The sequence below is a fragment of the Desulfonatronovibrio hydrogenovorans DSM 9292 genome (assembly GCF_000686525.1).
Classification (GTDB): Bacteria; Desulfobacterota; Desulfovibrionia; order Desulfovibrionales; family Desulfonatronovibrionaceae; genus Desulfonatronovibrio; species Desulfonatronovibrio hydrogenovorans.
Genome location: NZ_JMKT01000015.1, coordinates 1 through 57671, shown reverse-complemented (window position 1 = coordinate 57671; position 57671 = coordinate 1). Strand labels below are relative to the sequence as shown.

56 protein-coding genes and 1 pseudogene (1 of these 57 running past the window's edge) are annotated in these 57671 nt (G+C 47.2%); 10 read left to right on the top strand and 47 right to left on the bottom strand.

The features are described 5' to 3' along the window. The 4 genes from P771_RS0112240 to P771_RS0112215 form a co-directional block, all read right to left on the bottom strand. Positions 1-1591: the 5' portion of a DUF1302 family protein gene (locus tag P771_RS0112240; protein ID WP_161635972.1), read on the bottom strand. Its footprint begins 65 nt before the window's first position; 1591 of the gene's 1656 nt are visible here — the first part of the coding sequence; its start codon is at positions 1589-1591; its stop codon lies off the left edge, out of view. Positions 1592-1844: 253 nt separating this feature from the next. Then, on the bottom strand, positions 1845-2759 hold the full coding sequence (locus P771_RS18405; protein ID WP_051617310.1) for an N-acyl amino acid synthase FeeM domain-containing protein: 915 nt from the start codon (positions 2757-2759) through the stop codon (positions 1845-1847). Between the two features lie 639 nt (positions 2760-3398). After that, positions 3399-3884 (bottom strand): prepilin-type N-terminal cleavage/methylation domain-containing protein, encoded by a 486-nt coding sequence (locus tag P771_RS19185; RefSeq protein ID WP_051617309.1) that lies wholly within the window; start codon positions 3882-3884, stop codon positions 3399-3401. A 515-nt stretch (positions 3885-4399) separates the two neighbouring features. After that, positions 4400-5767, bottom strand: coding sequence for a sigma-54-dependent transcriptional regulator (locus P771_RS0112215; RefSeq protein ID WP_028575367.1), 1368 nt, complete (start codon positions 5765-5767; stop codon positions 4400-4402). A gap of 108 nt (positions 5768-5875) precedes the next feature. On the opposite strand from P771_RS0112215, the gene P771_RS0112210 reads away from it, so the two are divergent. The 3 genes from P771_RS0112210 to mltG are packed head-to-tail and all read left to right on the top strand — an operon-like array spanning position 5876 to position 10842. Then, a complete protein-coding gene (locus P771_RS0112210) occupies positions 5876-9415 on the top strand; it encodes an FAD-binding and (Fe-S)-binding domain-containing protein (RefSeq protein ID WP_028575366.1) in 3540 nt (1179 codons plus the stop codon). Positions 9416-9431: 16 nt separating this feature from the next. Next, entirely contained in the window at positions 9432-9842 is a 411-nt protein-coding gene (gene ruvX / locus P771_RS0112205) for a Holliday junction resolvase RuvX (RefSeq protein ID WP_028575365.1), read from the top strand. A 1-nt stretch (position 9843) separates the two neighbouring features. Beyond that, a complete protein-coding gene (gene mltG / locus P771_RS17475) occupies positions 9844-10842 on the top strand; it encodes an endolytic transglycosylase MltG (RefSeq protein WP_051617308.1) in 999 nt (332 codons plus the stop codon). Positions 10843-10892: 50 nt separating this feature from the next. Here mltG and P771_RS0112195 read toward each other — a convergent pair whose 3' ends face one another. Then, the gene (locus P771_RS0112195; RefSeq protein ID WP_028575364.1) at positions 10893-11249 is read right to left on the bottom strand and encodes a response regulator; all 357 of its coding nucleotides are present in this window, start codon (positions 11247-11249) and stop codon (positions 10893-10895) included. A gap of 102 nt (positions 11250-11351) precedes the next feature. On the opposite strand from P771_RS0112195, the gene P771_RS0112190 reads away from it, so the two are divergent. Both P771_RS0112190 and P771_RS0112185 read left to right on the top strand, forming a co-directional pair. After that, complete coding sequence (locus P771_RS0112190; RefSeq protein WP_028575363.1) at positions 11352-11546, top strand: hypothetical protein; 195 nt, start codon at positions 11352-11354, stop codon at positions 11544-11546. 1 nt (position 11547) lies between these two features. Then, positions 11548-12450 carry a PP-loop family protein gene (locus P771_RS0112185; RefSeq protein ID WP_028575362.1) on the top strand — a complete coding sequence of 301 codons (903 nt, stop codon included), beginning with the start codon at positions 11548-11550 and terminating at the stop codon, positions 12448-12450. 80 nt (positions 12451-12530) lie between these two features. Here P771_RS0112185 and leuB read toward each other — a convergent pair whose 3' ends face one another. From leuB to P771_RS0112135, 10 genes are all read right to left on the bottom strand, one after another. Next, a complete protein-coding gene (gene leuB / locus P771_RS0112180; RefSeq protein ID WP_028575361.1) occupies positions 12531-13604 on the bottom strand; it encodes a 3-isopropylmalate dehydrogenase in 1074 nt (357 codons plus the stop codon). Positions 13605-13665: 61 nt separating this feature from the next. Continuing rightward, the gene (locus P771_RS0112175; protein WP_028575360.1) at positions 13666-14160 is read right to left on the bottom strand and encodes a 3-isopropylmalate dehydratase small subunit; all 495 of its coding nucleotides are present in this window, start codon (positions 14158-14160) and stop codon (positions 13666-13668) included. A 90-nt stretch (positions 14161-14250) separates the two neighbouring features. Beyond that, positions 14251-15510, bottom strand: a complete 1260-nt coding sequence (leuC, locus tag P771_RS0112170; RefSeq protein WP_028575359.1) for a 3-isopropylmalate dehydratase large subunit — start codon at positions 15508-15510, stop codon at positions 14251-14253. A gap of 102 nt (positions 15511-15612) precedes the next feature. Beyond that, positions 15613-17169 carry a 2-isopropylmalate synthase gene (locus P771_RS0112165; RefSeq protein ID WP_028575358.1) on the bottom strand — a complete coding sequence of 519 codons (1557 nt, stop codon included), beginning with the start codon at positions 17167-17169 and terminating at the stop codon, positions 15613-15615. Positions 17170-17381: 212 nt separating this feature from the next. Beyond that, the gene (gene pssA / locus P771_RS0112160) at positions 17382-18146 is read right to left on the bottom strand and encodes a CDP-diacylglycerol--serine O-phosphatidyltransferase (RefSeq protein ID WP_028575357.1); all 765 of its coding nucleotides are present in this window, start codon (positions 18144-18146) and stop codon (positions 17382-17384) included. A gap of 3 nt (positions 18147-18149) precedes the next feature. Beyond that, complete coding sequence (locus P771_RS0112155; RefSeq protein ID WP_028575356.1) at positions 18150-18794, bottom strand: phosphatidylserine decarboxylase family protein; 645 nt, start codon at positions 18792-18794, stop codon at positions 18150-18152. 227 nt (positions 18795-19021) lie between these two features. Next, complete coding sequence (locus P771_RS0112150) at positions 19022-20278, bottom strand: CgeB family protein (protein ID WP_035244499.1); 1257 nt, start codon at positions 20276-20278, stop codon at positions 19022-19024. Between the two features lie 29 nt (positions 20279-20307). Next, entirely contained in the window at positions 20308-22020 is a 1713-nt protein-coding gene (locus tag P771_RS0112145; RefSeq protein WP_028575354.1) for an L-lactate permease, read from the bottom strand. A 52-nt stretch (positions 22021-22072) separates the two neighbouring features. Continuing rightward, complete coding sequence (locus P771_RS0112140; protein WP_028575353.1) at positions 22073-22513, bottom strand: MOSC domain-containing protein; 441 nt, start codon at positions 22511-22513, stop codon at positions 22073-22075. Between the two features lie 64 nt (positions 22514-22577). Further along, a complete protein-coding gene (locus tag P771_RS0112135) occupies positions 22578-23975 on the bottom strand; it encodes a heterodisulfide reductase-related iron-sulfur binding cluster (RefSeq protein WP_028575352.1) in 1398 nt (465 codons plus the stop codon). 188 nt (positions 23976-24163) lie between these two features. Between P771_RS0112135 and P771_RS0112130 the strand changes: the two genes are divergently transcribed. Beyond that, entirely contained in the window at positions 24164-24997 is an 834-nt protein-coding gene (locus P771_RS0112130; protein WP_028575351.1) for a flagellin N-terminal helical domain-containing protein, read from the top strand. 225 nt (positions 24998-25222) lie between these two features. Here the strand turns inward: P771_RS0112130 and P771_RS18395 are convergent, their stop codons facing one another. The 10 genes and pseudogenes from P771_RS18395 to hcp all read right to left on the bottom strand — a co-directional run bounded on the left by P771_RS18395 (position 25223) and on the right by hcp (position 32808). After that, positions 25223-25852 (bottom strand): hypothetical protein, encoded by a 630-nt coding sequence (locus P771_RS18395; RefSeq protein ID WP_051617306.1) that lies wholly within the window; start codon positions 25850-25852, stop codon positions 25223-25225. A gap of 68 nt (positions 25853-25920) precedes the next feature. After that, positions 25921-26115 carry a ferredoxin gene (locus tag P771_RS0112120; RefSeq protein ID WP_028575350.1) on the bottom strand — a complete coding sequence of 65 codons (195 nt, stop codon included), beginning with the start codon at positions 26113-26115 and terminating at the stop codon, positions 25921-25923. Between the two features lie 129 nt (positions 26116-26244). Further along, positions 26245-26442 carry a hypothetical protein gene (locus P771_RS0112115; protein WP_028575349.1) on the bottom strand — a complete coding sequence of 66 codons (198 nt, stop codon included), beginning with the start codon at positions 26440-26442 and terminating at the stop codon, positions 26245-26247. 67 nt (positions 26443-26509) lie between these two features. Beyond that, complete coding sequence (locus P771_RS17465; protein WP_051617305.1) at positions 26510-27748, bottom strand: sensor histidine kinase; 1239 nt, start codon at positions 27746-27748, stop codon at positions 26510-26512. 21 nt (positions 27749-27769) lie between these two features. Beyond that, the gene (locus tag P771_RS0112105; RefSeq protein ID WP_150112191.1) at positions 27770-28024 is read right to left on the bottom strand and encodes a hypothetical protein; all 255 of its coding nucleotides are present in this window, start codon (positions 28022-28024) and stop codon (positions 27770-27772) included. Positions 28025-28180: 156 nt separating this feature from the next. Beyond that, positions 28181-29716, bottom strand: a complete 1536-nt coding sequence (locus tag P771_RS0112100; protein WP_028575347.1) for an ammonia-forming cytochrome c nitrite reductase subunit c552 — start codon at positions 29714-29716, stop codon at positions 28181-28183. Beyond that, on the bottom strand, positions 29709-30170 hold the full coding sequence (locus P771_RS0112095; protein WP_028575346.1) for a cytochrome c3 family protein: 462 nt from the start codon (positions 30168-30170) through the stop codon (positions 29709-29711). Before P771_RS0112095 ends, P771_RS0112100 begins: the two co-directional genes overlap by 8 nt. 108 nt (positions 30171-30278) lie before the next feature. After that, positions 30279-30866, bottom strand: coding sequence for a hypothetical protein (locus tag P771_RS0112090; RefSeq protein ID WP_244147327.1), 588 nt, complete (start codon positions 30864-30866; stop codon positions 30279-30281). 114 nt (positions 30867-30980) lie between these two features. Beyond that, positions 30981-31097: pseudogene (locus P771_RS19240) on the bottom strand (transposase); the annotation flags it as partial. A gap of 85 nt (positions 31098-31182) precedes the next feature. Continuing rightward, positions 31183-32808, bottom strand: coding sequence for a hydroxylamine reductase (gene hcp / locus P771_RS0112085; protein WP_028575344.1), 1626 nt, complete (start codon positions 32806-32808; stop codon positions 31183-31185). Between the two features lie 102 nt (positions 32809-32910). On the opposite strand from hcp, the gene P771_RS0112080 reads away from it, so the two are divergent. Then, complete coding sequence (locus P771_RS0112080) at positions 32911-33585, top strand: Crp/Fnr family transcriptional regulator (RefSeq protein ID WP_028575343.1); 675 nt, start codon at positions 32911-32913, stop codon at positions 33583-33585. A gap of 318 nt (positions 33586-33903) precedes the next feature. After that, positions 33904-34548 (top strand): pyrimidine 5'-nucleotidase, encoded by a 645-nt coding sequence (locus P771_RS0112070; RefSeq protein ID WP_035244497.1) that lies wholly within the window; start codon positions 33904-33906, stop codon positions 34546-34548. Positions 34549-34611: 63 nt separating this feature from the next. Here the strand turns inward: P771_RS0112070 and P771_RS0112065 are convergent, their stop codons facing one another. Continuing rightward, positions 34612-35088 (bottom strand): chemotaxis protein CheW, encoded by a 477-nt coding sequence (locus P771_RS0112065; protein WP_028575340.1) that lies wholly within the window; start codon positions 35086-35088, stop codon positions 34612-34614. Positions 35089-35376: 288 nt separating this feature from the next. On the opposite strand from P771_RS0112065, the gene P771_RS0112060 reads away from it, so the two are divergent. Then, complete coding sequence (locus tag P771_RS0112060; protein ID WP_028575339.1) at positions 35377-35610, top strand: hypothetical protein; 234 nt, start codon at positions 35377-35379, stop codon at positions 35608-35610. Between the two features lie 87 nt (positions 35611-35697). On the opposite strand, the gene rbp is transcribed toward P771_RS0112060, so the two are convergent. Together rbp and P771_RS17460 are read right to left on the bottom strand one after the other, a co-directional pair. Continuing rightward, positions 35698-35952, bottom strand: a complete 255-nt coding sequence (gene rbp / locus P771_RS0112055; protein ID WP_028575338.1) for an RNA-binding regulator — start codon at positions 35950-35952, stop codon at positions 35698-35700. 195 nt (positions 35953-36147) lie between these two features. Next, on the bottom strand, positions 36148-38643 hold the full coding sequence (locus P771_RS17460) for a heavy metal translocating P-type ATPase (RefSeq protein ID WP_051617304.1): 2496 nt from the start codon (positions 38641-38643) through the stop codon (positions 36148-36150). 118 nt (positions 38644-38761) lie between these two features. On the opposite strand from P771_RS17460, the gene pyrR reads away from it, so the two are divergent. After that, positions 38762-39304, top strand: coding sequence for a bifunctional pyr operon transcriptional regulator/uracil phosphoribosyltransferase PyrR (gene pyrR, locus P771_RS0112045; protein ID WP_028575337.1), 543 nt, complete (start codon positions 38762-38764; stop codon positions 39302-39304). An 11-nt stretch (positions 39305-39315) separates the two neighbouring features. Here pyrR and P771_RS0112040 read toward each other — a convergent pair whose 3' ends face one another. From P771_RS0112040 to P771_RS17445, 19 genes are all read right to left on the bottom strand, one after another. Beyond that, a complete protein-coding gene (locus tag P771_RS0112040; RefSeq protein ID WP_028575336.1) occupies positions 39316-40335 on the bottom strand; it encodes an alpha-hydroxy-acid oxidizing protein in 1020 nt (339 codons plus the stop codon). A 28-nt stretch (positions 40336-40363) separates the two neighbouring features. Continuing rightward, positions 40364-41242: a 4-hydroxy-tetrahydrodipicolinate synthase gene (dapA, locus tag P771_RS0112035; protein WP_028575335.1), complete on the bottom strand. Its 879-nt coding sequence runs from the start codon at positions 41240-41242 to the stop codon at positions 40364-40366. 71 nt (positions 41243-41313) lie between these two features. Continuing rightward, entirely contained in the window at positions 41314-42153 is an 840-nt protein-coding gene (gene dapF, locus P771_RS0112030) for a diaminopimelate epimerase (protein ID WP_028575334.1), read from the bottom strand. A 350-nt stretch (positions 42154-42503) separates the two neighbouring features. Next, positions 42504-42779 (bottom strand): HU family DNA-binding protein, encoded by a 276-nt coding sequence (locus tag P771_RS0112025; protein ID WP_028575333.1) that lies wholly within the window; start codon positions 42777-42779, stop codon positions 42504-42506. A 140-nt stretch (positions 42780-42919) separates the two neighbouring features. Then, positions 42920-43744 carry a MinD/ParA family protein gene (locus P771_RS0112020; RefSeq protein ID WP_028575332.1) on the bottom strand — a complete coding sequence of 275 codons (825 nt, stop codon included), beginning with the start codon at positions 43742-43744 and terminating at the stop codon, positions 42920-42922. A gap of 2 nt (positions 43745-43746) precedes the next feature. After that, positions 43747-44598 carry a GGDEF domain-containing protein gene (locus P771_RS17455; protein ID WP_051617303.1) on the bottom strand — a complete coding sequence of 284 codons (852 nt, stop codon included), beginning with the start codon at positions 44596-44598 and terminating at the stop codon, positions 43747-43749. Beyond that, a protein-coding gene (gene prfB, locus P771_RS0112010; protein ID WP_208595969.1) for a peptide chain release factor 2 occupies positions 44591-45695 on the bottom strand; the annotation gives its coding sequence in 2 pieces (ribosomal slippage) (positions 44591-45619 and positions 45621-45695; 1104 coding nt in all). The genes P771_RS17455 and prfB overlap by 8 nt, the downstream gene beginning before the upstream one ends. Beyond that, positions 45692-47164 (bottom strand): apolipoprotein N-acyltransferase, encoded by a 1473-nt coding sequence (gene lnt, locus P771_RS0112000; protein ID WP_161635971.1) that lies wholly within the window; start codon positions 47162-47164, stop codon positions 45692-45694. The genes prfB and lnt overlap by 4 nt, the downstream gene beginning before the upstream one ends. A 41-nt stretch (positions 47165-47205) precedes the next feature. Then, complete coding sequence (locus tag P771_RS0111995; protein ID WP_028575329.1) at positions 47206-48036, bottom strand: hemolysin family protein; 831 nt, start codon at positions 48034-48036, stop codon at positions 47206-47208. A 43-nt stretch (positions 48037-48079) separates the two neighbouring features. Continuing rightward, positions 48080-49102: a PilZ domain-containing protein gene (locus tag P771_RS0111990; RefSeq protein ID WP_161635970.1), complete on the bottom strand. Its 1023-nt coding sequence runs from the start codon at positions 49100-49102 to the stop codon at positions 48080-48082. Between the two features lie 21 nt (positions 49103-49123). Continuing rightward, positions 49124-49882: a hypothetical protein gene (locus tag P771_RS0111985; RefSeq protein ID WP_028575327.1), complete on the bottom strand. Its 759-nt coding sequence runs from the start codon at positions 49880-49882 to the stop codon at positions 49124-49126. A 78-nt stretch (positions 49883-49960) separates the two neighbouring features. Further along, entirely contained in the window at positions 49961-50941 is a 981-nt protein-coding gene (locus P771_RS0111980) for an MlaD family protein (RefSeq protein WP_028575326.1), read from the bottom strand. Between the two features lie 73 nt (positions 50942-51014). Continuing rightward, positions 51015-51554: a hypothetical protein gene (locus P771_RS0111975; protein WP_028575325.1), complete on the bottom strand. Its 540-nt coding sequence runs from the start codon at positions 51552-51554 to the stop codon at positions 51015-51017. 59 nt (positions 51555-51613) lie between these two features. Beyond that, positions 51614-52402 (bottom strand): ABC transporter permease, encoded by a 789-nt coding sequence (locus P771_RS0111970; protein ID WP_028575324.1) that lies wholly within the window; start codon positions 52400-52402, stop codon positions 51614-51616. Between the two features lie 86 nt (positions 52403-52488). Beyond that, complete coding sequence (gene mnmG / locus P771_RS0111965) at positions 52489-54375, bottom strand: tRNA uridine-5-carboxymethylaminomethyl(34) synthesis enzyme MnmG (protein ID WP_028575323.1); 1887 nt, start codon at positions 54373-54375, stop codon at positions 52489-52491. Positions 54376-54384: 9 nt separating this feature from the next. Further along, positions 54385-55608 (bottom strand): M20 family metallo-hydrolase, encoded by a 1224-nt coding sequence (locus tag P771_RS0111960; protein WP_028575322.1) that lies wholly within the window; start codon positions 55606-55608, stop codon positions 54385-54387. A gap of 86 nt (positions 55609-55694) precedes the next feature. Next, on the bottom strand, positions 55695-55982 hold the full coding sequence (locus tag P771_RS0111955; protein ID WP_028575321.1) for a PxxKW family cysteine-rich protein: 288 nt from the start codon (positions 55980-55982) through the stop codon (positions 55695-55697). Positions 55983-56169: 187 nt separating this feature from the next. Next, the gene (locus P771_RS19125) at positions 56170-56469 is read right to left on the bottom strand and encodes an IscA/HesB family protein (RefSeq protein ID WP_084301881.1); all 300 of its coding nucleotides are present in this window, start codon (positions 56467-56469) and stop codon (positions 56170-56172) included. Between the two features lie 127 nt (positions 56470-56596). Next, positions 56597-57671, bottom strand: a 1075-nt coding sequence (locus tag P771_RS17445; RefSeq protein ID WP_035244495.1) for an RNA-guided endonuclease InsQ/TnpB family protein, incomplete at its 5' end; no start/stop codon positions are given.

The window sequence follows — 57671 nt, the reverse complement described above, 5'->3', positions numbered from 1 at the left end:
CCCTGCTTCCTTGAAAAAAATGTAATCCGAAAGTCACATCCAGGTTGGTGACCGGAGTATAGGTTATATAGGGATGAATGTGAGATGAATCATCACTTAAAAAATATATTCCCCTGACCCCGGTTTCCCAGGTTCCTCTGGCCCAATCCTTACTCAACTCTCCAATAATAGAGTAATTATGTCTTTTAAAAAACAAAATTTCGTCCTGGTGATTGAAGACATACTGACTTGAGAGTTGAAGATTGGCGTACCATTCATTTTCCCCAATATAATCTATCCCTCCAACTCCATGGAATGCAGGTCGCTGCATGGAGGTCAGATCATCCCGGATAAAAGTCTGTTCATCAAAATATGCAGCCTCACCTCTTATTCCGAAATTGCCATGTACTGTTTCAAACTCCAGTCCATAAATTCTACTTCGGGCATACCTGACCTCAACTTTCTCATCCGTCAGATCGGCAGGGTCAGGAAAACTCTTTTTCAGATCATCAAGGGAAAATGCACCATCTACCTTCAGATTCTTAATGGGAAAACTTGAAACATAGGGCATGGCTTCTCTGGTGTATAAAAAGCTTGCCGCCCAATCCACTTCTCCCAAAGTTTTTCCAAGCCTGGCCCCAACGCTCGAATTTTTCAGGGTTCTTGGGGGATTACTTTCATTGACTCGGATCCCTTTACTGTATTCTTTAAAAAAATCAGGAAGATCACTGTCAATAATATCTTGCCTGGCATGCCGGAAAAAAGCCCAGTTGGTTCCAAAAAAATCCATTTCATGGGCCTGATGAAAGGGAATGAACACCCCCTCCAGATTCCAGTCATCCTGAAAATACCTGATCCTGGCCATCCAATTAGGAATCTTTCGGTCTTCCAGGTCCATGATCAGGAACTGGCGCATGTCCTGGGCATTAATATTATCCACAGGGCTCAGCTGATCGGTCTTTCCCCAGCGAACCGTCTGCCTGCCCAGCCGGAACTGCCATGGTCCCTGATCCCAGTTCAGGTAGGCCTCAAAAAGGTCAAGATCATGGTCGTTATAGGAATTTCTTTTTCCAAACCAGAGATAGTCCGACTGGGCCGATACAATTAGATACGGATCCGGGGACTGAAACAAAAGATGACCATTGGACTCCAGGCTTCTGAAGGTATACCTGGCCTCGGCCCTTATCTTTTGCCTGTAGCTTCTGGTCTGCTGATTTTTCCCATGTCTCTTGAGATCAGACCCGCCGTAAACATCAATAAATCCGCTGAACCGGAAATTATCTTTCCAGTTCCGGCCTTCAACGTTTGAGCCATCAGATGATGGCCCCAGCAAAGACATGATATTTCCAGCGGTTGACTGTTCATGATCGTTACTAGCTTTCAGAAGCGAACCATCATCACCAGAATGGTCTTCAGATGATCCCTCAGGCTCGTAAACAGAATCAGGTCTGTTTCTTACAACAGGAACCCGTCCATTGGCTGCCAGCTGGACCGGCTCCACCCTTACCGGGGGTCGATGGATTATGGGTTTTCTGATTATGGGACTTCCAGAAGAAGAGTGCAGTGCGGGATTGCCATTTAAAAAATGACCTTCAAAACCACCTGGGTCCATTATGGATCGGACAGGTTGAGCTTTTAAGTCTGTATGAAAGGGAAAAAAAATAACAACAATGAACATAAGGACGGCCCGAAGCGGAATCCGGCCCATCATCCAAGTAGATGGCGTTGTATTCAGATTCAGATACCTGATCATGCCCTGATGCGGATTAGAGTGGCAGCAAAAACATTTGATACAAAGGATTCACAATCATGTGAAAACTCCTTTAAAACTCAATATGACACCTTATGCTTTAAATACCACTAAATCAACACAGGGACAAGCCCGGGTAGGCGTTTTCAAGCATTTTTTTCTGCACTCTGTTCAACCCGCTCAGGATGGAGGGCTCAAGACTTAAAAAATGGTGAACAGACCCGGAGTCAAGTCTGACCGGCTGGAAAACAAGCTGATGATCCCTGGCAGGGGTTTTGCCTCTGAGGGACTTTTGCAAGCTCTGTTCAACCCGGTACAACCATTTGTAAAACGGGGCATCAGAGCAAATCAAATCAGAAATCTTCATCATATAGTCCAGGGCTTCATACACCCTGCCCCTTAGCCCGACCGCAGGAGCATTTACCCTTGGATAATGGCGGACCGGTCCCAGCTCTTCAAAGGGAAAAAGACTGGTATAGAATTTTTTGTGTCTGGGATTGACCACGATACAGATATCATCAATTCCCCGGTAAAGGGCATACCAGTATACAGCCTGGATCTGGTACAAAAATATGTTGCGCCAACGGAACCTGCACGGCGTGGCCAGGGCTGAAAGTTCGGCAATCTTTCTGCCCTTGCTCCTGATCAGGTCCAGCTCCCTTTTGTAAATAGAGTCCATGGGCAGGCCGAATTCTTTTGTATCAGGGACATGGGTCAGATTGGATATAGTGGCCAGGTTCCTGCGAACACTGATGTGGGTTGTTTCCGGCAGCAGCGAATAGATGGAAAAAAACATTTTATGAGGCCTGGGCCGGGAAATATACCCCTTTTCCCGGTATATCTCATAAACCAGAGAAAAATTCTGTTCCAGATCCCTTTTCTTTCTGGCAAGACTTACCACCGGCATTCCAAACTTCTGGCCCTTGTCCATCTTAAGACCTGAACGTTTTATCCTTGATTGGCAGGCCTTGGTCAGAGGTCTATATTCAAGATAAGATCCTTCAAGGGCCTGGGCGTTATTTAGCATCATTTGATCGTTTCACTTTGTAATCTCTGAACCTGTCATTAATAATTAACAAACGAGACTGAAAATACCACATTCCAGACCTCAGAAGGATAATGAGCAAAATGGATACCAGTAAAATTATTTTTTTATGGCCTGATTCAAGGAGAAAAGCAACTGCCGGCTAACAGCCCGAAACAACATGTTAATCAGGATGGATGATATAAAGGAAGGATTGCTTTGCCAGTAAGGAAGTTTTTTATTGAGAAGGACAAAGAACGATATTTTCCCATGGTGGGCAAAATTTTGCCCACCATGGGGTCAAGTGAGCAGAGCCAAGCTATAGAGTGAGAAGAAAAGAAGACAACAATTGTCGTGTCGGGCTCAGTCCCTTTTCACAATGGCTACCTGCCAAATGAATTTCATAATCCTAACCTGGAAGGATAATCTTTGGTGAAGCAATTTCCGTGGACCCAGCCAGTAAGTAGAGTTTATCTCTGAATAGATTGACAAATACTAAACCAATTAAAATCGATAACGACCATAAATGGCATATTATAACCGTCCAAATACCATGATGAATAAACATCAAAACATAGGGGGCTTAAGCCCCCTATACTTAAATATTAACATGCTGAATCGCTTACTATTCCAGTTCGAATAGATCTATTCACTACTCGGAGCTCCACCAGGACCAGGACACTTGTCGTCACCTTCTTCTAACGTACCTGCAGGACAACAATTAAAGGCACTAGTGGGATCCTCTAAGCTATTGCAGAATACTGATACGCCATTGATTTGTGTTCCTGTAAAGCCTGCAAACTGAATAGCGCCATCTCCATCTAGTTCAATTGGAACAAAATAATCTGCATCATTCACATCTTGCCCTACATAGCACATCCAGGTCCAAGTATCTGATTCATCTTCATATACCAACTGGTCTCCTTCTGGTGATAATTCACCAGCGGCATATCCAGCACCAAGCTGGTTCATACAAGTTCTTATGGATGCCTGCACCCCGGTTGCTGTGGAATTTGCCCTGTATTTACCATACTGAGGAATGGCTATGGCAGCCAGAATACCAATGATGGCCACAACAATCAGAAGTTCGATCAGAGTAAAACCTTTTTCACCTTTTTGGGGAAACTTCATAACAAACCCTCCATAAATTAAATAAAATTAAAATGTTCCTGTAAATATTCATCCGGTCCACGCCCTGATGCCATCCTTGAATTCGTTTCAGAGACGCATGATTAAGATATAGCGCAACTGAAAAAAAGTCATCCATTATTTAATTTTCTTGACACCTAACCAAGCTCAGCCCTGTTATCTATAATTAGCAAGATGCAAGCCGAAAATACCAAACCCTTGAACCTGCTCAAACCGGCTATCCTTTTTCTGACTCAACACTCAGTCATAATTGAATAATTTAACCAAGAATCATGGTTCCATGAAGAACTTATCCAGGGAAATTCCCATCAAGTTCAAAACTGACTTACCAAAATGTAATCATGATTACAATGAAGGCGATCTGAAAATGAATGAATGCCTGAAAATACAGGCCAGATAGTGAAAGGAAATAATAGCAGGACGAAAAGAACCAGTCTTGAAAAAATCAAAATATAAAAAAACCGGTTGGGTTGCTACAGACACTTGGCCAAAGTATCTCACCCTTTATTTTTTCGCCAGCTCCAATGGGTGATCCCAAGCTTTTTGATCTTGTAGTTCAGAGCCCTGGGGGAAATCCCAAGTTGATCAGCTGCTTTTTTCTGAATCCAGAGGTTAGTCTCCAGGGCATCCAGGATGATTTTGTACTCTGATTCATCCAGTTTCTGAGAAGCAGGAGGGGAGTCATTATTCATCTTAAATACATTGCCCGAGTCAAGATGAATATTCTTGCCACCGATGACCGGTCCGGTTTCAAGGAGTACGGCCCGCTCAATAACATTGGCCAGTTCCCGGATATTGCCGGGCCAGGAGTATTTCTGCATCATTTCCAGGGCCTGATCACTGAAGCCCTTGACCCTGCGCTTGGTCTCCCGGCAAATCTTCCCCAGAAGATACATGGCCAAAGGCTCTATGCACTCCCTGCGGTCTCTAAGACCTGGCAGGTGGATCACCAGAACGTTGAGCCTGAAATAAAGGTCCTGTCTGAATTGGCCTTTTCTGACCATGGAGGCCAGGTCCTGGTTGGTGGCTACAATAATCCTCACATCGCTGTGAATCGTCTTATTCCCGCCAAGCCTTTCAAAGGTCTTTTCCTCTACCACCTGCAGGAATTTGGACTGCAAAGAAGGACTCATCTCCCCTATTTCGTCCAGGAATACTGTCCCTCCTCTGGCCTGCTCAATTCTTCCCTTTCTGGTCTTGACCGCGTCAGTAAAAGCGCCCTTTTCATGGCCGAAAAGCTCGCTTTCCAAAAGGGTTTCCGGGATATTGGCGCAGTTAATCTTAACAAAAGGCTTTTTCTTTCTAAGGCTGTTGAAGTGGATGGCCCCGGCCAGAAAGCTTTTACCTGTTCCGGTTTCTCCAGTTACCAGCATATTGGAATCGGTTTCGCAATACTTTCGTACCAGATTCATCACGGATTTCATGGCCTGGCTCTCTGCCACAATCTTGCCCAGGTCATAAACAACATCCTGCTGCCGGCGAAGGTAATCAATCTCATTTTTCAGGCTGCTTTTTTCCAGGGCTCGGTTTACAGCAAGCTTGATTCTTTCACCGGAATAGGGTTTGGCAATGAAGTCAAAAGCTCCAGCCTTGACTGCATTGACAATCCAGTCGGAATCGTCGCGTTCACTGGTCACGATAATCGGTGTTGCCGGCAGGGAAGTGACGAGAGTTTTTAGAGTTTCCAGGTTGTCAGGGCTTCCACCTTCCAGATCAAAGATGCCGATATCAAAATATTTTCGGGCATAAGTCTTCCCGACTTCCTGCACATGCCTGCAGATGTTCACATCATAGCAAGGTGACAAAGAGTCCCTTAAAATGTCCTGGTAAGTCTGGTTCTTCTCCACACTCAGTATGCTGGGCATAACCACCTCTAGGCTGATTTGGCGTGCAAAACCTGAAAATTCATTACTTGCCTTTCAGGTTTCGAGTATTTATGGTTATAGATTCATTTTAAGTATAAGGAAGTATCAATGGCCGATAAAAAGCCGCATATATCCCTGCCAGCGGAAAAGCTTGTCAAAAGGGTTCTGGACATGAGTCCAGAAAGCTTTGATTCCTGGCCGGAGTCAGTCCGCAACCTTGCCCTTAGCCTGGCTGGCGAACTGTTTATAATCCGTTACAACCCCTTTATCAATCCCGACCTCGTCCAAAAAAGCGTCTGGTCCAGATTAAATACCGAGAGATCAGCCCTGTCACCTCAGTACTTTCAGGAGATATCCAGCCGTCTGGATGCATACTGGCAAACCTTTGAGGAAGACCGGGAGTTCAAGGGCCAGGTCATTAAGAACCTGTCCAGACGCATGCCTCCTGCCAATATTGTCACCACTCCCAACACCATAATTGAGTGTTCCACAGATGCCACTGATCTGCGCATGGAACTGCCCATGATGGTCCTTTTCCCAGAAAACACCTCTCAGATCAGGGCAATCGTTCAGCTGGCCAATGAAATGAACTTCACCATCGTCCCCAGGGGAGGAGGTTCAGGCCTGACCGGTGGAGCCATCCCGGCCATGCGACTTTGTGTGATCCTCAGTCTTAGCAGAATGAAGGAAATCCTTGAAATTGACAAGGAAAATCATGTGCTCTGTGCCCAGTCCGGAGTCATTACCCTGGATGCCATAAAAGCAGCTGCCAGGGAGAACCTTCTTTTCACTGTTGACCCTGCTTCCAAGGCTGCTTCATCCCTGGGCGGCAATGTCTCCGAAAACGCAGGTGGCCCCTTTGCCTTTGAATACGGAACAACAATTGACAACATTCTCAGCTACAAAATGGTCCTGGCCAATGGAGAACTCCTGGATATTAAACGGGCCAATCATCCCGGACACAAAATCCTTCTGGATGAAACAGCTGAGTTTCATATCTTTGATGAGCACGGCCGCTTAAAAGAAACCATTCGACTGTCCGGAGAAGACATCAGGAGCCCCGGACTTGGAAAAGACGTTACTAACAAGTTCCTGGGCGGTCTGCCAGGCATTCAGAAGGAAGGGGTGGACGGTGTGATCACCGAGGCCTGTTTCACCCTTCATCCGACCATGGCTCTGTCCAGGGTTCTCTGCTTGGAATTTTACGGCCATTCCATGCGTAATGCCATGCTGGTCATTAAAGACATAGTGGGGCTGCGTGACAAGATCAGGATCAACGGAGACTTAGTAAAAATATCCGCTCTGGAGGAATTTGGGACCAAATACGTCCAGGCCATTGAATACCGCAAAAAGTCAGCCCAGTATGAAGGCGAACCCATTTCAGTCTTGATTGTTCAGCTTGACTCCAATGATGCCCTGGCTCTGGACCAGGCTGTGGAGAGCATCGTTGACATCGTGTCCCCCTATGATCAGGTGGACGTGTTCGTGGCCCGGGATGCCAAAGAAGCAGAAATCTTCTGGGAAGACCGGCACAAGCTGTCAGCCATTACCAGGCGCACCAGCGGATTTAAGATCAACGAAGATATCGTCATTCCCCTTGATGTGATACCTGAATTCTCCGACTTCATTGAAAACCTGAATCTCTATTACCTTGCCCTGGCCTACCGCAAGGCCCTGAACACGGTTCTTGATCTGCAACAAGTGGACATGGATGACGAGTTCATCCATATGGAACTGGATATCGCCATGGGAGTCTTGAAGGGCAAGACAACCAAAGATGATCTGCCCGAGGAAATATTTCACCTGCAGATCGGGTTCTTTTTCCAGGATCTTAAGGGGAGATATCCTGAATTACGCCGGGATCTGGAATCCATTCTGGATGAACTGAACAAAACAAAAATTATTGTGGCCAACCACATGCATGCCGGTGACGGTAACTGTCACGTGAACATCCCGGTCAACTCCAATGACCCGGAAATGATGCACTTAGCAGAAGATGCAGCCCAGAAAGTATTTGCCAAGGTGCTTGAGCTGAAAGGACAGGTTTCTGGAGAGCACGGCATCGGCATCACCAAGATCGGATTTCTGTCCGATGACAAGATTGCCGCCCTGAAAGCTTACAAGAAAAAAATCGACCCCAGAAATGTCTTTAATCCGGGAAAGCTGATTCAAAAGGATCTGCCTGTTCATCCCTACACCTTTTCCTTCAATCAGCTGATTGAAGATCTCAATAAAACCGGCCTTGAAGAAAAAGACAGGCTCATCAACCTTCTAAGAAGCATTCAGTCCTGCTCCAGATGCGGCAAATGCAAGCAGACCTGCCCCATGTACCTTCCCCAGAAAGGTCTTTTGTTTCACCCCAGAAACAAAAACATAGCCATGGGAGCCCTCATTGAAGCCATATACTATACTCAGCTTCTCCATGGAGATCCTGATCAGGAGGTTGTTGGGCACTTAAGAAGGATCATGGAGCACTGCACAGCCTGCGGTAAATGCACCCAGGCCTGTCCGGTAAAGATTGAAAACGCCAGGGCTGCTCTGGAAATGCGTTCTTTTTTGGACATAAACAAAGCTTCAGGCCATCCGGTCAAAAACAGAATCCTTAAATACCTGAGCCAGGACCCCCAGAAAATGATCCCCAGGGCTGCCAAACTGGCTGGCATTGGTCAGAGAATCCAGAACACCGCTCTGGGAATTGTACCCTCATTCTGGAGAAAAAAACTGACCAGCCCCCTGTTCCGGGATAGATCTCCTGAAATCGGTTTTCGCAATCTTCCTGAGGCCCTGCGCCTTGGCAAACATCACATTTTCAGGCCAGAGAACAAGGCTACAGGCGAAGCTGTCTTTTATTTTCCTGGATGTGGCGGAGGCCTTTTTTATCGCGACATTGGCCTAGCCAGTCTGGTCCTGCTTTTGGAAGCAGGTCGAACCGTTATTTTGCCGGACAAACATCTTTGTTGCGGCTATCCGTTGCTGGCCGGAGGTTGCCTGGAAAGCTATGAAAAAATCAAAGCTGACAACCGCAGGATGCTCCAGCAGCTTATCAATTCTGCTAAGGATCAGGGGCTGACTTCCGGGCATATCCTGACTTCCTGCGGAACCTGCAGGGAAGGGATTCATGATTACCGCCTTAAGACAAATTCAAAAGATCTGGGGCATCTGGATATTGTTCAGTACCTGTTGCAGGAAACAGAACCGAAACCTCAGAATGGCCCGGAAAAAATCCTTTACCACCCTGCCTGTCATGCCGAATGGGTGGGGGTGAATCTGCTTAAGGCCGGAGAGGTATACGCTTCAAAACTAGGGGAATTCCTGGGATCAAAGATTGAACTGAGTCCTGGCTGCTGCGGTGAATCCGGTCTGGGAGCCATGACCTCTCCAGAAATCTACAATCTTATCAGGGCAAGAAAACAGGAAATCCTTGCAAAACAATTGCCCGAGTATAATGAAGATTTTCCCCTGCTGGTGGGATGCCCTTCCTGTAAGATCGGTATTTCAAGAAGCCTGATGGAACTAAAATCCAAAAGAAAAGTCTTACATACTGTGGAGTATCTGGCCCAGACCAGGCTGGGGAAAACCTGGAAAAACGATTTTTTAAAGAAGCTGTCCAAAAGCAGGATACAGGAACCTGTGCTGTACTATTCCTGAGCCAACATTAATCAAAATGCGCTATCTGGGAATTGACTTTGGACTGAAAAGAATCGGCCTGGCTGTGAGCAGCCCCTGCCAAAGCATGGTCTTCCCCTTGGCAACCATTGTCAGGACCACCCGGCAGGATACTTTTGACCAGCTCATGGACATAATTGAGAAACAGAACATCCAGGCCGTGGTCTTGGGGCTTCCCATCCAGGCCGACCAGGAACCAAGCCTTACATGCAGGCAGGCAATCAATTTTAAAGAGAGTCTCTGCCGCAGAACTGATCTGCCTGTTTACACCGTCAATGAGGCTTTTACCTCTGGAGAAGCAAAATCAATGCTCTTGGAGCGAAAGTTAAGCCAGACCAAAGTCAGAGAGAATCTTGACCAGATGGCAGCAGTTCTTATCCTTGAAACCTTTTTGAATCAGACATCGTGACATGAAAAAAGCAATCTTTTCTTTTCTGATTTTCTTTGCATTGCTGCTCATATCAGGGGCCGGTTATTTCTACCACTCCATAACCACCCCTGCCAGTGCCAAAAGCCTGGAAACCATTGTCCGCATCAACCATGGCCAGAGCTTTAAAAGCATTGCAACTCAGCTTCATTCAAAAGATCTCATAAGAAATGAAATGGTCTTTTATTTTCTGGGCAGGCTCACCGGCCAGGCCAGAGATGTCAAGGCCGGTCACTACCAGCTGGATCCCTCATGGTCCATGGTCAGGATACTTGACCATCTGACCATAGGCCGTGAAGCCTTGAACCGAATCCAGATCCCGGAAGGTCTGAGCTGGTGGCAGACCGGAAGACTGCTGGAGCATGAAGGGCTGGTTGATTTTGAAGAATTCAGCAGGCTGGTTAATGACCAGGACTTTCTGGAGGGACTTGGAGTACACGGAAAAAGCGCTGAAGGTTTTTTATTTCCAGAGACCTACTATCTCTCACCCACCAGGGACATTGGAGCCAGAAGGCTTATCAGTATCATGATCGGCCAGTTCTGGAAATCCACCGGACACTTGTGGGAGCAGATGGACTTCGATGAAGTCTATCAGACCATTAATCTGGCTTCACTTGTTGAAAAAGAAACCGGGATCAGTGCGGAACGAAGGATTGTTTCCGGGGTATTTCACAACCGGATCCAGAAAAACATGCTGTTGCAATGTGATCCCACGATAATATACGGCCTGGGAGAAGAATTTGAAGGCAGGCTGCGCAGATCTCATTTGGAAGACCGGGACAATCCCTACAACACTTACAGACATCGGGGCTTTCCTCCCACCCCCATCTGCTCACCGGGCCTGGCTTCCATTAAAGCAGCCCTGTTTCCAGAAGAACATAACTACCTGTATTTTGTATCCAGAAACGATGGTTCCCATCACTTCAGCAAAACCCTGCAGGAACACAACCGGGCTGTAAACAGGTATCAAAGAGGCAGGTAACCCCAAGCATAAACTTGGTGCATCTAGGAGGCAAAGTGTAACCAGCCTGATTAGCTTAGAATTTTCTTTACTTTTCCGACCAGCTCGGTCAGGTCCACAGACTTGACCACATAGTGGTCTGCGGCAATGGACTTTAGGTCGTGCTGAAAGCTGTCATAAGCTGTGCACAAAATTACTGGGATATCCTGGTCCTGGGAACGGATTTCCTGAAGTATATCCAGGCCTGACCGGTCATGACCCAGCTTGATGTCCAGCACAACCAGACCGGGCTTTTCTTTCTCAAGCAGGGCAAGGATGTCTTCGGAGCCATCTGATGTGACAACTTTATAACCAAGGCTTTCAAACTCTTCCTGGTAAAGCATCCTGATATGAAGCTCATCATCGACAACCAGAATCTTCTTACTCATAAAACCATCTCCTCGTGGAGTTAATGCCCGGTTAACAGGAATATTTGTCTTAATCCAACTTAATAACACCAGATAATCTAAACAGAATCAAAGAGCAAGCAGATGCAAGTCCTTCTTCAGCCGGAAAATAAAATTAAGGAAATCCCCAGGGTCGCAACTGTGCTGGGACTGCTTAACAAACTAGGCCTTAAGCCGACCCAGGCCCTGGTCATCAGGGAAGGCCGGCTTTTGACCCCGGATGTCCAGATATTTCCAGATGACCAGCTAAAAGTCAGGGTTGTGGCATCCAGAGGATAACATGAAATGTACCAGATGCAAAGATACGGCTGTAATTGCCCTTCCCAGCCATAACGCCGGATTCTGTCCTGAATGCTATCTGCTTTTCTTTGAAAGACAGGTTGAAAAAGCCATCAAGGACAAAAAGCTGTTCAGCCATGACGACAAAATCCTCATCGCCTTAAGCGGAGGAAAGGATTCTCTGGCCCTGGCCTGGCAGTTGAAAAAACTCGGCTACGACGTTTCCGGACTGCATATTGATCTGGCCATCCCAGGCTCATCAGCAGATGCCAGATCCCATGTGGAAAGATTTTGTTCAGAAAACAGACTTGAACTCTACATCCTGGAAATGGAAAAAATGGGACTGCCCATTCCAGAAGTGAAAAAGATAATCAAAAGGCCTGTCTGTTCGGTATGCGGCAAAATTAAAAGATATTATTTCAATAAATTTGCAATGGATAATGGCTTTAACGTTCTTGCCACCGGACACAACCTTGATGATGAAGTGGCCAGGCTTTTTTCCAATGTCTTCAGATGGGACGCTGCCTACCTGGGAGATCAAGGCCCTTTACTTCCTGCAGAAAATGGCTTTGTGCGCAAAGTTAAGCCCTTGTACCGGATGGGAGAGTTTGAGACAGCCAACCTCTCTTTTCTGGCTGGAATTGATTACGGATTTACTCCATGTCCCTACAGCAAAGGGGCAAGCTTCACATTTTACAAGACCCTGATGGATGAGCTTGAGCACAAGCAGCCAGGACGAAAGTTGAATTTTTATGAGGGATTTCTTAGCCGGGGACAAAAAGCTTTTGCCAAGATGGACCGGGAAGAGGGTCAAAAGCCCACGCCCTGTCTGAACTGTGGTTACCCCACATCCGAGGATATCTGTGGTGTGTGCCGAATCAGGCAAATTTTAGGGGACAGCTAAGACTGTCAGCATCAAACTGGAGGACAAGATTTTCTGATGAATCTTGTCCTCCGAAAAAAACTGATTAGAAAAAGATCCGGCTAAAGGGCCTGAACCACCAGATTCCCCATCTCATCACAACCAACCTGCTTCATACCCGAAGACATGATATCCCCGGTTCGGAAGCCTTTTTCCAGAACATCTTTAACTGCACCTTCAATAGCCATAGCCTCTTTGTCTAAGGCAAAGGAATGCTTGAACATCATGGCCACAGAGAGAATGGTTGCCAGTGGATTGGCCAGATCTTGTCCGGCAATATCCGGAGCAGAACCATGAATAGGCTCATACAGAGCTGGGTTCTTCAGACCCATGGATGCAGAGGGGAGCATGCCCAGAGATCCGGTAATTACCGCAGCCTCATCCGAAAGGATGTCTCCGAAAAGATTTGAGGTAAGAATAACGTCAAACTGGGACGGGTCCCGGACCAGCTGCATGGCTGCGTTGTCAACGTAGAGATGGCTGAGTTCCACATCAGGATACTCCCTGGCCGTCTCTATTACGATCTCCCTCCAGAGCTGAGATACATCCAGGACATTGGCCTTGTCCACCGAACAAACCTTTGAGCGCCTTTTCCTTGCAGCTTCAAAGGCAACCCTTGCCACTCTTTCTATCTCATCTTCGGAGTAGATCATGGTGTTAAAGGCAAATTTTCGACCGTTTCTTATTTCCTCCCCCCTTGGCTCTCCAAAATATATCCCGCTGGTCAACTCTCTGACCACCAGAAGATCAATGCCCTTGTCCACAATATCTGGCCGAAGCAGGGATGCGTCTTTAAGCTCAGGAAAGAGCAGCGCAGGCCTCAGATTGGCAAAAAGATCAAAAGCTTTGCGGATGCCCAAAAGTCCTTTTTCAGGACGAATTGCTTTATCCAGCTCATCCCATTTGGGTCCGCCCACTGCTCCGAGCAAGATAGCGTCTTTGCCCGAGCAGAGTTCAATGGTTTCATCAGGAAGGGGAACACCTTTTTCATCAATGGCAGCCCCACCGATCAGAGCATGGTCAATCTCCAGATCATGGCCAAAGAGATCAGCAATCCTGGCCATGACTTTTTCAGCCTGAATCATTATTTCCTTGCCGATTCCATCCCCGGGCAAAACGCATATCTTCATGTGCATAGAAATTCCTGTGTGTTTCAGATTTACAGAAAAAAATCAGGACTTAAACTACCCTTAAATTTTACTGAGCCACCTTTTCCCGAACATAGGGGATTAATCCCCCTTTGGCCAGGATTTCAGCCATGAACTCTGGAACCGGACGGCTCCTGATTTCTTTATTGGTGGTGAGATTTTTGATAATTCCGGTCTTTGCATCAATATCCAGCTCATCACCGTCATTTATCCCGGCTATGTCGTCGCCGATTTCCAAAAGGACCAGGCCCATGTTGAACCCGTTACGATAAAATATCCTGGCAAAACTATGAGCAACAACCACTGGCATGCCCGCCCCAAGGATAGCTATCGGGGCATGTTCCCTGGACGAACCACAGCCAAAGTTTTTCCCGCCCACCAGGATATCTCCTTTGTTCACTCTTTTTACCCAGCCTTCTTCCAGTCCTTCAAAACATTTGTTTCCCAGCTCTGTTGCATCTGTGGTCACCAGGAATCTGGCCGGTATGATGGCATCAGTATCTATGTGATCTCCGACCTTATGAGCTTGACCTTTATAATTCATCTGAATTCTCCACTATAGTTTATAAAACCAAAGGCTCTCCTGCACCTGAACTCTCATCCATCAAAAGCAAGATGGGCAATCTGCTGGCTATTACAGCTTTTCCGGATGAATAATTTCACCGGCTATGGCCGCAGCAGCCGCTACCACAGGAGATCCGAGGTAGACTTCACTTTCCAGGCTGCCCATCCGACCTTTGAAATTTCGATTGGTCGTGGCCAGGCATTTTTCCCCTGAAGCCAGAATCCCCATGTGTCCACCAAGGCATGGTCCACAAGTCGGAGGGCCGATAATTGCCCCGGCCTTGATGAAGATGCCAAGCAACCCTTCATCAAGAGCCTGCTCATAAATCTTTGGGGTTGCAGGCAGCACAATGAATCTGACCTTGGGGTTCACCTTCTGGCCTTCAATAATCCGGGCAGCCTGTCTCAGATCAGAAATGCGGCCATTGGTGCATGAACCAAGCACAACCTGGTCGACTTTGATTCCTCCAAGCTCATCAATGCCTTTGACATTGTCAGGAAGATGGGGACAGGCAACTTGAGGTCCCATACCGGTCATATTAATCTCTACTTTCCGGTAGTATGAAGCCCCGGCATCAGGGAATATCTCAATGGCATTTTCAAAACCTTTCTGGCTGCAATATTCAAGGGTTTTCTGATCTGATGGGAAAAGCCCGACTTTACCTCCAGCCTCAATAGCCATGTTGGCCATGGTCATCCTGCCTTCCATTTCCAACTGGTCAACAACCGGTCCGGCAAACTCAAGGGCCCTGTACAAGGCGCCGTCAACCCCGATCAGCCCGATCAGGTGCAGAATAATATCCTTGGCCGTGGTATATTTTTCAAGCTCTCCTGCGATGTTCACCCTGATGCTTTCCGGAACCTTGAACCAGGTTTCGCCCAAAGCCATGGCTCCAGCTATGTCAGTACTGCCCATACCGGTGGCAAACGCGCCCAGCCCTCCATAAGTACAGGTATGACTGTCTGCGCCTACCACTATGTCTCCTGGCCCGACCAGGCCCAACTCAGGCAAGAGAGCGTGTTCAACCCCTACGTTCCCACCTTCATAGTAATGGACCACGCCCATTTCCTTTGCAAACTCCCGGACCTTTTTGACCTGCTCGGCTGAATCAATGTCCTTATTGGGGGTGAAATGGTCGCAGACCAAAGCGACCTTTTCCCGGTCAAACACCCTTTTAGCCCCCATTTTCCGAAACGAATCAATGGCCAGGGGAGCAGTGATATCATTGGCCAGCACCATGCTGGTTTCACACTGAACAATCTGGCCGGCCTCCTTAACCTCTTCCCTGCAGTGCATTTGCAGAATTTTCTGAGCTAGTGTCTTTGCCACAATGGTTATCTCCTATTTGGTATAAGGCAGTCAGGACTCATAATTAACAATAAAAATCCAAACAAATCAGACAGGCTTCCTGATCTTCAGGTAGCTATTCAGCTAAGGTGCATGGTCACCAGATCCATCAGCCCTGCCTTCTTCAAGGTCACTTTCCTTTTTGGCCAGACGGTTCAAGGCATTTATATAGGCTTTGGCACTGGCCACAATGATATCCGGATCTGATGCCCGGCCCACTGAGGTCATGGAGTTTTCTTCAAGCTTGACTGTAACCTCTCCCTGGGCATCAGCCCCGCCAGTGATAGCATTGACCGAATAACGCATAAGCTTTGGACTTCTTTCAACTAAATGGTCAATGGTATTGAAAACCGCGTCAATGGGACCCACTCCGAAATCCGACAGCTGCTTTTCCTCACCCATGACTTCCATTTTAAGGGCAGCGGTTGGAATGGCCATGTTTCCGGACATGGAACTCAGGTAGATCAGTTTGAACTTATCAGGTATCCGGTAAACCTCTTCCAGGACTACAGCTTCCACATCTTCAATAAAAACCTGTTTCTTTTTATCAGCCAGGTTTTTTACTGCCTGAAAAACCTGGGAAAGCTGCTCCTCAGTCAGGCGGTAGCCAAGTTCGTCCAGCTTGCTCTTCAGGGCATGGCGGCCTGAATGCTTGCCAATAACGATGTCACTGGATGACTTGCCGATGCTGTCCGGGGTCATGATTTCGTAAGTCTGCCTGTTTTTGAGCATGCCGTCCTGGTGGATGCCGGATTCATGAGCAAAGGCATTGGCTCCAGTAATGGCCTTGTAAGGAGGAATGGGCTGCCCGATGATCATGGAGAGAAGCCGGCAGGACGGATAAATCTGGGCTGTATCAATTCCGGTTTCAAGGCCATAGTAGTCTGCCCGGACATTCAAAGCCATGACCACTTCTTCCAGGGCAGCGTTTCCAGCCCTTTCTCCAATTCCGCTCAGGGTCACCTCGGCCTGTCTGGCTCCAGCCTTGATCGCTGCAAGGGTGTTGGCAACGCCAAGGCCCAGGTCATTGTGACAATGCACACTGAAAATCGCCTTGTGACTGTTTTCCACGTTGTCCAAAAGAAACCTGATCAGCTCTCCATATTCATAAGGCTGGGCATAGCCCACTGTATCGGGAATATTTATAGTTTTTGCTCCGGCTGCTATGGCTGCCTCAACCACCTTAGCCAGGAATTGGGGCTCGGACCTGGAAGCATCTTCAGCTGAGAATTCCACATTGGGACAAAGGCCTGCTGCATAGGCCACAGCATCCCTGGTCATCTCCAGGACCTGGTCCCTGCTCTTACCCAGCTTGTATTTCATATGGATGTCAGAAGTTGCAATAAAGGTGTGAATCCTGGGTTTTGCAGCTTCCTTTATTGCCCCCCAGGCAGCATCAATGTCTTTTTTGACTGACCGGCAAAGTCCGGCCACCTCGGCATTTTTCACTGAAGCAGCTATCTCAGAGACTGAATCAAAATCTCCCTGGCTTGCAGCTGGAAACCCGGCCTCTATTATATCCACACCGAGCCTTTCCAATTGCCTGGCCAGCCGTACCTTTTCCCTGGTATTCATGGTCGCTCCAGGTGACTGCTCGCCATCACGAAGGGTGGTATCAAATATATATACTCTGTTGGACATGGTATTTCTCCCTGATTTATTTAAATAAAAAATATAATAAGTTACAAGTCTACTGAGTGAGGAGTCAACTTAGCCATCAGGAACAGGGTTATCTGAATCAGATCTGTTATGGTGTGTTATCCAGAAACCCCTAAAAAGGTTAGACTCATCACTCCAAAGACTCAAGTCCTGAAATAAGGCGACCAAAGCGGTCAATATGAAATATTAAATAATTATGAGAGCTCCTTTTTGGGCTCTCGTAGGTTTGCAGGCTTGCGTAGAGGAAGGTAAAGGTAGGTGTATATCAGACCTGAAAAGACATAGGCCATGAAAAACAGAAAGCCCAGAAATTTGGGTTCTGAAGCCACCAGAACAAAAATCATGATGGCCGTGACCGTTGAAGAAAATGGATGGAGCCTGACCATCTCAAGTTCTTTAAATGAAGCATATTTCACCTTGCTGATCATAAGCAGGCCAAGGGCAAAGGTCAGGGCCAGGGTTGCCTTGGGCAGGACAACCGTCAGCAGTGTTTCAGGCAGATAAGTAGTAAAAAGGACCAGAGTGGCCAAAGTACAGGCAGCCGCAGGGATGGGCAGCCCCAGGAAGAAACTCTTGGGCAGATTCTTGGTTTGGAGGTTGAACCTGGCCAGCCTGAGGGCTCCGCAGGCCATGAACAAGAATGCTACTGCCAGCCCGACCTGATCAAAGGCATGGGTCTGCCATAAATAAATCATAAGCGCCGGACACACTCCAAACGAAACCAGGTCGGACAAAGAATCAAACTGGATTCCAAAATCAGAGGTCGAATTAGTCAGTCTGGCAATCTTGCCATCAAGACCATCAAAAATACAGGCAGCCAGGATGGCCAGAGCGGTCAGTTCAAACCGGCCCTCAATGGCCCACAATATGCCCATAAAGCCGATAAACAGACTGGCTGTGGTCAGCAAGTTAGGCAGGATATAAAATCCCTTGTGTTTTGGGCCTGATTTATTGGTCATTAATCAACTTATTTTCTTGGCAATGATTGTTTGCCCGGCAATGGTCTTGTCACCGATATCTACTGCAATTTCATATTCACTTGGGAGGAAAAGGTCAACCCTGGAGCCGAACTTGATAAGCCCGTAACGCTCCCCACGGGCAAGCTGGTCACCTTTTTCAGCCAGACAGACAATCCTTCTGGCCACCAGCCCGGCTATCTGGACCATGGTCCATTTTCCTTTTTTTTCATCACTTAATAGCCAGGCGCATCTCTCATTGTCCCTGGACGCCTTGTCCAGAGAAGCATTAAAGAACTTGCCCGGAAAATACTTTATGGCTTCAATTTTTCCAGCCACTGGCATTCTGTTTACATGAACATTGAAAACATTCATGAAAATGCATATGGCCTGCCTTTCTTCTCCGGTTATGGGGTCAGTCATCAATCCGGCCTTGACCACTTTGCCATCGGCCGGTGCTACTGCAACATCGGGTTCATCCGGGACAACCCGTTCCGGATCCCTGAAAAAATTGAGAATAAACCCGACACTCACCAGACCGAGCAGAGCCAGGAATCCCCAGCCTAAAAGAGCAAATACCAGGGTGGCCAGAATAGCCAGGATAATGGCGTTCATTCCTTCTAAACGAATCTGGGTGCTGGGCTTTATCATAAACAATATCCTTATTTATTAGATAGTTAAACATAGAAAAGTCTGGAAGGGTCATTCAAAAAAATGAATCCTAGGCACTTGTCCTGGTCCAGTCAACAAGACCCGGGAGCCAGCTCTCATTAACAGTTCCCGGAAAGCACGGTAAAGGCCGGGAAAAATCTGAAGTCGTTCCACTAAAAACCAAATTGTCCCAGTTAACTGAGAACAGTTCCTTCAATATCTGGTTGTCAGCTTTTATACTGTTTCTGCCATTCGTCCAGAAAGAGTATTGATGTCTCCAGGGGGCTGAGCCTGCCTTTTTCCTGCCTGATATAGTGGACCACATCCTCGAACCGGGCATTGGGCGAAAGGCCCAGCCTGGCCAGCATGGATTCCAGGTCCTGTCTAAGCTCAGGCGAAAGCTCATCCAATACAGGATTTGCAGCAGACTCTTTTTTAAGACCAAGCTTTTCAACTGCATAATCAACCAGAGTTTTCATCCGATGCTCATAGGTGTGCTCACTTTGCACCCTTTTTCTGGCTTTTGCAGCCATCAACGCCCGGTCTTCAGGCCGGGCCAAATAATAATCAATCTTTTCTCTGAGGTCGGCCATGTCTGAGAAAAAGGCCAGTTCATCATCTCTGAAAAGCTCGTCCATTAGACCTCTTCTGTCTACCAGCTGAAATGCAGCACAAGATGCCAGCTCAAAGGTCCTGGGATTTACAAAGTCTCCCTGGCCGACCAGTTGATTCTGATCCATGGTTGAATGCAGGTTCAGGTTGATTTTGGATGCATTGAATATTTTTACGCATTCTTCAGAACTGATCCTTCTGCCACCCATCTGAACAAAAGGAGCCAGAATTGAATCCCCGTCCCATTCCGTACCCCAAATCTTAAAATCATAGCTGGTCAGTTCCTTGAACGCCTTGCGCCGGTTGGGGTATCCAGCTCCCATAAAGGAAAGATCGCTTCCCCACTTTTTTTGTTCAACCAGACCAAGCTCCAGAGGTTTATGATAAAGAGGATCTGCTGCCATGGGAAGGTAGAGATGGTTGTCAACACCAGCGGCTTTAAGCTCTGAAAAAAAAGGCTCCCTTTGAATGACTGCAAATACATCATAATAAGGGGCAAAGGCCCGCCAATATCCGAATATCCTGAAATCCTCCACAAACCACATGGCTGTCCTGACTTTGTCCGCTCTTAGTCTTTTCAAGGCCTGGCGGCTTAATGGAGCCTGGGCTAAAGCCAGCACCAGGTCAGGCTGAAAAAAGTCAACTTTAGCCAGGATGGCACTGGAAACCACCTGTAAAAAGCTGTTTTCAAGATATTCCAGACTGGAAGAGCTGACTCTTATGCCTTTTAGAGCAGTAAAAGCGCAATGGAAGTCAGGGGCTTCAAAGACCTCCACCAGATGACCCTGTCGTTTCAGGGCCTCGGCACAAAACCTGCCCACCGGAAGAGACCCCCCGTACATGGGTAAAACAACCAGTATTTTTAACTTCATGATAATAAGCCTTAATAGTTGACCGGATCCTAGAAAATGTCCGGCAAAAACACAAAACACATCAGCATAGCCACAAGACCCACTGACGCCCCGTAAAGTAAAAACGGCCAGAAAGTCCGACTAAGGATCATGCCTTCTTTTCCGGCCAAACCCACAACAGCGCAGACAGCTACAATATTGTGGATGCATATCATGTTTCCCAGGGCTCCGCCAGCCACCTGGGCAGCAATAATTATCTGGACAGACAGGCCAAGCTGTTCAGCCATTCCCCATTGAAATTCCGCAAACAAAAGATTTGAAACCGTATTGGATCCGGTGATAAAGCTCCCCAGTCCTCCAACAAAACCCGCGAAAAAAGGCCAGCTCTGACCGACCAGTCCGGCAATGCTCTCGGCTACAGCCAGCGGCATTGACGGGTATTGGTGGGGATTCAACAGTAAATCATCTGCACCTGATCCTCGAAAAATGCTCACCAGGCCCACTGCAAAAAAAAGGGCAATGGCCGGACTCTTGACCCGCCTGAATGTATCTAACCAAGCTGATTTTACCTGCCCAAGGCTCATGGAATGCATAAAAACGGTCAAAAGAGCCACCAGCATGAAAGGGATCGTACCGGGCAAGTAAAGTATGGATATTGATTCCTCCACTGATTCGTATCCGAGGATACTGGAGATGGTCAGGGTCTTTGATAAGAGCCAGGCTTTGAGGCCCAGTTCATCAATTCTGGTCAGGACCAGGATCAGACCGATCAGAATGTATGGCATCCAGGCCCGCACCTGGGACATGCGGGCTGTGAACCTGGTCTCTTCTATTGCCGCAACACTTCCTGTCCATTCAGGGTCCCATGCCCTGGAACCTTTAAAAGTGAACACTTGGTCTGGCATGGCCAGACCCTTTTTAGCTCCCCAGACAACCAGGCCCAGCCCAATCAGCCCGCCGATTAATGAAGGAAACTCGGGCCCTGCCACCCATGCCAGAAAAAGATACGGCAACGAAAAGGCAGTGGATGAAAACAAACAGAACTTCCAGGCCTGGAATCCATCCCTCCAGGAGCGGTTCGGCCCAAAAAGTCTGGTAATGAATCCCAGCATGAAGATGGGCAGGATAAAGATCATGGGCAGATGCATGATGGTCACCCATTGGCCGATGACCACTCCAAAAGACTCATAATCAGAAAACAATAAACCTGTAGCTCCTGTCCCAAGGGCAGCATCAACAAGATCCCGCAGATAACTAAGACCCATGGTTATTGGAACCCCCACAGCGCCGAATGAAACTGGGAATGTATTCAGGCAAAGGCAGATTACTGCAGCAGCCAGAGGGGGGAAACCAAGAGCCAGTAGAAGCGGCGCAGCCAGGGCTGCCGGAGTTCCAAAACCGGCTGCTCCCTCGATAAAGGCTGCAAACAAAAACCCTATTATCAGGGCCTGAACCCGCATGTCTGGTGATATGCTCTGCATGCCGCTCTGAATGGTCTCCATTGCACCGGATTCACGCAGAGTCATGAGAATCAGAATGGCCCCGAACACGATTATCAGGATCCCCAGGGCGGTTATCCCTCCCTGGATGGTGAGGGCCAGCAGATAACCCACAGGCATGTCCCATACGAACCATCCGGCCAGAACCGCAGCAGCCCATGACAAAGGCATGGCGGTTGTCGCAGGAAGACGCAGCCCGACCATCATTACCAGGGCGACTAGTATGGGGATAGAAGCAATCAAGGCCAGCAGTGGCAGGGTCAAGACGTCTCCTGTAGGAAAAAAGTTGGACCTGACAAGGTGTTTGACGAAAAAATTAGCTTCCCTGTTCCACCACTATTTCATCACCAGTTTTAACCTGTCCCCCGGTCAAGACCCTGATAAATATACCTTCTCTGGGCATGACACAGTCCCCGGCCTGATGATAAATGGCGCAACGGGTGTGGCATTCCTTGCCGATCTGGGTCACTTCTCCCACTGCTTCAGGTCCTATCCTGAGCCTGGTTCCCAGGGCAAGGGTATAAAGCTCAATACCCTCTGTAGTCAGATTTTCTGCAAAATCACCAGGCCCCACATCCAGACCGGCAAGGCGCATCTTGTCTATGCTCTCCATGGCCAGCAGGCTGACCTGTCTATGCCAGTCTCCGGCATGGGCGTCACCATCCAGCCCATGTTCCCTGATCAGCCTGCCCTCTCTGATATCCTTTTTTCTCTGACCTTTTTTAGGGCTGGTACAGACCGCCACAATCTTGGGCATTGCAACTCCTTGAGCTATTTGATTACCTGTTATTATCTAAAAACCAGGTTGGCTATGACCTGGATTAAAGTCTTTTATACGCCTCAGCCATGATCTCCAGAGGATGAGCCTGGACAAAGGGCAAGACCTGATCAAACTGCAGCCTGCAGCTCAAACAATCCGTAACCAGAATATCCGGCTCAATTTCCAGAATTTTTAAGAAAAGCGGATTGCCCATGAGAAGAGATTTGGCGTGAAAACTCTTTTTAAATCCCATTATTCCTGCCATACCACAACAAAGATAGGCCCCATCAGCCACCTGGACCTCAAGTTCTGGAATCATCTTGAGTAATTCAACATACGGCTGTCCAATATTCTGCTCCCTGACATGGCAGGGAGGAAAATAGGCAATCCTTTTGGGGACAGGGGAAAACCCTGTATCCAGGCGGCCCGATCTGTAAAGCATGCCCAGATATTCTCCCATGTCCATTACATTCTCACCAATCCAGATCCGCTTAAGAGCGGGTAATGGTGAAAACACTCCGTCGTCTTTGAGAATACCTGCATACATGGATCTGTGCAATCTCCTGTATTTCCTCTGACTCGGCCAGGATTGGCAGTTGTCCGTTTCCGGAACCATCAAAAACTGACTGTCTGCCCCGGCCATCTCCTGGTATTCTTTGGAATAATAGGCTTTTTCCTTAAGAATTTTTTTAAACATGTATCCACAGGTTGGACATGAGGTTACCAGGTCATACCCCTTTTCCAAAGCCTGACCAAGGTGTTCAAGATTAAACTGCATAAGCTTCAGGGCAAATGAAAAATCACCTTCCAAAAGGACCGGCATGGAACAGCACTTCTGAGAAAGATAAAACACATCAATTCGGTTTTTCTGCAGCACCCTGACTGCAGCCCTGCCCACCCCGGGGAAAAAATATCTGGCTGTACATCCGGCAAAAAAAGCTACTGATCTTTGCTTTTTTTGACCTTCTTTTTCCACACACAGTCCTTGTTCACTGGCCCAAGCCGGAAAGTCACAGCCAGGTATTTCAGGGAGCTTCCGCTCAGGATGAATTCCAGTCATTTTTTTTAAAATGCCGGAACCTGTTTTTGCTTTGGCCAAATATTTTCCCATGCCTGGGAATCTGGTTAAATATCCGGCCAGCCTTTCAACATCCTGGACTAATTTGACACTGACAGATACTCCCTCCCTGGCAATGAAATTACTTTTGGCCGAAAGAATTCTTGAGCGTATGTCCGGGCATGGGCACAGGCCACAAAAATTACAAAGATCTACCAAAGATCGCAGGTCCCTGGAACTGATCAGTCCTTTTCCTTGTCTTTCCCTGTCAAAAAGGCAGTACAGCTCACCAAAAAAAGGACACACCCCATCCAGCATTTCTCGGCACTGTTCACAATCAGTACACTGATCAACCACTGACCTGATCAGGTCTTCAGGAGTAAAACCAGTATTTCTGACCACAACTTTTCCTATGAGCTGGACTTAAAGGTATATTCAAAAAATCATCCAAAATGGAGTCACTTTTTTTCAACCAGTTGAATTTTAATTCCAATCAATGACGGTTGCAAGGATGAAAGGCTAAAGTTTAACCCATCAATGCCGATATCTTAAAAAGGATTCTTATACCCGAAATGCCTGTGGAGAACACCATGTCCCTAATGGATCTTGAAAGATACCTTTTGTACAGTACTTCTGTTCAGCTCTGGCAACAGGACATGCTTATCAACGCCTATTTCCACGGCTCCTCCATCGGCAAAAACCTTCGCGAAATGATGATTGGTCGTCCTCCGGTCAAGCCCCTGACCAATCCCTTTGATGAAGCCATTACTGGAAAACTCAGGGCTGACAGTGCAGCCATTCGCCAGCACTCAAAAAATGTTCAGGAGGCAGCACAGGTAATGGGAGTTGCAGCTGAAGGGGTCGGCTTGATCAAAGACACTCTGGCCCAGATGGATTTACTGGCCACAAAGGTCAAGAACGATGAGTTGGACTGGGAGGATGCCGAACAAGACTACAACGCATTAAAGGACAAGATCCAGAATATTGTTCAAAATACCAAATTCAACGATCTGGCTTTACTGGACGGCAGCCAATGGGGGAAGTCAAGTGCAGCCAAAGAAGGCATAAGCAAGGAAGGCATGCTCTACATTCACTCCTTAACAGAAGGAGGGTTCAATCTGTCTTTCAGGGATCTGAGTGAAAAGTGGGATGATCTGCAGGGATCAGCCCTGGAGGATGAAGCCGACCTTGACGGCCAGATTTCTCTTCTGGAAGGCCTGCATGGGCTGACAGGAACTCTTGAGGACATTTATACCAGCCGGAAGTCCAGCCTGGAATACCAGGCCAATGCCCTTGAATCACAGGCAGATATCATGGATCAGGCTGTAGAGGCCAGAAGACAGACTCCAACTCTTTCTCTGGAAGAAATTCTGCTGAGAATACTGCACAAAATGACCGGAAATTTAATCGATGAGACTGGCTAAGTCTGGTTAGTTGACATCCTCAACTCACTGAGGGGGGGGTACAGAGATGATAACGGGCAATGGCTTACTCTTATGTTAAGCTGCGCAGACAGCTAGAAAGGTGTCATGAACCGCTCAAAGGGGGTAGCTGTCGAACTCCGGGCCTGGACCAGCAGACCAAAACATCCATGCCGAAATTAGGAGCATCTCCTGATCTACTTAAAGCCTTTCCAGGCAAAAAGATTCTTAGACATCATGCCAGGAAAATTCTTGAATTGAAAAATTTTCAATTAAAGAGCTGAGCCGTATTCCCTGATCAACAGACATTTTGTGTAGTTCCAGTATCTTCTGTAAAACATCCTCTGCCTGTCTTCGGGTGCAGATCATTCCCAGATCTCTGGCCAACCTGGGATGCCTGCCCAGCTTCCCGCCAACCAGCAACCTGTATCCATTCATTATCTCTACCAGCGATCCTTCCGGGCAGGCAAGACAGCACTCCCCACAATCAAGGCATTTTCCCCTGTCAATTACTGCAGTCTTGCCTATAACCTGGACCGCGCCTTCCCTGCACACCGCAGCACATATCCCGCAACCGGAACATCCTGCTCCAATATCTGGTCTAAGAACCCCTACAACGCCCAAATCAGCGATCTGGGGTCTTGAGCAGCCATTGGGGCATCCAGACAAACTGATCTTCATTTTTTTATGGGGCCTTACAAGTTGCTCGTTCCTGTTTTCATCAAGCTTCTGTCTGGATAACTCTTCAATAACCCTGTCATAACGATCCGGTAAATCCTTATGGGGAGCTACGCAGTTTGGACATCCTTTGCCTGAAAATCCCCTACAAGCCTCAAGCACATACCATTTATTGTTCATTTTTTCTTGTCAAAGTGTTTTTATTTTGAGTTCAAAAACAAGGCGGCTGTAAAAAGCCGCCTTGTTGATCATTCAGACCAGTGAATGCATTCCACCGGGCAAGTGTCTATGGCTTCCTGAATCTCTTCCTCAGGACCACCTTCTTCTTTTATCACCCTTGCCTTTTCGGTTTCCTCGTCAAAAGCGAATACCTCCGGACATAACTCCACGCAAGCTTCACAGCCTATACACTCGTCCTGGTCCAGCACAACAGTTCTGGCCATTTTGCAAACTCCTTTTATTAAAAAGTTCAAAAACCAAGACAACCGCCTTTCAAGACAAGTTTAAGATTTCACCTTTATGGCTGGAAAAAATTGATCCAAGTCAAGAAGTCACAAAAAAAGCATCGGCTTTTACAAATCTTCAGCAGTAACCTTCAAATACAAGTCTTCTATCATCAACGTGAAAAGCTTTGGGAGTGCGTAAACATCTGAATGTTTACAGCACTCATAGACCATCATTGCCAGCTCCCTATCTATTTTTACCAGCTCTTTCAGCTCTAATATATCCTGATCAGAGCCTCTCTCAAGGACTGAATGAATTGCTGGCATTGTCCATTTGCCATCAAAATTAATATGCCGATGTTCCAGGTTAAAGCCCTTTTTATGCCCTTATAAGTTAGGTTCTGATCTTCTTTTCTGGCAAATTTCGCTCTTCAAGACCCAAATCCAGAGGAAGTTCAGCATAAAAAACTGTTCCATGCTCATGGTCTGAAACAAACCACACCCTTCCTTTAAGATATTCTTCAGTTAAAAGCTTGATGCTGTGAGTACCAAGCCCTCTTCCTTCTCCCTTGGTTGAAAAGAAGCGTTTAAATAGCTGAAGCTGGACATCTTCAGGAATAACCTGGGAATTTCTTACCCAGAAGACAACGCTATTGTCTTTGTTTTCTGTTCCAAGCTCCACCATATCCCCTGGTGCTGAAGCCTCCAGAGCGTTTTTGAGCATGTTACCCACCACTCTGGAAAGTATAACTAGATCAGTTGTAAGCAATTTCCCTTTCGTGTCCTTAGGGATAAGAATGCTTCTGTTCTGACCTACAGAATGAGATGAATAGGTTTGCTGGACGCTTTTGAGCACATCCAGAGTATTCATCTCTTCAGGATTAACTGCCAGTTCATGGGCTTCAGCTTCATTAAGAGATCTCTGGGCCTGAATTTCCTCAATGACCATCTTGGTCTGGTTCAATGCCAGACCAAGCATCTCCTGATCTTCTGATCTGGCATTGTCCATTGCAATTTCCAGAGCCCCCATCACCCCGCCTACTCCATTCAGGATATCGTGAAAAAAAATTCTTTCCAGGACCTGCTTTCGTTTTCTCTGGCTGATATCTGTCAGGTGAAAAAAAATAAACTTTTGTCCGTCATGAGCAAAGGGAGCAGATTTCACAGCAAAATCCATTGCTTCAGTATAACCAGAATGTCCCCTCATAATCCGGCACTCACCTTGGGTGGTGCTTCCCTCCAGGCTGCCAAGCAAAGCCTGAAATGCTCCGCAGTAGTTGCAGAACTGGGTTGTACCGCATCCATCTTCACTTTGAAGAGCATGGATGCATCCCATCAGCTCACCTGGTCTTTGACCAAGAATGACCTGATAATCAGAAACATTTAGATGACCCAGAAGAGGCTGGTTGGCCAGTACCGCCTGCCTTTTGTCATTGAGGATCAATATGAAGTGAGGCACTGTATCAATGATGAACCTCAGCAGCGGGATTTTTCCAATAGCTTTGTGTTGATCCAGAACAGCTCCGGCTGGATCCCGCTCTTTAGCCAAAGCCAGGACCTCTGGTTCATTAATTTTGAAAGGATCTTTGTAATCCAAATCATTGGCAGATGAAACCTGAAATAGTGAAACCATCAAAAACTCCTACCCGTCTTGTTATATCTTGTCTTTTTTTAAGTATGCCCCTCTGGCAAGGAGCCAGTAAACACTCCAGACCATTATTACCAAGGCCGTTCCCATTATGGCCAGTAACCGAAAATACGGCAGCTGAGCCTGAAGCCTGAAAACAAGAATATCCCAGGCAGCGTCAAGCCAGATGAATATTCCCACAGCCATGGCTCCTGCACAGAATATTACAACTTGAACACTTCTGGAAAAGATCAGGACCATCAGAAAAAGCCAAAATCCCATCTGAAGATGATTTTCAGCTCGCAGGGAATGAGCACCTAAAATCAGACATGACAATATAGGAAACAATCTGAACATATTGGGTGTCCCAAAAAATAAAGTCCCGGCCCTAGAAGACGGGCCGGGACTTTGAAGCTCAAAAAAACCTGCTGACCTGTGCTATCTGACTCTTTGGTTGAGATCCCAGATCAGGTCGGCCTCCTCAAACTTTGGCAGATACTGCAGCCATGTATGGGAGTCAAGGTGTTCTTGGCTCATCTGCAGTTTTCGGCTATGTTCCTTGATGGGCGGAACGATTTCGTAAATATCACCTTCCAGATCCGGGGCTATAGCATAGTTGGTGGCCTGCATGGCATAATTGACCGCCTGCTGGCTGTACTGCTGCGATTTGGCCAAGATCTCAAGGGCCTTGGCTGGGTTATGAAAACCGGCACTGTTCTCAGCCGAGACCCAGTCCCAGAACATCTGACCCTTGCGAATCCTTTCCCTGGCCTGAATCATGAGCTGATTAAAGTCAGCATGCCTGCTTCCCTGGTATTCAGAAGCCAGCCTGACTGCCTCATGAGCCTTTACCGATATTTCCTGGGCTACTAAAAGCTGTTCCCAAGTCCTTTCCTGACTGTAGATAACCCTTTCCTTGAGATAGTCCGGCTGTTTGTCTGAATGGCACTGCAGGCATGACTGTTCAATGTGCTTCAAGGGAGATGTCCAGCGATGGGAGGATATCTTTTTCTTTCCATCCAGCCGGACATAAGGCATGTGACAATCAGCGCATGAAACTCCTGCAGCTCCATGAACACCGTCATGCCACATTTCAAACTCAGGATGCTGGATTTTGATCATGGGAGTATCTGAAACCGGATGGGTCCAGTCAATGAACCAGCCTTCAAAGCCTTCTCTGGTAGTGGAGCCAAAACCCTTATAGTATTCATACTGTTCTTCAGGATTAAGGCCCAGAGTCCAGGGAAAAATCGGCTTTGCTGGAGCTCCGAACTTTGGGTCCTGAAAATAGTATTCGACATGACACTGGGCACAGACATAGGACCGCATTTCATTGCGGGTGGCGTTTTCCAAGTCGATTCCGATCTTTTCAAAAGCCTCTCTTAAAGGAACACTGGTAATCCTTAAGTCCATGGTTTCTGGATCATGACAGACATTACAGCCTATGGTGTGATCCTCAAGGTCATGTTCTTCCCTGAACTGGTGGAATTCCATGGCCCAGAAATCATCACCGTATTCCTGAACATACCCGGGAACCTTGTTACTCTTGCAGTTCCAGCAGGTAGAAGGCAGACCTGCCTGCTCGCTGTATCTGTTGAGTCTGTCGATATCAAGAAGATCGTGAACGGCATAAGTGTGTCCTCTGGCCCGGTTGTACTCGAAGCTGAAGGGATATCCGGTCCACAGATTTTTCAGATATGGCTGACAGTATTTATATGCTTGGGGGAGGTCTCCACACAGATGCTTTTCATGAGGTACAGACCCTCCGTATTCAGTCATCTGGCTGTCATCGTTGTTTTGGAGGTAAGTCTGATAATGGATGGGGAAAAATTCCTCAAAGGCACTGTTTCTGTCTTCTGTCGCATCCAGGGTGGTTTCATAAGAAGGAGTCTTTGGTTCAGGGATCTCAGTACATCCCGTAGCCAGTCCAAAGATGAACAACATCATAACAAGGGGCAATACTTTATTATTCATCAGCCACCCTCCTTTGGGCTATGGGCAGTTTGTTCATGTGGGGAACCTGCCTGTGACAATCCGTACAAAATGGTTTTACCGTTTCCACGTTCAAGGTGGTCATGGCATGACACCTGGTGCAATTGTCATTAACCACCTCTTTAGTCTTTTCCGATGCATGAATCACATCATAGACCTGACCCAGGGTGTTCTTGTACATGTCCTTCATACCAGCATAGGTCTTGAAGGTCATCTTGGGAATAAACGGATCAGGAGTATGACAGTCATTACAGTCAAGCTTGGCATGGACCGACTGCTGATGCGTTCGCACCGCCTCATACATGACGTGGCAACTGCCGCAGAACTCAGCCTGATCCGTGGCCTTCATGGTGAAACCGGCCCCGGCAGTCAGAACTATGCCCACCAGCAAAATTGCCAGAACAGCTGATTTGGACACTGCAGCCCTTTCCTTCATGAACCCACCTCCTTTTAATAAACCAGGCCTCACGGCCTCAAAACAATTCCTACCTTAGGAGTTTGAATTCATATATGGCAAAACCCAAGAATGTAATCAAACAATTTTTCAATACGTTGTTTTTGGCACAAAAGAACAAAGACAGGATAATATTTCCCTGGAAAGAGCAATTCCGCGGAAATTGAATCTGAGTTCAAATTCCTTGAGATACAGGGCAAAACTTTCAGGTGATATGCGGTGGTAATTGTCCATGAGCCTGAAGCACATTTCCCAGAACGAAGACTTATTCTCAAGGGTTTTTTTAAATTTATTACACTGGTTTTGCTGGGCTTTTTTTCTCAGGTAAGAACAGCAGGAAAAAAGAAGATAATCTTTAGAGGATGGTTCCGGACAAACAAACATTGATCTGAAGAACTGCTTTTCAAGGGGCATGAACATGACTTCTTTGACGCTAAGATTGGAGACGATCCTAACCTCAGCTCCTGACCCTTTAAATCTCAATCTGAAGACAGGAGCATGGTCCCCCATGCAGTGTACCGGTTCACCATCATAGCCTTGAGGTCTGCAAAATCTCTTCATCTCGGTTTGGCCATCCATAAGATCCAGAAAAGCTGCATCTCTGGTCATGATGCTTAGTCGGATGATCTTCAAAGCCTTGTGAGACTGATTATAAGTCAGACCGAGTTGCCTGGACACTTCCGCAGCTGATGCCCCGGCTTCAAAAAGACTTGTCAGCTGAAACCATTGTCGGTTGCTTATAGAACAATGATTGATCCAGCGACCGGTGAAATCTTGAAATGTATACCTGCAGCTAGAGCATCTGTATCTGCCGTCTTTCAGATTGTATACTTTTCTGGCTCGGCATCTGGGACAGAATACCTGACCGTCCATCCAGCAAAAATCAGTTAAAGACAAATCTTTTCGCATAAATACAGGATATCCCAAACCCAAAAGCCCCGTCAAGGACAGGGCTTTTGGAATGCGGTACAGAAGCTTGGTGCTGCTCTCACTTTTAACCTAGAATGGCCTTAAGATCCTCATCAGGAGTTGATATGGGTTTAATGTTGTAGTTTTCAACCAGATAATTGAGCACATTTTCACTCAGGAAAGCCGGAAGCGAAGGCCCAAGTCTGATGTCCTTGATCCCCAGAGCCAAAAGGGCCAGCAAAATAGCCACTGCCTTTTGTTCGTACCAGGACAGAACCAGAGACAAGGGCAAATCATTCACACCGACCTCAAAGGCTTCAGACAGGGCCAGGGCAATCTTTACTGCTGAGTAGGCATCATTACACTGACCAACATCCAGAAGCCTTGGAATCCCTCCTATATCGCCAAGCTTCTTATCAAAAAACCTGAACTTGCCGCAGGCCAGGGTCAAAACGATGCAGTCCTCAGGCACTTTTTCCACGAACTCGGTATAATAATTACGGCCGGGCTTGGCCCCATCACAGCCGGCCACCAAAAAGAAGTGTTTGATATTTCCTGCCTTGACCCCATCTATGACCTTGTCTGCCACGGAGAGAACCGCATTGTGTCCAAAACCGACCATTACATCGCCCTTATCCTCATCCTGGGTGAAGCCTTCCATGGCCAGGGCCTTATCAATGACCGGAGTAAAGTCCTTGTCCTTGATATGAGTGACTCCAGGCCAACCAACCAAGCCTGTGGTGAAGATATTATCCATATATGCTTCCTGAGGCTTTTGGATGCAGTTGGTGGTCATAAGAATGGCCCCTGGAAACCTGGGAAACTCTTTCAACTGATTTTGCCAGGCGGTTCCATAATGTCCGTAAAAGTGAGGATATTTTTTCAGCTCTGGATAACCGTGGCAGGGCAACATTTCTCCATGGGTATAAATATTTATCCCCTTGCCTTCTGTCTGTTTCAAGAGCATGTCCAGATCCTTCAGGTCATGTCCTGATATCAATATGGCCTTCCCTTTCCTTGCTCCCAGGGGGACGCTGGTGGGTACAGGGTGACCATAGGTTCCGGTATTACCCTCATCAAGCAGTTCCATGGTCCGGACATTGATCCTGCCGCACTCAAGAACCAGCTCAATCCACTGCTCCAGGGAAAGGTCATCTCTCAGGGTTGATGCCAGCCCTCTCTGAATGAACTCGTAAACAGCGTCATCTTCTTTGCCCAGGATAGCTGCATGATCAGCATAAGCTGAAACTCCTTTCAGGCCGAGGATAAGCGTCTGTTTCAGGGAGTGAATATCCTGGTTGGGATCCTTTTCTTCCTGAATACCGTGTTTTTCACCCTGGGCAACCATCTCGTCCAGGGTAGCTCCTGGCTCAAATTTAGCTGCTTCAGAATTGGGGACATTGCCTCCGGCCTGGCTGACCTTAATCTTTAACTCCTCTCTTTTCTTGACAGTATCATTAACCAGATCTGCAATACGCTGAGGATCAAAGTTAACATTGGTCAGAGTGGAGAACATGGCTTCAGCCATAAATCTGCCCACAGCCGGATCGTTGACTTTTTTTTCCCGACCGGCCGTGGCCACCTGGGCCAGACCCTTCAGAGAAAAGATCAGAAGATCCTGCAAAGCTGCAGTATCGGGTTGTTTACCGCACACGCCAATCTTTGTGCATCCCTGTCCTTTGGCCGTCTGCTCACACTGATAACAAAACATTTTGCTCCTCCTTGATTACAAGATTGTTTTACCTGTTCACGTTGGTTGCAAAAATAGTAGGTTAAGGATAAAAAACATTGACCTAAGTCAAAAAGAAAAAACATGGACAAAAAACTAGAAATTTTTCCAACTTTTTCCTCGTTGTCCCAGGAACACATCCTGGCCCTGGAAAGCATAGCCCAAATCAAAAAAGTCGAAGCCGGCCAGACCATTTTTTTAGAAAATGATCCAGGGATAGGTTTTTACGGAATAACAAAAGGTAAAATAAAAATCTACAAGTTGTCTCCTTTTGGCAAAGAACACATTCTGCACATTTTTGGCCCTGGGGAGATATTTGCGGAAGTAGCTGTTTTTGCCGGGAAAAATTTTCCAGCCAATGCTCTGGCTCTGGAAGAGAGTACCTTGTTATTTTTTCCAAGGGATAAATTCAGGGGCCTGCTGGCTGACAATCCTGATCTCAGCCTGGCCCTGCTCGGGCTCATGTCCATGAGGCTCAGGCAAATGGTCGGCAAGGTGGAAGAACTGAGTTTAAAGGAAGTCCCTGCCAGGCTGGCCACTCACCTTCTTCTGCTAAGGGAAAATACCGGTCAGAATAAGTTCAGCCTGGATATCAACAAAACCCAGCTGGCTGCACTTCTTGGGACAATTCCTGAAACCCTGTCCCGGGTAATCAGAAAGATGAAGGACGAAAGTCTGATTAAAACCAGCGGAAACATGGTGGTCCTGCTGGACATCCAAAGCTTAAAGGAATTGGCTGAGGGGGGAATCAGGATCTAAGGAGCTGCTTCAAGCAGGCTATTTGTTGTCCTTGGTCCCGGAGTAGGTAAAGGATTTGGCGATCATCTTATAAAAGGTCCCCTTGTCAATTCCAACTGCCTGACCACAAGAGCAGTAGATTTTGCCATCCTGAAACTGGTAATCGAATATTTTGGTTATTCTGCTCTTATGGCAGCGTAACACCTCTCCCGGACCAATTTTTCTATATTTCCAGAGCTTTTGCCTGCAGCCTGAGCATTTAATGGTCAACATGGCCAGCAACTCCAAAGTCTTAACCCGCAACATCTTTTCATTAAAAACTCATTAACCCATAAAGACATGCATACCTTTATCTTTGATCTGGACAACACCCTTTACTCTCAGGAGCTTAATGTTTTTCCTCTGATTGATCAAAGGATCAATCATTACATGGTATCCAGGCTGGGAATTCCAGCATCAGAGGTTGACAGTCTGCGCAGGCAATACTGGAAAGAATACGGGGTCACCCTGAACGGCCTGATGATTCATTATAGCGTTGATCCTGATGATTACCTGGAATTTGTCCACGATGTCGATTTGGCAGGCATTTTAAGGCCGGACATCCGCCTGCGTAAGGTTCTGGAAAAACTGGATGGCCGGAAGGTGATATTCACCAACGGATCTAAAAGCCATGCTGAAAATGTGCTGTCCATCCTGGGTCTTAGTAATATTTTTGAAGACATATTCGATGTCAGAGTAGCCTCGTTCAGGCCCAAGCCCTTTCCTGAACCATATCTAAGGGTCCTTCAACACCTCAATGCAAATCCGGATTGGTGCGTAATGATTGATGATCTTCCGGAAAATCTGAAAACAGCCAAGGATCTTGGCATGCAGACTATTCTGATTGGAAAGTCAAATGGGTTTGAATATGTTGATCACTGTCTGGAAAAGGCTTGTGACATTGCAAAGCTGACAAGGGATCTTCAATCGAAGAGGAAAACCTAAAAAAGGCCGGTCCAACCCTTGGCAGAGGTTGAGACCGGCCTTTATTGCTAAAAAACAAGAAAGCTACACTTGACTTAAAACACTCTTTTCTTCTCTGCTCAAAAGTCTATCCAGGTCAAGAAGAATCAAAAGCCTGTCTTCAAGTTTGCCCACGCCACTGATATATTCCGAATCAAGTCCGGCCACAACCGGTGGCGGAGGTTCAACTGTATCTGCAGGAATCCGCAGGACCTCGGAGACCGAATCCACCACAAACCCAACTATCATTTTGTTAATCTCAATAACCACGATTCGGGTATTCTTGTCGTGAGATTTGGATTCAAGGCCAAAACGTTTTCGCAGGTCAATAATTGGAATAACCTTGCCCCTGAGATTGATGACTCCTTCCACAAATTCCGGAGCTTTGGGGACTCTGGTAATTTCAAGCATCCTGATAATTTCCTGCACGGTAAGAATTTCAACCCCGAACTCTTCCCCGCCAATGCTAAAGGTAACCAACTGCAGAAGATTGGTGTCCTTTTTTTTGATTTCACTTTCCATGTCAGTTCTCCTGGTGCTAAACATAGGTCGGATGAAGCGGATGGTCTTGATTAACCGTCCATTAAACAAAAAGATAACTGCAATCTGCCATTTTTTCAAGTACGAAAAAAGTTGCTAATTATAAACAATATGATTATAGGAAGTTACTTAGCTGGTTTGGACTGGAATTAGAGTAATTCCAGTCCTTTTACACACAAAGGGGCCTTAACAGTGTTCTCTTGAGCAATGAACCAGGCTGGTGTGTAACCAACGACAACTTTGTTCAAATTCTGGAGGAACCTGCAAGTAATGGCATATTTTCTGCGTCACCCTGACAACTATCCATTGGAAGAACAGGTCAAATCACTTGAAGACGAGGAACTGCTCGACTTCTGGGAAGAAAGTCAGTTTCTTGAAGTCTACATTGAAGACGAACACAAAAAAGGAAGCAAATTTGTTAACTACGAGCAAGTAATCATTAAGGAATTGCAGATTCGAACCTGCTCCCGAAATTTTGGGATCAATGAATCCGCAGTCAAATAAGATTGCCTTTTTGATAACTGCCTAGGCCAAATAAAAAAGCCCATTTCGCAGAGCGAAATGGGCTTTTAACTTTTTTTCAAACTAAAACTAGAACCTGGCCTCTCTTTTGGGCTTGGCAACATTTACTTTAATGTTGCGTCCGCCAAAGTCAGACCCATTCAAGGTTTCAATTGCCTCATCAGCACCTGCTTCCATCTCCACAAAACCAAAGCCTCTGGAGCGGCCGGTTTCACGGTCTTCGATGATTTTGGCAGAAGTGACTTCGCCGTACTGTGAAAAAAGTTCCTTAAGCTGGGTCTCAGTTGTGTTCCATGGCAGATTGCCCACGTACAAGTTGGTCATAAGAAAAAAACTCCTGAAAATTAAAAAAAAATCACCAGTCCAGGCTGCTACATTCCAACCCGTCACATAAACTGATGATTAGCGATAATTTTGTCATTATTCCTATTTTTTTTAAAAAGCAAGATGTTTTTTGAAATAATAATAAAAAATAATCTTACTTTTTGTTTAACAATGTCTGTGTGTTGGAGTAAAGTACTAGTCAAGCTCTTGTCTTTTTTCTTGTTGAGGCTTGAAAAATCTCAACCGCAAAGCATTGGAGACCACGGAAAAGGAGCTCATGGCCATGGCTGCTCCGGCAAACATGGGACTGAGGGTGGGCCCTCCGAAAAGCTTCAATACCCCTGCAGCCACTGGAAGTCCCATTACGTTATATATGAATGCCCAGAAAAGATTCTGCTTGATGTTTCTGACTGTTGCCCTGCTAAGCTCCAAAGCAGTCAGGACCCCTTCAAGATCTCCGCGCATAAGGACCACATCTCCGGACTCAATTGCCACATCAATGCCTGTACCCATGGAAATACCCACATCAGCAACAGTCAGGGCCGGAGCATCATTTATTCCGTCGCCTACCATGGCTACCTTTAAACCCTGTTTCTGATAATTTTCAACTTCCTTAGCCTTATTTTCCGGCAAAACCTGGGCTCGGACATCATTGATCCCGGCCTGGCTGGCAATAGCTTTGGCCGTAACCTCATTGTCACCGGTAAGCATGACCACCTTGATCCCCTTGTCCTTGAGTCGCTTCACCACATAACCAGCCTCACTTCTTAATTCATCTGCTACTCCCAGGACCAGGACCGGACTTCCATTCACCGACATAAGCAAAGGGGTTTTTCCCTGGGTACTAAGCTTCTGCCTGATCCCGTCCAGATCATGTTTCTCTATTTCCCCGGGCATAATCTCCTGAAAAAGTCCAAAGCTGCCAACAAGTACCTCATCCCGGTCAAAACTGGCCCTGACTCCTTTGCCGGGAATGGACTCGAACTTGTCAGGCTCGGTAAACTCATTAATTTCCTTTTTTAATCCAGTTACAACTGCTCTAGCCAGGGGATGCTCAGACTGATCCTCGACTCCGCCCAGTAAAGAAAGAAGTTTGTTCCTGTCAGTGTCTTGATTTAGAACCATAAGATCTGTCATGGCTGGCTTGCCTCTGGTCAAGGTTCCGGTCTTGTCAAAAACAACCACCTGGACGCTCTTGGCAGCTTCAAGCACTTCACCGCCTTTAATCAGCACTCCCAGTTGAGCACCCCTGCCAGTACCCACCATGATCGCAGTGGGGGTGGCCAGGCCAAGGGCACAAGGGCAGGCAATGACCAGAACAGCAATGAAGATTCGCAGGGCAAAGGTAAATTCGGTCTGCCCCAGGAAAAGCCAAGCCAGCCCAGACACAAAGGCCAAGGTGATCACCATCGGCACAAAATAAAGGCTGACCCTATCGGCCAGTGAAGCAATGGGAGCTTTGGAACCCTGGGCATCTTCAATCATCTTGATTATCCTGGCCAAGGCGGTTTCCGAACCAACCTTTTCTGCCTTGAACCGGATATTGCCTGTGGTATTCAAAGTACCGCCAAAGACCTTGTCTCCGGCGGTCTTGGTCTTGGGAATGCTTTCTCCGGTCAGCATTGACTCATCAACTGCTGAACTACCCTTGATTACAGTACCGTCAACCGGAATCCTTTCACCCGGCCTGACAATTATCACGTGTCCGTGGCTGATGGCTTCGACATTAATCACTCTTTGTTCATCACCGTCTAGGATTGTAGCTTTGTCCGGCCGAAGTTTGATCAGCTGCCTTATGGCATCTGATGTCCTGGTCTTTGCCCTTTGCTCCAGAAATTTTCCAAGGGAGACCATGGCGATGATCACTGCAGCAGATTCATAGTAAAGGTCCATGGCCCTTTCATGGGGCATATGCCCCAGAAAAATTTCCACCAGGTTCCAGGTGCTGTAGACCAGGGCAGCTCCTGTTCCAATGGCGATAAGGGAGTCCATATTGGGAGCCATGTGGTAAAGATTTCTAAAGCCATACTGGTAGAAATGCCTGCCCGACCAGACAATGGGCAGTGTCAGTAACAGCTGGACCAGGGCAAAATTAAGTGGATTGGCGTGATGGCTGATCAAGGCCGGCAAAGGTATGCCAACCATCTCTCCCATGGAGACCACCATCAGGGGGACAGCAAAGGACATGGCCAATATGGCCTTTTGTTTCATCTCCTTTAGTCTGCCAGCCATGTCATCATCATGGACTGACCGCTCCTTACCCAGCAACTCAACTTCGTAGCCGCCCTTGGCTACCGCACTGGAAGCAACATCAAAATCAAAGTCAGGCCCTACCCTGAGCGTAGCACTTTCATCAGCCAGGTTTACGGATGCCTCCCTTATTCCCGACTGCTTCTTCAATATCCTCTCCACCCTTCCAACGCAGGCAGCGCAGGTCATCCCTCTGACCTTAAGCTTGACCGGCCTGTCCTGGTCCTCCTTGCGGACTGCTTCATAGCCTGCCTTCTGAACTGCCTGGATGATATCATCTACATCAGTTTTAGCCTCAGCCTGGACATATAGAATTTCGGTCGCCTGATTAACGGTTGCTTTCTGGACTCCCTCCAGCCAGGCAACAGCCCTTTCCACCCTGGCAGCACATGCTGAACAGGTCATTCCTTTAATCTTGAACTGGTAATTCTGGGTGGTCATAATGCGTCCCAATTAAGCATTGTTTGCAGAATTTGCGAATCTAATGAAAAGCTGGACTTGCAATCAGTGATCAGGAGATATAATTTGGGTAGTCCAGCTATATGTCAAGGAGAAAAACATGAAACAGAGAATTATTCTCAATTCCCAGGAAATCAACAAGGCCCTGGAAAGAATGACTTTTGAAATAATCGAGCAGGTCCAGGACATCAAGGAACTGGCTCTAATTGGCATACAACGAAGAGGTGTGGATCTGGCATCAAGGATTAAGACCATTATTGAGACCAGGACCGGAGAAAAAATCCGCATGGGCAAGCTGGACATCAACCTTTACCGGGACGACTGGACTAATTTGACTTCTGCCCCGGTCATCAACAGTACAGAAATAACCTTCTCCATAACAGGCCGGACATTGGTGCTAATTGATGACGTTTTGTTTACGGGCCGGACCATCAGGTGTGCCTTGGAAGCTCTCCTTGATTTCGGAAGACCAAGAAGCATCAAGCTGCTGGTGCTCATCGATCGCGGACACCGGGAGCTACCTATCCATGCTGATTTTGTTGGGAAAAAAATCAATACATCATTGTCGGAAAGAGTCGACGTCCTGACTCTGGAAAGAGATCAAAAAGACGAGGTCCTGCTTCTGGAGGGAGATCCGTCCTGAAAAAGGACTCTTCATCCGGGCCTGAGTATTTCGGGCAGGACTTTTTGGACATCAGCAGTACCGGTCAGAAGCATTGCCTGAAAAAGTTCCTGCTTCATTTGGTTTATAATCATTGAGACTCCCTCAACTTCTCCTCCGAAGGCCCCAATAATCAAAGGTCGGCCAGTCAAAACCGCATCAGCCCCCAGGGCCAGATATTTCAGGATGTCTGCACCCCAGCGAACTCCACCGTCGGCAAAGACCAGCATCTTTCCCTTCACAGCTGAAGAAATTTTTGGAAGGACATCTGCTGCCCCAGGTGTAAAATCAAGCACCCTCCCGCCATGGTTGGACACAACAATGGCTGCAACTCCGGCATCATGAGCAGTTAAGGCATCCTCCCGGCTCATCACCCCTTTGAGAATGAAAGGCAGCTCAGTACTTTCCACCAGGCTGGCGATTTCATCACCTGTTTTCGGCCCGACAGCCTGACCTTTTAAGGCCATTGTAACCAGTCCTGCCCCGTCGATATCAACACCCACAGCCAGGGCTCCAGCTTCTTCAGCCATTTTGATCCGGCTGATTATTTCTTTCTGGGATCTGGGCTTGATTATGGCTACTCCATGTCCATTGCTTTTTTTTATGGCCCTAAGCCCGCTTTCATACATCAAAGGATCAGCACCATCCCCGATGAATCCCAGGGAACCGGCTTCTAAGGCTCCTTCAATTATCCGTTCTGCAAAGTCTGCTTCGGAAAGTGAGCCGCCCATATTATAGGTAGTGCCGGTCATGGGCGCTGCCATCAATGGAATGGACAAATGCCGCCCCCAGAGTTTCAACGAAGTATCCGGCTCTTTGACTGCATGAACAGCGCTCATCTGAAACTGATGTGCTGCCAGGGATTCAATATTTGCCCTGAATGACGAACCAGATCCAATACCTCCCATGCCCGGAACTTCACCGGAACAGGCCCGACCATCACAGGCCGGACAAACCCGGCAGTAACCCTTAAGGTCAGCCCTTGCTTTTTTGCGGACTGTATCAAAGTCAATATTCACTTGCAGCCAACCTGGACTTAAATCAAACCAACCCTGTTGTGTTTAGAATGCCATGGAGGCTTTCTTCATTGCCTGGCTCCATGGGAACCAGTGGCAACCGGAATTCCTTTTCCATCTTGCCCATCATGGCTAAAGAGGTCTTAACCGGAATGGGGTTTGTTTCCATGAACATTGCCCGGCATAAAGGCGACATTTCATGGTGAAGCTTCTGGGCCGTCTCCAGATCTCTATTCACAAAAGCCTTACACATGGTCTGCATCATATTAGGAACGATGTTTGACACAACGGAGATCACCCCATGTCCTCCAACAGACAACAGCGGAAGAACTGTAAAATCATCCCCAGACAAAACAATAAAGTCAGGTCCACATTCTTCCACCACTTCGGAAACCTGCTTAAGGTCGCCAGTGGCCTCTTTTATCCCGATTGCTTCAGGGATTTCCCGAAAAATTCTGGCCACGGTCTTGGGCATGACATTAAGGGAAGTTCGTCCAGGAACATTATAGATGAAAAAGGGGATTGAAACTTCTTTGGCAATAGCCTTAAAATGGGCAACCAGCCCTGCAGGTGTGGGCTTGTTGTAATATGGTGTGATAAGTAAGGCTGCATCAGCTCCAGCATCCTTGGCGTATCCGGTAAGATCAATTGCCTCGGTCGTGGAGTTGGATCCAGCACCGGCTATTACCGGGACCCTGCCCTTTACCTGATCCACGCAGATGCTTATGACCTTTTTATGTTCCTGATGGCTCAAGGTGGCTGATTCGCCGGTGGTCCCACAAGGCACGACTCCGTTTATGCCTTGCTCCAGCTGCCATTCTATAAGGGCCCGGTAGGCCTCTTCATCAATCTGATTGTTCTTGAATGGAGTTACCAAAGCTGTATATGCGCCTTGAAATTGCATTATCTGATCCTCCTAGGAAATATAAAAATTGATAAAATCAGAAAACTAAAGATCCTGCCATGGCCTAGCAGCTAAAGACCAAAAGTCTCCGGTGAAAATTCGCCCTTAAAGACCAGGGTGGCCTTTCCAGTAAGAAAGACCTGATCCTCAGAAATGTCAATGGCCAGAAATTCCCCCCCGGAGGTTGTCACTTCTACCGGGGCCTTGAGGATTTTCAGGGCTGAGCCAACTACCACTGATGCTGCAGCTCCAGTTCCACAGGCAAAAGTCTCATCCTCTACCCCGCGTTCATAGGTTCTAAGAATAATTGAATCATCCCCTTTTTTCTCAATAAAATTAACATTGGTCCCTGATGGGGAAAACTCTTTATGAAACCTTATCGCCCGGCCAACCTTAGCCACATCGACCTGATCCACGTTTTCACAGACAACCACAGCATGGGGAACCCCGGTATTGACATGGTGAACATTTATTTCCTGCCCTCCTTCCAGGGTCAGGGGAATATTCAGGCGCAGGTTAATGGCCGGGGTGAGTTGAACCTTGACCAGACCCTGATCCAGGATCCGGGCTGTTATGGGGCCTGCATCCGTCCCAAAAACCTGGTCCTTCCCTGCAAGTCCAATAATGTTGGCCAGTAGCGAAGCACATCTTGAACCGTTTCCGCACATTTCTGCCCGGGAGCCGTCTGAATTATAAAAGTGCCAGACGTAGTCCAGCCCTTCCTTAGCTGTTTTATCAAGAAAAATCATCCCGTCAGCTCCCACGGCAAAGCCCCTGGGGCATAGCTTGGACGCCCAGAAAGGCATGTCTTCCCTGGCCAGTCTGAGGCTGGTGTTGTCAAACAGGATAAAATCGTTTCCACTACCCTGCATCTTGTAAAATGTAACTTTATTTGAAGAGTTGTTTGTCATTATTTCCCCTTGCTTATTCAGTCAGACCAGTCTGGCCTGGCTGCAATGTTCAAAGCCCGGTTTTGACCTGGGCTGCAAACCAAAAAAGTTTCCCAAGGGAAACTTTTACAGGTTCTGCCCGTCAGCATATAAGATGTTACACACCAAGGCCAAAGAAGTAAAATTACAGTAATGCTCCAAGACAGATCAATTTTATCAGGGACATTCGCCTGAAAGAGGCAACTTTCTTGAAAAGATTCTTTGGGGCATTAAGAAAATTCCCGGCAATACTTTTCCAGCTGATCCTATCTAATCAAGCTCAAGGCCCAAACTGTCGAATCCAGACTATCCGGCTAAGTAAACGACCAGTTTTAGCTGTTCAGATAATCCTTGAGTTCTTTTCCTGCCCTGAAAAAAGGCAGCTTTTTCGGAGTAACCTCAACGGTTTCGCCTGTTTTGGGATTCCTTCCCTGATATCCTTTATATTCCTTGATCTTAAAGCTGCCGAATCCTCTTATTTCGACCCTATCCCCGTTTTTCAGGGCCTCTTTCATGGAGTCAAAAAAGATTGACACCACTTCTGTAGCTTCTTCTATGGAGATGTTTCGCTCTTCAGCCAGGCTTTTAATAAGTTCGCTTTTGTTCATAATCTTTCTCCTTTTTTCCAAAGCCCTTAAAGTGCAAAAAATATAATAAGTTCTATATCCTTAAATTAAAAACAAAATCAAGCAATTTCTTATGTGTGATTCCTGTAACAAGCAATCAGGAAACCCGAAAAAAAGCCGGATCAGTCAATGCCGTCCAAGTCTTCAAGCCGCAAGGCAGGTGTGGAGACGATCCGTTCAAGGGAATCGTTGCGAATCCTTATGAGACGATGAGCAATATTCAGGACATCCCTGGCCGGGTTAGAGTTGGCTGCAGTCTGAAAAAAAGGTTTTTGCATTCGAACGGACTCAGGCACAACATCGTCCTGGCGGACAAATCCCAAAAAATCGACCTCGAGTTCCAGAAACTTTTCACAGGCAGCCCGGATCCGTTCAAAACCAAGTCGTCCCTCCTGCTCTGAATGAACCATATTAACCAGTATATGAAAATTTTTAGCTTTTTTCTGGGTGTAAAGCACTTTTATAAGGGCGTAACCATCTGTAAGAGATGTGGGCTCGGGTGTAATGACCACAACCTGATGATGAGTCATGGCGGCAAAAGACTGGACTGTCTGGTTAATGCCTGCCCCAAGATCCAGGAGCAAGAAGTTGTATTTGCTCATGACCTTGGTCAACCTCTGAACAACATTATCCTGCTGATCTTCATCAAGGTCGAGGATATCAGTTACCCCGGAGGCAGCAGGGATAAGGTCAAGCCCATTTTTGCCGAGATTAAACAAAATGTCTTCCACTTTGGCGTTGTGATTCAAAATATCGTGCAGGCTTCCTTCCGGAGCTATGCCCAGCATGACATCAAGGTTGGCCAGTCCCAGATCACAGTCCACCAGAAGGGTATTCTGGCCAGCCTGATAAAGGGCATATGCAAGGTTCAGGGCGATATTGGTCTTTCCAACCCCTCCCTTGCCGCTTAAGATGGACAAACTAAAAGTTCTATTCTGCCGTTGCATAATCATCCTTTAAGTAAGAATTCCTTTTCATCACCCCTGACCATTGATTTATCGTCCAGGACTTCCAATGCAGATACTATTCTCAATGCGTTTTTACCGTCAGACTTGACCTTATAGAGTTCCTTGTCAGCCTGAGATAAAAAGTCTTCCAACTGGAGACGGGTTTTTCCCCGGTAAGTGGCTGAGCCGATAGAAACAGTGTAAGCTATCTGCTCATTGCCTACACTGCAGCAGACCATGCTCTGCCGAATGGATTTGAGTATCCTTTCCAGCAGAGGTTTGGATTTGATCTTGCCGGTTCCGGGTAGAATAAGAGCGAATTCTTCACCGCCAATTCTGGCTGCGTAATCTCCGCCTCGGACCTCCCTGGAAAGGATGCCAGAAAGACTTTTTAAGACTTCATCGCCACAGACATGGCCATAAGTATCATTGATCAGCTTGAAATCATCAACATCCATGATGGCCAGGGTAAGGGGCATCTTGTACTTGAACGACTTCTGCATCTCTCGTTCAAGAACCCGCTGAAAAAAACCCCGATTGTTCAGACCGGTCAGAGGATCCCTGTCCCTGGCCAGGGAAAGCTCCTCAATGGTCTTTAGCATATGGTGCAGGGTGGTGAATTTCTTACCATTTAATGAAAGGCACATCCAGGACGGATTGATGGAGGACTGTTCCATGATGCCAAGCCACTCCTCCTGGGTCAGGCCTTTGAAAATCCTGACCAAGGCCAGAGACTTTTCTGCTGATTCCACGGAAAAGGAGTCGACTTTGTGACCCAGAGCCTGCTCCAGGTCCTCAAGCTCCTTGATAATCCTTTGAAACTTGATCAGATCGTTGATTGGTTTTTCAGCCATGATTGTACAAAAGATAATCGTGGATCAGTTGATTAATATTACCGTCCAACACAGATTCCACATTGCCGGTTTCATTGCCGGTTCTATGGTCTTTGACCAGGCGGTACGGCTGGAGAGTGTAAGTCCTAATCTGACTGCCCCAGGATATGGCATCCTTGGCAGCATACTTCTCCTGTCTTTCCTCTTCAATTTTTTCCACTTCCCGGTCATAAAGTTTGGCCTTGAGTATCTTCAGGGCTGATTCCCGGTTCCTTCTCTGGGATCTTTCACTCTGACACTGAACAACGATGCCGGTGGGGATATGGGTGATTCTGATGGCCGAGCTGGTCTTATTTACATGCTGCCCTCCAGGACCACTGGCCTTGAATACATCCACCCGCATATCTTCCTCGTTGATCTCAATGTTAATGTCATCAGAGACCTGGGGGTAAACATCCACCGAAGCAAAAGAAGTATGTCTCCTGCCTGAGGCATCAAAAGGGGAAATCCTGATCAGCCTGTGAATCCCCCTCTCTCCCTTGAGCCGACCATAGGCATAGTCTCCAGTAATCTGGATGGTTACGCTTTTCACCCCGGCCTCATCACCCTGAATGTAGTCAAGGTACTCAGTCTTGTAGCCGCTGTTTTCAGCCCACCTGAGATACATGCGCAGCAGCATCTCGGCCCAGTCCTGGGCTTCAGTCCCTCCTGCTCCGGGATGAATTTCAATAATTGCCGGATTTTTGTCATCCTTCCCGCCCATAAAGGCTTCCAGTTCAAGCTGCTCAAGCTTTTTGCCGAACACCCGGACATTATCTGTAAGCGCATCCAGCACATCCTGACCCTGATCGTCTTCAGCAAAGCTGAGCCACTCCAGCAGATCATCATGAAGTTTTTGGAGCTCAGAGATCTTGGCTACTTCTTCTTCAAGAATGCTTTTTTCTTTCAGAACAGGGGTCAGGTTATCCGGATTATCCCAGGCTCCAGGTCTTGAAAGCTCGTGCTCAATTTCCTGAAGCCTGGTTTTCTGGCTTTCCAGGTCAAAGACGCCCCCAAAGGGCGTTGAAGCGTTCCAGGATTTTGGCGGACTGATTTTTAAGATCTGAAAGTTGAATCATTTTTGGCTTGATCTCACATTATGATAATGAATGAACAGTGAAACAAAGACTCCCATGAGCAGCAGGATGTTTATAAACCAGTATAACCGGTGGTATAATGTTTTGGAATCTACTAGACCGGCTTGGGCAGATATATACGCATCCTCAAACAAACCGGTTCTTTTGTAAACCCTGCCGCCAGGATCAATAAAGGCTGATATCCCGGTATTTGTGGCCCTGATCACATACCTGCCCTGCTCAACAGCGCGGAGCACCCCAAGGTGCAGATGCTGCTCAGGGGCTGATGTGCTTCCAAACCAGGCATCGTTTGAAAGGTTGATGAGTATGTTTGATCCCTTTGCCACCCTTTGCCTAGCTAGGTTGGGAAATATTATTTCATAGCAGATGAGCACCCCCAATGCAAGGTCGTCCCTGGTCAGAGGAGTTTTCTGAGTGCCCGGGGAAAAATCAAGCTCACCTTCCACTAAGCTGTCCAAAAAAGGAATGAACCGGCCGAGAGGAACATACTCACCAAATGGAACCAGATGCTCTTTGTCGTAATAATCATGCACAAAGCCGTCAGCATCTATCCAGAATGCCCGGTTGTACAGGCTGTACCCCACCCCGTCCGGATCCATCCTGTAGGCAGGAGAACCAGTCAATATATTCAGCTGATTTTCCTGGGCAAAATTCCTGACCATATGACTGAGTTCCGTGGCTTCCTGAAAATAAAAGGGTAAAGCTGTCTCAGGCCAGATCACCAGGTCCGGACTGTACCTTGAAGATCCGTCCAAGGTAAGGTTAAAATATTTATCAATAGTCATCCGCTGAATTTTTTCTTCCCACTTAAGGGTCTGATCAATATTGCCCTGGACTGCTAAAAAACGTGCCTGGCCAGTTTCCAGAACTTTGCCTGGAATTAAATATCCATAACCCAGCACAACAGCCAGAACACCTGCTCCAAGTAATGAACTCTTTACTTTACCCAGGCTGAACCACATCCCGCAGGCAGCCAGAATCATCCCCAGCCCGTAGCTTCCAATAATACTTACGGCCTGTATGGACTCAGGCCATACAGCAAAAGACTGAGCCGCTAGAAACCAAGGAAAGCCAGTCAGGGCATACTCCCTTATGAACTCAAGCCCAGACCAGGCACAGCCAGAAAAAACACCCAACAACAGCCAGGAACTGCTTTTTTTAACAGTTGACACGAACAAGGCGTAGGCCGAGCTGAACAAAGCAATACAGAAGCCAAGAAGGACGGGGCAGAAAAGAGCCAGGACCAGAGGGAAACCGCCAAACTGGTGAACCGGAACCACTATCCAGTATAGACAAACAGAAAAGGCCAGACCGGTTGCCAGCCAGGAGCGAACAAAAACCTGCCCGGCCGAATCCGAATCCAGCGCAATCCGGTTAAGTCCCAGCAAAAAAAGGAAAAAAAATGGCGGAAAGTGATAAATAGGGTTGGCAAAGCCAAAGTATAGGCCCAAAACACACAGACCAAGCCAAAAAACAAAAGAATGCCCTGTCATCATACCTGGTCTGATTTGCCTGCCATGGAAGTTATTGTAAGCCACTGAATATGCTTGGCATCAGCCTCGTTGACCCTGTACCTGAAAACACCGTCGGAAAACTCCTCTTCCTTTTGAGGGACCTTGCCAGCAACATGACAGACATACCCGCCAATGGTTTCCACCTGATCGGAATGAATCACAATCCCCAGTTCATCCTTTAGTTCATCCAGCGATGTTCTGCCGGAAACATAAAACGAACCATCCTGACGAACCTGGATCTCCTGGGGTTTGGGAGGATCGTATTCATCCTCGATCTCGCCGACAATTTCCTCCAGTACGTCCTCCAGGGTCACAACTCCAGAAGTCCCTCCATACTCATCCAGAACAATGGCCATATGGATCTTTCGACTCTGAAAATCAAGAAGGACTTCCCTGATGTTTTTGGTTTCAGGAATAAAGTAAGGAGAACGCATGATGGAGGTCAGGGAAACCTCTTTTTCTGCCAGGAAGTATTTCAGCAGATCCTTGGCATGGACCAGGCCAACCATATGGTCCCTGTTTGCACGGTATATCGGGATCCTGGAGTGGCCGCTCTCTATTATGGTCCTGGCAACATCACTCATGGAATCGTTAACCTCGCAGCAGACCAGATCTGTTCTGGGAACCATGATCTCCAGGGCTTTTTTCTGGCTCAGTCGAAGGACGTTCAGAAGCATCAGGACTTCTTCATTCTTGAGTTCTCCATCGTCTCTGGCCTCCATAATTATCTCTTCCAGAGGCAAATCACAGCGGGAGCCAAAAATCCTTCGCAATACCGACCAGACCCTGCTTTCCGATCCCTCTTCCAAAATTTATTCCTCCTTGTTCAAAACCTTTGGATGAGCCAGTCTATCAGACCAGCCCCTTTTCACGGTAAATCTTAAGATAAGTTCTCACTACCCAGCTTGCCAGATCTTCCACCCCATCATTGGGCTCTACTTTTTCCCAGCCTGTAATAACCTTTTCCTCCTGGTCAAAGGATGCCTGCCGAATGAACTGAATAGCAGCGATATAGTTACCATGGGTATCAGGATAATGCTTCCTGACCCTGCCTATCAAATGGAACTCTTTCAACTTATCGCTGACACCCGGATGCTGATAGAAAATCATCGACAAAAGCAGGACCGGATTGTCCTTGAAAAAATCATTCTGGCCCCTGATGGGTTGAGGAGAAAGATCAAGTCTTGCTCCACCACCGGAAATGTCCTTCAGCACCACATCCGTTCTTGAACCCTGCTCATAAGTCCAAATGGGCTGACCGTGCCTCTGAATTGAGGTATGATATTCTCCGTTGCGGTCATGGGAAACTGGTCGAATTTCCAGCAAACGGATATAACTCCCTGGCAGTTCCAGGCGAAGGTGTTGCCTTTTCTGTTCCATCTCAAGCAGTTCCGGGACAGCCAGCCGGATTAAACGGACATCATCTTTGACTAGAGCTTCCATGACCCTGGATTTAAACTTGTAGAAAGAAAATTTTCCCCGCCCAAGGCTGATCCGGAAATAGACCTGGACCTGCCTGCCTGACCATCTTTTTATGGACTTGATCTGATCTGGAGGTTCAAGAAGGATCGAGTCTTTGGCATACTCACGAAATAGGCAAAGCAGCTCCCTGCCTCCGGAAGACAGGCGCAAATCAAAACGGCTGTTCTGTCCCAGGGCTGTTTCCAGGATTTCTGATATTTCTTCTCTGGCGGCGACTTCAAAGTACTTGGGAGCAGCGTCCTGTTTTTTCTGATCAACTTTTCGCTTGTACAGATAAAAGAGAATCAGGGCCAAAACAACCAGCAAGACTATTAACAGCAGATAATACCCGGAAGTCTGCATGACCGAAGTCTGAAAGCTCGAACTGATTTGGGGCCAGAACTGTTGATTCATGATCTCTGGTGGCATGAAGGATTAAGGATTGTCGGTCGTCCTTGGATCTGGAAAATACTGCGGACCGTTGGGACAAATCTGAAGTGCATTTTCAAGTATTTTTATCCTTTTTTCAATAAAATCTTTGTCATAAGATTCAATATCCAGTTGGCTCAAAAGCTTCCAGTCTTTGATCAAAAAAACAACCCAGCCTTGAGCTGAGTCTATGGCCCTTGCCTGCTGGACAAACTCCAGGGCCAGATCCTTCTGGTAGGCCTTAATGGCCTCTTGAGCACTTTTCCGCCAGTAGACCGAGGCAAACAATGGGTCTTCTTCTTGGTGAAGCTCCCTTTTCAGCCGCATAAAGTTCTGTTCTTCAATCAGGTCAAGGTAGCGAGCATCCTTGTCTGAACCGGCCAGCAGGTCTTGACTTTCCTGCAAATCAGGCCAGCAACCGTGGTCAAAAAGAGCAGCTTCAAAAGCCTTTTCCAGCAGTTCTTTCCTGGGTGATCCAGAATAGGAGGTCAGCTTATAGGCAATCAAAAAGTTCCTCGAAACCGAGCAAAAATCATCCTGAGCCAGATAGTTATCATTGCTTTTTGCAAGAAGGATTCCGGCCTGACACAACTTTCCCTGCAAATAGGCGTTGACGAATTCCAGACGCTGAACATCGGCCAGCCTGACGCTGTCAGCCGGGGGGTATAGCGGTCCGGGACGGCTTGTACAACCACTGATCATAATAACCGGCAATATGACCAGAAAGGCCAGTAGCTGATAAAAAAATGGTTTACGTTGAGACATTTTTCTCTTGAGAGCTTTTGCTGTTAGAATAGTCATGAGCTAAGCATGACCAAGGTCCATGCACCCCGGGAAAAATATTCACGGCAGGGGAAAACTTCTGTCATAATCCGGCTCAGGCCGGCTGAGAGGCCAGGTGTCAGATAGTCTGTGCAAAAGTTCTGTCCCCAGGCGCAGGGCATACTCGCCCTCCTGTCTGATCCTGTACATGTCCTGACCCGCTCTTTTCAGCTCAAAGCTGAAATCCGACAGATTTTCTACTATAGGAGCGATATCCGACCTGATTCCCCTTAGTTCGCCCACAAACTCCCTTGCTTCCCGGGTTATCCCCAGGAACTCCTGTTCTATCGGCTTTAAGCCATCCACAACAACTATCCCGCTTTCAACCAGGTCTTCAAAGCTTCTGGCCAGATCATCCAGTCCAGCCAGGATGTTTTCCACCTTTTCCACAGGCCTTGGATCTTCAACAAGGTAATAGACCAGTCCCTGGCTCTCATTCAGCCTGGTGGTCATTTCCTGGATATTTCCCAAAACCACCTGGACAGGACCATCCTCCAGAAGAAGCTGGTCTGTAATACTTCTGATATTGGCTACAATGGCCTTTAAATCATCCATAACTGGCTGAGCCTGCTCTATTAACTCGCTTATGCCCCCAACCTTGTCCAGCCTGATCCGACTTTCTGCCTCAAGGACCTGGGCATCCTCACTCCCGGGTAGGAGTTTTAAATAGGGTTTGCCGATGATTCCTTCCTGGTCCAGGATGATCTTGGAATCTTCAACCATCCAGCGCTGATATTTTTTTAATATCCGGATTTCTATGGTCACAAAGTCCACTGCGTCCAGGGATACATTCTCCACCTGACCGATCCTGAACCCGGAAAGCCGCACCGGGATGCCCCGTTCAATCCTCTCCCCGGTGTCACTGATGACGTAGTAAGTCACCCTTTCAGCAAAAAGCTCTTTTTTGAAACCTATATATAAAAAGATTGAAACCAGGGCCACCATGAAAAAAATGACCAGAAGCCCAGCCCGGAATTCAACACTTCTATAACCGTCTTTCACAATTTGTCCTGAAAATAATGGTTTAAACAAAAACCCTTTGCTGATCCAGCAAAGCTATCAAAATATTCAGCTTCTAACCTGCGAAATCAACCTGTTTGAGAGCCAGGTCATCGAACATTGCAGCCTCCTCATCAACACAGGATATCCAGAGCTTGACCGGAACAGAATTGTCCCGAATCCAGTCCAGAACTACCCTGGCGTCATCAATCCGGGGGGACCCCATGAAAACTATGCTGTTGCCGGAACACACACATCGCAACAGCTTGGCCAGCACCAGCTTGACATGAGGAAGAAGCCTTGGACTCTTCCAAAGATACTCTTCAAGGCCAGCCTTGGCCAGATAATCTCCAAACCTGGCTTTGACCCTTTCCAAAGAAACGTTTTGGTGAAACATATTGCTAAGAGCCACATTCTCAATCACACTCAGAGAAGACAAAAAAGGAAAATCATCGCTGATTATCCCGATATGCCCCTGGGACTGGACAATCATATTCTGCAACAAGCTGTCCCGGCTTTTTGAAGGACACACCAGCAACAGGTTTGAACCCTCAAGGAGCAGATCACTTATTGTTGATTTTATTCCATGATCAATGCCTGATCCAGTCCGGATCATAGATTCATCCTTTCCCAAAAACACTCAGGACAACAACAGATAATTTATCCACAAAGGGGCTACCACAGATAGCCAAGCACAAAAACAAGCTCAATAAGTATAATCAATCCGATTACATGCATAAGTCCCTGAATAAGTCTCACTGGGACCTCGGTCAATGAATAATTAACGCTCATGCCTTTTTGAATTGAAACCGCTGCCACAGCAATGCACATAAGCATTGGCTTGAAAAAGGCCACAAAAAATGTTTCCAGATCCAATGCTGTTCCAATCATTCCAAGGTAGTTGGCAAAAGTCAGATCATGCAGATAACCAAGAACCAGAAAACCGCCGATAATGGAAACCACCCCAAAAAGCAGATTAAGGCAGGGGCCGGCAAAGGCAAACGCAAGAATCATGGGCATCATCAGGTAACGATCAACAGGAATATTCAAATAATAAAGGGTATTCAACTCCCTGTTAATCTTCATCTGGGCAACATCCGACACAACCCTGGAACCTGATTTCAACAAAACAATAATTGAACAAATAATGGGCCCGACCTCGTGAAGGTTGACCGTTACAATATATTCTCCAATAAATTCATAGGCCCCGAAACGGGTCAGAAGAGAAACAAGATATGTGACTACTATAGCGCCGATGATCAAAGAAGCCAGGAAGGTGACGGGCAAAGAACGGTAAGCTGTGTGATAAACCTCACGGGCAAAGACATGGGAAACAGCCCTGTTAAAAAGGGCCAGTCGGAAAAAAGAACTCATCGACCTGGCCAGAATGGACCAAGCCTGGTTGTAGGTCTGGAAACGATCCAGAAAAGCCCGCCCGAGATTGCAGACAAAAGCAACGCTCATAAACTAACTATTAACCCTATCCCTAGCCAAAGGAAAGAAAGAATATCCCAAGCCCTGCAGAAAGGAATTCAGGAACTAGATCCAGTCTAGCGAGAAGTACTTCCAAGTGCCTTGAAATAAACCTCCAAGGCAGAAAGAGCAGCAGGAGTTACTCCGGAAATCCGACCTGCCTGGCCAAGGGTTCTGGGCCTGACTGTTCCCAGCTTTTCCACTACCTCGGCTGAAAGCCCTGGAACTTTTGCATAATCTGCATCCTGGGGCAGCTCGTAGTTTTCAAGATATTCTGATCTGCGCACCAGCTCATCTTGACGCTTAAGATAACCTTCAAATTTGATCTCTATCTGGACTTGGTCAAGAATTTCCGGATCAAGGGCACTGACAGAAGGCAGAAATTCATCAAAAGATGATATCTCAAGATTTGGCTGTCTTAAAAGCTCAGCCAGACTGATCGCCTTTTTGGGTACAGCAGCCTGAATTTTTTCCAGTGCTTGCCTGGTGGCCAAATCAGGTCGGATCATTGTTCCCATCAGGGTATCTTTGAGTTTATTTATCCGATCTAGCTTTGACCTGAAAATCTCCCATTGAACATCCTTAACCAGACCAAGCTCCCTGCCCCTGGGAGTCAGCCTCTGATCAGCATTATCCTCCCTCAGCAAAAGCCGGTACTCAGCCCTGGAAGTAAACATCCGGTAGGGTTCAGTAGTCCCTTTGGTGACCAGATCATCCACCAGGACACCCATATAGGCTTCACTTCGCTTAAGCACAAATTCATCTTGTCCTCCCAGCATCAAGCAGGCGTTTATGGCCGCCCACAGCCCCTGGGCTGCGGCTTCTTCATAGCCAGATGTACCATTAATCTGACCTGCCGAGTATAACCCGGACACTGCTTTGGTCTCAAGGGTGGGCTTAAGCTGGGTGGGGAAAATAAAATCATATTCAATGGCGTAGCCGGGCCGGACAATCATGGCCTTTTCCAGGCCCGGGATTGTTGACAGCATTTCTTTTTGAATATCCAGGGGAAGGCTGGTGGGTATGCCGTTGGGATAGACCTCAAAACTGGATAATCCCTCAGGTTCAACAAAAATCTGATGCCTGTCCTTGTCGGGAAACCTGGCCACTTTATCCTCTATGGACGGACAATACCTGGCTCCAGTACCCTTGATCACTCCCTGAAACATGGGGGACCGGTCAAAGCCTTTCCTGATTACCTGGTGGGTTCTCTCATTGGTATAAGTAACATGACATGGAAGCTGGGACAAAAGCTCTGATTTCTCCCAGAAACTGAATAGTGGCGGTGGAGAGTCCCCGTGCTGGACCTCTAAAGAATTGAAATCCACACTGTCCTTCAAAAGCCTGGGCACAGTCCCGGTCTTCAGGCGTCCCAGCTCAAGACCCAGCTTTCTTAATGAATCTGACAGTCCGGTGCTGGCCGGATCACCAAGCCTGCCTCCCTGATAGTTATCCATGCCAATATGGATCAGTCCCTGCATGAAAGTTCCAGTGGTCAGAATCAGGGTTTTGCAAGGTATGATTTCACCAATCCTGGTCCTGACTGCCTGGACTTGTGAATCCTTAACAATTATTTCTTCAACCGAGGCTTCTCTGATATAAAGGTTCTCCAGGTTGAAAAGCGTCTCCTGAACCACTTCCAGGTATTTCTTTCGGTCTATCTGAGCTCTTGTTGAACGGACTGCAGGGCCTTTCCTGGTGTTAAGCCTTCTGAACTGAATCCCGGCCTTGTCGGCCCAGATTCCCATGGCTCCGCCCAGGGCGTCGATTTCCCTGACCATATGCCCCTTGGCCAGTCCGCCAATGGCTGGATTGCAGGAGAGATGACCGATCCGGTCCACATTAATGGTCAAAAGAAGTGTCTTGAACCCAAGACGGGCTGAGGCATGGGAGGCCTCGCATCCTGCATGGCCTGCTCCCACAACCAAAACGTCAAAGACATCGGGAGGAGGGGTTTTCTGCATGGGAGTGAACTACCAGGGACTGGCCATGAAGGCCATTACCTTGGCGTCATTTATGGTATTACTTATACTGGAGCATTCATTGGGCTGGTGGGCTGTTCCGGTCAGCGTGGCCCAGACTACTGCATCAAAACCTTTGTGTCTCAGAAAAGAGGCCACAGTCCCGCCGCCTATTCCCTGGGCCACGGGTTCAACATTCCGAATTGTTGTTATGGCTTTGGTCAACTCGACCACGATTTCGCTGGACGGATCAGTAAATGGAGCTGCCTGTTCAAGAAGAACGGTTTCATAACCAATTTTCACCCTGTATTTTTCCTCAATCCCAGCACCCAGCTCCCTGATTTTCTCAAGGACTGCTTCCAGCCTGTAATTGGGCAGAACCCGGCAATCAAGGTAAAACACATCCATTCCGGGAATGGTGTTGATATTGGGAACGTTTGCTTCCTTCTTGGTAGGACAGAAAGTGGAACCCGGCGGGCTGAAGAGCTCACTTTGATCAGAAAAAAAGTTATGCAGTTCCTCAAGTTTAAGAATAAAGGCTGCTGATGCAACCAGAGTATTTATTCCCTTGTCAGGCCTGGAAGCGTGGCATTGTCGGCCGGAAACAGTGACCTTCTGCCAGAGCATGCTTTTTTCAGCGACTTCAACCATCTTGGAGTCCGGGGTTCCAAAGTCCGGAACAAGAAACAGATCATCCCTGCCAAAGAGTTCTTTTTTCTGGTCAAGAACAAAGGGAAGGCCATACTTGTTTCCAGTTTCTTCGTCGGCCACCATGATCAATCCTATGTTGATCTCAGGTCGGACTTCCAGATCCAAAAAGGACTTGGCCGCCAGAATTGAAGAAACCAGTCCCTGATGGTTGTCTTCAACTCCCCGGCCATAGATGAGATCACCGTCTACCCGAAGTGTGAACGGATCACTTTCCCAAAGGCTTAAATCCCCGGTTGGAACAATGTCCAGATGGGAAATGATCCAAAGGGTTTTGTCGGTTTTTTTACCCGGAATCCTGGCCACAATATTGGGACGGTAGCCACCCTGGGCCCGCTCATCAGGACAATTGACTTCAATGATTTCATCAAAGCCGGTATCTTTAAGGTAAGATAACAAAAAGTCTGCCTTGGCCTTTTCACCCTGACCGTTGTTATCCGGACCAAGGGCTGGAATGGCCACCAGCTTCTGCTGAAGATGGACTACCAGATCTTTTTGATCGTCCAAATATTGGGATATCCGGCTCATAAAAGCCCCTAGCAGTATGGCCAGACCCTGGCCTCATCAGATTTCATTTTTAAGATAAATGAAAAAAGACCAGGGATGGCAAAGAATTAGCGACCTCTGGCAGCTCTCTTGGAGGCTTTGAGGGGGTTGATCTTGACCTTTCCAGCCTTATCAACAACAGCCTGGACATGAGTGGCAAAATTGCAGGCCCCATGGTCCCACTTTGCTTCAGGATCAGGATAGCTGTTGCAGTATATCTTGCCCTCAAATTCTTTGGTCCGATCGCACCCTTCGCACTTCTCCACCACTGGAAGGCAGAATCCATCTTTGAAGGAGCAGCCGCTGGAAGCCATAAAGGAACAGTTGACTCCCTTTTTTACTGTCACACATTTCATATCAGTCCACCTCGTTAAACAGATTGATAGTCCCCGTTCTTGCAACCGGAACTGCATCTAATTATAAATATCCTATTCAAGCCTCAATAAAAACGGCCACGCCCTTGGACATGGCCGTTAAGATCATTTTGAAATCAAACAAGCCTTTATGCTTTATGCCTCCATTAACCGGAGACCAATCAGCGGCCTAGCAGGAAGTGCATGAAGAACAACCAGCAGGATCTACTTTGAGACTGGAGTTGACCACAAATCCAGCTTCGGTCAGGTCCACCTCAATGGGAGCTACGGTGTCCAAGAGGGCTTTATCCACCAGGAACTGAAACCCCTTAATATCAAAAATATTATCACTGTCTTTTTGCTCATCCAGAGCAAGAGCCAATCTTGGCCCGCCTCAGCCAGCAGCCATGTAGACCCTGATGGGCGACTTTTCCTGAGTTTCAAAGTACCTATCCAATTGAGTCTTGGCAGAATCTGTTAATTCAAACATCAAAAAAATCCTCCTTATTTGAAAGGAAGAATATTTAAATAGCCTTTCTGGCTTTGTCAACCTCTGGCCTCTTATCTTTAGACGATTGACATCCTCCTCTCCCTGAAGGAAGAGGATTCCCTTTTAATCACGCCGTTGGCGTGATAGGAAAAAAGGTCGGTACTGTATCACTATTTCCCGGTAGTTCCTGCTTCAACGATGGCCGTCCATCTCCACAGGCGTTGATTCCCGCATGCCCTGCGGTATGAATGTTTATGGCTGCCACGTAGTCAGCATTGCCTTCAAACAGACACTTTACACACCTGAATCTGCTCTGACTCCTGCGGTTCTCCTTGTCTGTATGACCGCATACAGGGCAGGTTCTTGAAGTGTTGCTTGGATTCACTTTTTCCAGCCAGCCACCAAGCCATGAAAGCTTGTATTCAAGCTGTCTGAAAAACTCACTCCAGCCCTGATCCAGAATAGACCTGTTAAGACCTGACTTGGCTTTGACATTTCTACCAGGTCTCTCAAGTGTACCCCTGGCTGAAGCACTCATATTGCAGACTCTCAAATCCTCAACTACCACCAGCCCATACTTGTCGGCTATCAGTCGTGACAACTTATGCAGATAGTCCCTGCGCACATCAGCAATTTTCTCATGCAGCCTGGTTATTCTGGCCTTGGCTCTCTTCCAGTTCTCTGAAAATTTGACTTTTCGAGCTAAGCCTCTCTGCAGTCTGGCAAGTTTCTTGGACAGCCTTTTAAATGAATTAAGGGGTGTGTAAAATGTACCATCAGACAGAGTGCAAAATCTGGCTACGCCCATATCAATACCCACACTTGGCTTTTGTGTTGGTATTGGATCAGGGATTTCCTGCTCCACCTGAACAGAAATATACCAGTGCTTACCTCTGCGACTGACGGTGACATTTTTCATGGTTCCATCAATGTCTTGACTCTTGTAGAACCTGAACCAACCGAGCTTAGGCAGATATATATGTCTGCCTTCGACTTTAAATCCCTGGGGAAATCTGAAACTATCATGCACAAACTTTTTCTTGTACCTGGGATAGCCGGGATCTTCGCCCTGTTTCAATCTTCTGAAAAAGTTCTGGTAAGCCCGGTCCAGGTCAATCAGGCTTTGCTGCAGAATTTGGGAATGAGCTTCCCTTAGAAAGGGATGCTCATTCTTCCACTCAGGCAACAGGTTCAGGAGTTTG

Bases quoted from the DNA above. Each gene is read 5' to 3' on its own strand.
- P771_RS18405 (WP_051617310.1), bottom strand. From the start codon at position 2,759: ATGATGCTAAATAACGCCCAGGCCCTTGAAGGATCTTATCTTGAATAT.
- P771_RS19185 (WP_051617309.1), bottom strand. From the start codon at position 3,884: ATGAAGTTTCCCCAAAAAGGTGAAAAAGGTTTTACTCTGATCGAACTT.
- P771_RS0112215 (WP_028575367.1), bottom strand. From the start codon at position 5,767: ATGCCCAGCATACTGAGTGTGGAGAAGAACCAGACTTACCAGGACATT.
- P771_RS0112210 (WP_028575366.1), top strand. From the start codon at position 5,876: ATGGCCGATAAAAAGCCGCATATATCCCTGCCAGCGGAAAAGCTTGTC.
- ruvX (WP_028575365.1), top strand. From the start codon at position 9,432: ATGCGCTATCTGGGAATTGACTTTGGACTGAAAAGAATCGGCCTGGCT.
- mltG (WP_051617308.1), top strand. From the start codon at position 9,844: ATGAAAAAAGCAATCTTTTCTTTTCTGATTTTCTTTGCATTGCTGCTC.
- P771_RS0112195 (WP_028575364.1), bottom strand. From the start codon at position 11,249: ATGAGTAAGAAGATTCTGGTTGTCGATGATGAGCTTCATATCAGGATG.
- P771_RS0112190 (WP_028575363.1), top strand. From the start codon at position 11,352: ATGCAAGTCCTTCTTCAGCCGGAAAATAAAATTAAGGAAATCCCCAGG.
- P771_RS0112185 (WP_028575362.1), top strand. From the start codon at position 11,548: ATGAAATGTACCAGATGCAAAGATACGGCTGTAATTGCCCTTCCCAGC.
- leuB (WP_028575361.1), bottom strand. From the start codon at position 13,604: ATGCACATGAAGATATGCGTTTTGCCCGGGGATGGAATCGGCAAGGAA.
- P771_RS0112175 (WP_028575360.1), bottom strand. From the start codon at position 14,160: ATGAATTATAAAGGTCAAGCTCATAAGGTCGGAGATCACATAGATACT.
- P771_RS0112165 (WP_028575358.1), bottom strand. From the start codon at position 17,169: ATGTCCAACAGAGTATATATATTTGATACCACCCTTCGTGATGGCGAG.
- pssA (WP_028575357.1), bottom strand. From the start codon at position 18,146: ATGACCAATAAATCAGGCCCAAAACACAAGGGATTTTATATCCTGCCT.
- P771_RS0112155 (WP_028575356.1), bottom strand. From the start codon at position 18,794: ATGATAAAGCCCAGCACCCAGATTCGTTTAGAAGGAATGAACGCCATT.
- P771_RS0112150 (WP_035244499.1), bottom strand. From the start codon at position 20,278: ATGAAGTTAAAAATACTGGTTGTTTTACCCATGTACGGGGGGTCTCTT.
- P771_RS0112140 (WP_028575353.1), bottom strand. From the start codon at position 22,513: ATGCCCAAGATTGTGGCGGTCTGTACCAGCCCTAAAAAAGGTCAGAGA.
- P771_RS0112130 (WP_028575351.1), top strand. From the start codon at position 24,164: ATGTCCCTAATGGATCTTGAAAGATACCTTTTGTACAGTACTTCTGTT.
- P771_RS18395 (WP_051617306.1), bottom strand. From the start codon at position 25,852: ATGAACAATAAATGGTATGTGCTTGAGGCTTGTAGGGGATTTTCAGGC.
- P771_RS0112120 (WP_028575350.1), bottom strand. From the start codon at position 26,115: ATGGCCAGAACTGTTGTGCTGGACCAGGACGAGTGTATAGGCTGTGAA.
- P771_RS0112115 (WP_028575349.1), bottom strand. From the start codon at position 26,442: ATGCCAGCAATTCATTCAGTCCTTGAGAGAGGCTCTGATCAGGATATA.
- P771_RS17465 (WP_051617305.1), bottom strand. From the start codon at position 27,748: ATGGTTTCACTATTTCAGGTTTCATCTGCCAATGATTTGGATTACAAA.
- P771_RS0112105 (WP_150112191.1), bottom strand. From the start codon at position 28,024: ATGGGATTTTGGCTTTTTCTGATGGTCCTGATCTTTTCCAGAAGTGTT.
- P771_RS0112100 (WP_028575347.1), bottom strand. From the start codon at position 29,716: ATGAATAATAAAGTATTGCCCCTTGTTATGATGTTGTTCATCTTTGGA.
- P771_RS0112095 (WP_028575346.1), bottom strand. From the start codon at position 30,170: ATGAAGGAAAGGGCTGCAGTGTCCAAATCAGCTGTTCTGGCAATTTTG.
- hcp (WP_028575344.1), bottom strand. From the start codon at position 32,808: ATGTTTTGTTATCAGTGTGAGCAGACGGCCAAAGGACAGGGATGCACA.
- P771_RS0112080 (WP_028575343.1), top strand. From the start codon at position 32,911: ATGGACAAAAAACTAGAAATTTTTCCAACTTTTTCCTCGTTGTCCCAG.
- P771_RS0112070 (WP_035244497.1), top strand. From the start codon at position 33,904: ATGCATACCTTTATCTTTGATCTGGACAACACCCTTTACTCTCAGGAG.
- P771_RS0112065 (WP_028575340.1), bottom strand. From the start codon at position 35,088: ATGGAAAGTGAAATCAAAAAAAAGGACACCAATCTTCTGCAGTTGGTT.
- P771_RS0112060 (WP_028575339.1), top strand. From the start codon at position 35,377: ATGGCATATTTTCTGCGTCACCCTGACAACTATCCATTGGAAGAACAG.
- rbp (WP_028575338.1), bottom strand. From the start codon at position 35,952: ATGACCAACTTGTACGTGGGCAATCTGCCATGGAACACAACTGAGACC.
- P771_RS17460 (WP_051617304.1), bottom strand. From the start codon at position 38,643: ATGACCACCCAGAATTACCAGTTCAAGATTAAAGGAATGACCTGTTCA.
- pyrR (WP_028575337.1), top strand. From the start codon at position 38,762: ATGAAACAGAGAATTATTCTCAATTCCCAGGAAATCAACAAGGCCCTG.
- dapA (WP_028575335.1), bottom strand. From the start codon at position 41,242: ATGCAATTTCAAGGCGCATATACAGCTTTGGTAACTCCATTCAAGAAC.
- dapF (WP_028575334.1), bottom strand. From the start codon at position 42,153: ATGACAAACAACTCTTCAAATAAAGTTACATTTTACAAGATGCAGGGT.
- P771_RS0112025 (WP_028575333.1), bottom strand. From the start codon at position 42,779: ATGAACAAAAGCGAACTTATTAAAAGCCTGGCTGAAGAGCGAAACATC.
- P771_RS0112020 (WP_028575332.1), bottom strand. From the start codon at position 43,744: ATGCAACGGCAGAATAGAACTTTTAGTTTGTCCATCTTAAGCGGCAAG.
- P771_RS17455 (WP_051617303.1), bottom strand. From the start codon at position 44,598: ATGGCTGAAAAACCAATCAACGATCTGATCAAGTTTCAAAGGATTATC.
- P771_RS0111990 (WP_161635970.1), bottom strand. From the start codon at position 49,102: ATGAATCAACAGTTCTGGCCCCAAATCAGTTCGAGCTTTCAGACTTCG.
- P771_RS0111985 (WP_028575327.1), bottom strand. From the start codon at position 49,882: ATGTCTCAACGTAAACCATTTTTTTATCAGCTACTGGCCTTTCTGGTC.
- P771_RS0111975 (WP_028575325.1), bottom strand. From the start codon at position 51,554: ATGATCCGGACTGGATCAGGCATTGATCATGGAATAAAATCAACAATA.
- P771_RS0111970 (WP_028575324.1), bottom strand. From the start codon at position 52,402: ATGAGCGTTGCTTTTGTCTGCAATCTCGGGCGGGCTTTTCTGGATCGT.
- mnmG (WP_028575323.1), bottom strand. From the start codon at position 54,375: ATGCAGAAAACCCCTCCTCCCGATGTCTTTGACGTTTTGGTTGTGGGA.
- P771_RS0111960 (WP_028575322.1), bottom strand. From the start codon at position 55,608: ATGAGCCGGATATCCCAATATTTGGACGATCAAAAAGATCTGGTAGTC.
- P771_RS0111955 (WP_028575321.1), bottom strand. From the start codon at position 55,982: ATGAAATGTGTGACAGTAAAAAAGGGAGTCAACTGTTCCTTTATGGCT.